Here is a 56831-nt window from a genome sequence, read left to right as displayed (position 1 = left end):
TCCACCTTGATACGGGCCGGGAACCGATGCCATGACTTTCAAGACCCTAGACGATATCGCCCCCGCCAGCCGCACAGTGCTGGTCCGCGCCGACCTCAACGTCCCCGTGCAGGACGGCCAGGTGACGGACGCCACCCGCCTGGTCCGTCTGGTCCCCACCTTGAAGGAACTGGCGTCCAAGGGCGCCAAGGTCGTGGTGCTGTCGCATTTCGGCCGGCCCAAGAACGGCCCGGACGAGAAGAACTCCCTGCGCCAGGTGGTGCCGGCCCTGTCGGACGCCCTGGGCGCCCCGGTGGCCTTCGCCGGCGATTGCATCGGCAAGCCGGCGCAGGACGCCATCCGCGCCCTGGAAAAGGGCCAGGTGCTGGTGCTGGAGAACCTGCGCTTCCACGCCGGTGAGGAGAAGAACGACCCCGCCTTCGCCGCCGAGCTGGCCAAGCTGGGCGACATCTATGTCAACGACGCCTTTTCCGCCGCCCACCGCGCCCATGCCTCGACGGAGGCGCTGGCCCGCTTGCTGCCGGCGGCGGCCGGCCGTCTGATGCAGGCCGAGCTGGTGGCCCTGTCCAAGGCGCTGGGCCAGCCGCAGCGCCCGGTGGCCGCCGTGGTCGGCGGTGCCAAGATCAGCACCAAGCTGGACCTGCTGCTCAACCTGGTCGGCAAGGTCGACATCCTGGCCCTGGGCGGCGGCATGGCCAACACCTTCCTCTACGCCCAGGGCGTGGACGTCGGCGCCTCGCTGGCGGAGAAGGACATGGCCGACCAGGCCCGCGCCATCCTGGCCAAGGCCGAAGCCGGCGGCTGCCAGATCCTGCTGCCCAAGGACGGCGCGGTGGCCAAGCAGTTCAAGGCCCACGCCCCCTCGCGCATCGCCGCCCCCGGCGACATCGCGGCCGATGAGATGATCCTGGACGCCGGCCCGGCCACCGTCGAGTACTATGGCGAGAAGCTGGCCACCGCCAAGACGGTGGTGTGGAACGGCCCCATGGGCGCCTTCGAGATCGAGCCCTTCGACGCCGCCACCAACGCCGTGGCCAAGATCGTGGCCGACCTGACCAAGGCCGGCACCGTCCTGTCCGTGGCCGGCGGCGGCGACACGGTCGCGGCCCTGGAGCATGCCGGCGTGGCCGACGCCTTCAGCTACATCTCCACCGCCGGTGGCGCCTTCCTGGAATGGCTGGAAGGCAAGGAGTTGCCGGGCGTGAAGGCGCTGGAAGAGTAACCCTCAATCGCCGGGCGGCGGCATCCGCCGCCTTGGCTTCCTCGCTTTTCAGTCCGCTGACGCTCCCCAAAAAGCTCCGGCGGACGCGGTCGCGTCCTACAGCGGCATGAGGCGATCTCATGCCGCTGGCGGGTTGAACACCCCTCCCCTATAAAATTAACCAAACCGGTGCAGCTTGGCGCCGTGCGCCTTAAGCCAGGCGCGCGGTTTGTCGACGTCACCGGCCAAGTCCGCGCACAGGGCCCAGAACTTGGGCCCGTGGTTCATCTCCTTGAGGTGCGCCACCTCGTGCGCCACGACGTACTCAACGATCTGCGGCGGGGCCAGGATCAGGCGCCAGGAATAGCTGATGCGGCCGGTGGCGGAGCAGCTGCCCCAGCGGCTGCGGGTGTCGCGCACGGAGACGCCGCTGGCACGCAGTTTGGCGCGGGCAGCCGTCTCGGCCGTCAGGGCCGACAGGTGGCGCCGCGCCTCCGCCTTCAGGAAATCGGTGACGCGGCGGTTCAGAAATTCCGCCTCCCCGCCCACGCACAGGTCCAGGCTGGCCGGTCCCTCGACCAGGCGGGCGCCGCCCCTACGGCCGGGGTCGTGGCGGATGACGGCCGACCGGCCCAGCAGGGGCACCGCCATGCCATCGATGAAGGGCTGGCGCGGCGGCAAGGCTGCCAGGCGGGCGTTCACCCAATCCAGGTGGCGGCCGACGAAGCCCGCGACCTCGGCATCGCCCACGCGCGGTGGAACGGTGACGCGCACGGTGTCGGTGGCGCCGTCGACCTTGAGCGAGAGGCGCCGGGCGCGCGGGCTGCGCCGCACCTCCACCGGCTGGGTTATGCCGGCCACGCGCAATTGCGACACCGTGGTCGGCGCCACCCGCGCCTTCGTCCTGGTTTTCGGCGCTGGCCTTGTCGGGGCCGTCAGCCCCATGCCGCGCAACAGGCCCATCAACCCCATTGGTCCCGGCCCCTCGACATCCTCCGGCGGCCAAACCATGGCCCGCCACTCACCTCTATATAAGGGGTCCCGGCACGAGGCGCACCCCCATATGCGCCGCCCGCCGGTGTGAACGGGACGGGCGGTGGATAATGATGGGTAGATGTCCGGGTAGGATGGGGCATCGGCGCGGCGGGGCCGCCCCCACAAAAGCGAACCCCCGTGCCGGTCAGGGCAACGGGGGTTCTGTTGGCTTCAGTGAAGCTCAGATAGTCCATCGAGCGATACACCGGTCAGTAACCGGCATCAGCAATCGCTATATGTGTGGAGCTGTCACACAGCTCATACAGTACGCATCGGTGGAGTCATGGTTTGACACACCCTCCTGGTTACGGGCAACACATCGAATACTGCATGCATTCGACGATTTACCTGATCTGGTGGGCTAATCTGGTTTCTGATGCCTCCTGAGTGCTTCGGTAAGACAGATGGTGCGCCTGTTACAGTTCGGCGTCAACCCCATTACGCACGCCTTTTCGCCCCCCTTCTGGATAGCTTTTTCCGACCCCGCCGTTGACAGGTCGGCCCCCGCGACGCACCGTCGGCGTACAGCGCACGGGGCAACCAGCGCCGTGATAACAAGACCCTGAGGGAGGGGCCCCGATGCCCGCCGACCTGATCCTGGCCATCGACCAGGGTACCACCTCCACCCGCGCCATCCTGTTCGACGCCAACGGCCGCCCCCTGGCCACGGCCCAGCGCGAGCTGCCGCAGCATTACCCGGCGGATGGCCAGGTGGAGCATGAGCCGGAGGACATTTGGCGCGACACGGTGGCGGTCTGCCGGGACGTGGTGGACCAGGCCGGGGTGGCTGCCGCCCGCGTGGCCGCCATGGGCATCACCAACCAGCGCGAGACCACGCTGGTGTGGGACCGGCGGACGGGGGAGGCGCTGCACCCGGCCATCGTCTGGCAGGACCGCCGCACCGCCGGCCTGTGCCAGGCCCTGCGCCGCGAGGGGGCGGAGGCCATGGTGCGCCAGCGCACCGGCCTGCTGCTGGACCCCTATTTTTCCGCCACCAAGCTGGCCTGGATCCTGGACACCGTCCCCGGTGCCCGTGCGCGGGCCGAGGCGGGGGAGCTGGCGTTCGGCACCATCGACTGCTTCCTGCTGTGGCGCCTGACGGGCGGCCAGGTGCACGCGACCGACGCCACCAACGCCGCCCGCACCCTGCTGTTCAACCTGGAAACCCTGGACTGGGATCCGGAGCTGCTGCGCCTGTTCGGCATCCCGGCGGCCGTCCTGCCCCGGGTGCTGGACAACGCCGGCGCCTTCGGCGTCGCCACCGCCGACCTGCTGGGCCGGCCCATCCCCGTGCTGGGCATGGCGGGCGACCAGCAGGCCGCCGCCATCGGCCAGGCCTGCCTTACACCCGGCATGATCAAGAGCACCTACGGCACCGGCTGTTTCGCCCTGATCAACATCGGCGACACCCCGCGCCCGTCCAACCACCGCCTGCTGACCACCCTGGCCTACCGCCTGGACGGCCGCGCCAGCTATGCCCTGGAGGGGTCGATCTTCGTGGCCGGGGCGGCGGTGCAGTGGCTGCGCGACGGGCTGAAGCTGATCCCGGACGCGGCGTCCAGCCAGGGCCATGCCCAGGCGCTGGCCGACACCGGCGGCGTCTATCTGGTGCCGGCCTTCACCGGCCTGGGCGCGCCTTACTGGGACCCCGACGCGCGGGGCGCCATCCTGGGCCTGACGCGCGACAGCGGCATCAGCCACATCGTGCGCGCGGCCCTGGAGTCCGTCTGCTACCAGACCCGCGACCTGATGGACGCCATGGCGGCCGACAGCGGCTGCGCCCTGACCGCCCTGCGCGTGGACGGCGGCATGGTCGCCAACGACTGGCTGATGCAGTTCCTGGCCGACCAGCTGGACCTGACGGTCGAACGGCCGGCGGTGACGGAAACGACGGCCCTGGGCGCCGCCTTCCTGGCCGGCCTGGCGGCGGGCCTGTTCCCCGGGCTGGACGCGATATCCACCCTATGGCGGGAAGAACGGCGCTTCGAACCCGCCGCCGATCTGGCCGCGCGGGAGCGCCTGTATGACGGCTGGAAGCGGGCGGTGGGCCGGGTGCGGGGCGGCTGATTGTATGCGGCGTTTCGTCGCGGATTATCGCTATGCGTGCAAATTTTCGAGGAGATTCTTACACAATCATAGCATTCGATGGCGCCGCGCCAGCCCTGGGGCGAAGCCGGCATGGGCGGGGGCCCGGCCATCCTCAACAAGGTGGGGGCGGGTTTTGAGTCGTTTGTTGATGCGCATGGCGACCTTTACAGGAGTGGCCATGGCGGGGGCACTGGGTCTGGCGCTGCCCCCGGAAGGCGTCACCGCCCAAGCCGCGGACGCGCAATGCACCCTGGACCGGTGGATCGTCCCCGTCGTCATGGAAGGCAACCAGCCCCTTATCCCCGGCGAGATTAATGGAACGCCCGTCAAATTCCTGATCGACACCGGCGCCAACGACAGCTTTATCCTGCAAGGTGCGGCCAAGCGATTGAACCTGCCGAAAGGTCGGCTGAAGGGCTATGCCTATGGCGTGGACGGCAAAAGCGACATCAACGACACCATCATCAAGACACTGACCCTGAACGGCAGCAGCGCCAGCGATGTCCCCATTACCATCGCCGGCCAAGGCGACAATTTGGGTCACCCCGATGTCGTCGGCGTATTGGGAGAGCGCTTCTTCAGCCACTATGATGTCGAGCTGGATTTCGCCCATAGCCGGGTGGTGCTGTATACGCCCCATAATTGCGGCGACGCCGACTTGATGACTTGGCAGGGCAGCTACTCCGTGGCGAGTTTCCGCCCCATGACGTCCTTCCTGCCGCAGGTCATCATCGACTTGCAGATCAATGGCACTCCTATACAGGCCTTGCTGGACACCGGTGCTTATTTCTCGGTGCTTACACTGGATGCTGCGCAACGGCTGGGAATGACACCGGCCTCGCCCGACGCTAGACCGGTGGCACCCAGTGGCGGCGTCAACGGCAGGGCCGTTTCCACCTGGGTTGGAACTTTCGACAGCTTCACCCTGGGGGACGAAACTATCCGGCATCCGAAGATGCGCTTCGGCCTTCTGCGCAGTGGTTTCGAATCTTTCAATGCCCGGGATGCGACCACGGTGGCCGGAATGCAAATGCTGCTGGGGGCGGACTTCCTGCGCAGCCACCATGTGCTGATCGCCCATAGCCAGCATAAGCTCTACTTCAGCTATGTGGGCGGCCCGGTGTTTCAGACTGATGCGCCGCCCCCCGCCGTGGCGGCACCCGTCGCCCCGGCGGCCGAGCATCAAAGCGAATAGAACGCTGGCCGGCGCCGGACAGGCGCGCGCATAGTCACGGCAACGCGAAAAAAAAGATGAAGACGGGGGCCTCATGGGGATGATGAAGACGAAAATTCGCGCGGGCGTGTCGGCGCTCGCCCTGATGGCGCTGGCGCTCCTTCCTTCGGTGTCCGCCCAGGCGGCCTCCTCCTGCAAACTGGCCCAGGTCGCGGCCATTCCCCTGGAGATGGACGGCAACATCCTGCTGGCCCGTGTCGCCATCAACGGCAAGCCCGCGCGCATGCTGGTCGACACCGGCGCCTGGATGTCGATCCTGACCCGGTCGTCGCTGGCCCCCTTAGGCCTGAAGGCGGTGGACGCGCAAGGTGAGATGATCGGCATCGACGGAACCAGCCGCCTGCTGCAGACCACCATGGACAGCCTGGAACTGGGCACCTGGCATGGCCGCGATGTCCGCGTCTATGTCGGCGGCTATGGGTCCTTGGGGGACAATGCCGTCGGCGCCCTGGGCATGGACCTGCTGGAACGCTACGACATGGAATTCGACCTCGCCCACAACCTGCTGAACCTGTTCAAGCCGGAGAAGTGCGACAACGATGTCCTGGCCTATTGGTCGAACAGCTACAACGTCACCGACATGGACGATGTGCGCGGCAACCGCTCCCGCATCCGCGTTCCTGTGCTGGTCAACGGCCAGACCGTGCACGCCGAACTGGACAGCGGCGCCAGCATCACCGTGCTGGATGAGGGCGTGGCCCGTCGCGTGGGCGTCGATGTCGTCGCCGGTGAGGGCGCCAAAGCCGGGATCCTGCAAGGCGCCAACGGCTATGCCGTCGAGACCCATATCGGCACCTTCGACAGCTTCAGCATCGGCGATGAGACCATCCGCCATGCCAAGCTGCGCGTGACCGACCTCTACAACCGCGTGGGCACGACCTATGTCGGCAGCCGCCTGAGCACCTCGTACGGCGACACCGACATGTACCTGGGGGCGGATTTCCTGCGCAGCCACCGCGTCTACATCGCTTCCAGCCAGCGCAAGGTCTATTTCACCTATCAAGGCGGACCGGTGTTCCAGGTGGTGGGCCCGGCGCTGACCTCCGCGGCCCGCGGCGCCAAAGCGGATGAGGAGACGGAGCCGTCCGCCGCCGCCCCGACGAAGGCCCAAGGACAATAGCGGCGGGGCCCGTTTCCCGTCGCGGCGCTTGATCCCTACACCGTTTGCGTGCACTCCTCTATGTGCATAAATGCGAACAACGATGTCGGGCAGGAGATGGGGAAGCGGATGCGCGTGCGATCGCGGGCTTTGCTTGCTGGGGTAGCCTTGTTGGCCCTGTCCATGGTCGCCGGAACGACGGCCTGGGCCGCCGACACCTGCCAGATGATCAAGTCGGATACCCTGCCGGTGGTCATGGATGGCAACCAGCCGCTGGTGAAGGTGGAGGTCAACGGCCACCCCGTCTATTTCCTGGTCGATACCGGCGCTGCCCTCAGCATGATTCTACGCAGCAAGGCGGAGGAGTTGGAGTTGCCAGGCTTCAGCGGCCGCAACGGCACGCTGAGTGGCGTGGGCGGGCGCAGCGACATCCAGACCACGCGCATCAAGACCTTCACCCTGGGCAGGCAGACGGTCACCGACATGGCCCTGAACCTGGCGGGGGAGCGGGCGCTCGGCCGCGAGGATGTGGTGGGCCTGCTGGGCGAGGATGTGTTCCGCAAGTTCGACGTGGAACTGGACCTGGCCCATGAGATCATCAACCTGTACCAGCCGCGCGGCTGCGAGAACGCCTTCCTGGGTTTCTGGGCTGACAACGCCATGACCGCTGATATCCACACGGTGAACCCGCAGAACCCCCATATCATCATGGACGTGACCCTGGGCGGCCAGGCGGTGCAGGCCATGCTGGATAGCGGCGCTACGCATTCCGTCCTATCGTCGCAGGCGGCGGCCCGCATCGGCGTGACGCCGGAGACGCCGGGCGTGGTCATGGCCAACGCTGCCCAGGGCCTGGGTGCCAAGACGGTGCAGGAATGGGTCGGGGTCTTCGATGGCTTCACCCTGGGCGATGAGACCATCAATCATGCCAAGCTGCGCTTCGGCGACTTGTTCGGCAGCGGAACCTACACCGACAGCGGGTCGCGCATCGCCCGAACCACCCAGGCCAGCACGGACATGCTGCTGGGTGCGGACTTCCTGAAAGCCCACCACGTGCTGATCGCCCACAGTCAAAACAGGCTGTACTTCACCTACAACGGCGGCCCGGTGTTCCAGGTAACGGGCCCCGCCTTGCAGAGAGCTGGCGGCACGACGGCTCCAAAAGACTGACCCGTCCCCACCTTCGCCGCATCCCTGTACAATCATCTGAGTTATTATTACCGCTTCGCGGCGGGGGCCGTGATCGTTGGGGGAACAGCTTTACATGATTTCATGGTATTGGCGACAGCGCCTGGCCCTAGGGCTGGCCGCTTGTGCGCTATCCACCGCCGCTTGGTCGGCGAACGCCGTCGCCGCGTCGTCATGCAAACTGGCCAAGGTCGGCGTCGTGCCGGTCACCATGGACGGAAACCAACCGCTGATCAACGCCACCGTCAATGGCACGTCCGTGCATTTCCTGCTGGACACCGGGGCGGACAGTTCGATCCTCAGCCGGCCGGCTGCTACACGCCTGAATCTGCACACCCGCAAGACAGGCGGATTGCTGATCGGCTTGGACGGCGCCGCGCCGTTGCGGCGGACTACCATAGACACCCTGGAAATGGGTACCTACCGGGGCGAAGACATTCGAGTGCTGGTGGGTGGCGACAACGATGTCGGGGCCGGCGACGACGTCGTGGGCGTGCTGGGGATGGATTTCCTATCAGGACACGACCTGGAATTCGACTTCGCCCATAACCTGCTGAACCTCTATAAGCCGGAAGGCTGTGACAAGGTGGAACTGGCCTATTGGACCGATTCCTACAGCGTGGTGGACATGGACGACAAATGGCCCACCCGCGATGCCATTCGCCTCGTCATCACCGTGGACGGCCAGCCCCTGCACGCCTTCGTCGATAGTGGCGCCACCGTCAGCCTGCTGGACGCCAAGGCCATGCGTCGCTTAGCGCGTGACACAGCCGCGGTCGGGACCGGCCCGGAGGCGGACGCGACGCCGGGAGGCGCCATGCGGGGGCTTATTGGACGATACATCCCGACCCTGATCAGCATGTTCGGAAGCGTTAGCATCGGCGATGAAACCATCAAGAACGCCAAGATGCGTTACCTGGCGTACCAGGACGGCACGGGCCAACTGGTGACCGACCGCAAGCTGGATGACATCCTCGGCAGCAACGTCGATATGATCTTGGGCGCCGATTTCCTGCGGTCCCATCGCGTCTACGTGGCCTTCAGCCAACGTAAAATCTACTTCACTTACGCCGGCGGCCCGGTCTTTCAAACCAAGGGCGAAGCTATGGTCCGCGACCGGCACGGCGACGGGCCCGCGGACCCGGCGACTGCATCCGAGCAATAAGGGCGCCAACAAAAACCGCCACCGGAATGCCTCCCGGTGGCGGTCGCGTTTTCCGGGGGGCGGTGGCGGGTGCCGGCCGGCACCCCCTCGCCCCCTCTCCTTCGTCCCTCTTCGTGGGGCTCCCTTCAGGAAAGACGCCCCGGTCGAAACCGGGGCGCCCGAGCGGAAAAGGTTACTCGGCGCTGGCTCTTACTCCGCGCTGAGGGCCTGGGGCGGGACGACGGGCACCGCCAGGCGGTGCAGCATTTCCTTCGGCACGACCTGCCAGAAGTGACCGCGCACCAGCGGCCAGTCATTCAGCAGGGTCATGGCCCAGCGGCTCTGCGTCCGCGCCACGTGTTCCTCGATCAGGGACACCAGCATGTCCTCGTAATGCTGGACCTCGATGCGCTGGAAGATGACGCTGTCGGGGTTGATGTGCAGCGGCAGGGTACCCGTCTGGTCATAGACGAAGGCCATGCCGCCGGTCATGCCGGCCGCGAAGTTGTCGCCCACGCCGCCCAGGATGACCACCATGCCGCCGGTCATGTACTCGCAGCCGTTGGAGCCGCAGCCCTCCACCACCACCGTGGCGCCGGAGTTGCGGACGGCGAAGCGCTCGCCCGCCTGGCCGGCGGCGAACAGCTTGCCCGCCGTGGCCCCGTACAGCACCGTGTTGCCGATGATGGTGTTCTCGTTCGACTTCAGCGGCGTGGCCGTCATGGGCCGCACAATGATGGTCCCGCCCGACAGGCCCTTGCCGACATAGTCGTTGGCGTCGCCGAACACCTCCAGCGTCAGGCCCTGGACGGCGAAGGCGCCCAAGGACTGGCCGGCGGAGCCGCGCAGCCGCACCGTGCAGTGGCCGGGCTGCAGGCCGCTCATCCCGAACTTGCGGGTGATCATGGCCGACATCCGGGTGCCGATGGCGCGGTGCGTGTTCTGAACGTTGTAGGCCAGCTGCATCTTCTCGCCATCATCGAACAGCTGACGGGCGTCGCGGATCATCTGGGCGTCCAGCGTGTCCGGCACCTCGTTGCGGCCAACCTGGGTGCAGTACCGGGCGCTGTCACCGGCGGGGTCGGCCTGGGCCAGCAGCGGGTTCAGGTCCAGGTCGTCCAGGTGAACAGCACCGCGGCTGACCTGGTGCAGCAGGTCGGTGCGGCCGATGACCTCCTGCAGCGAGCGGAAGCCCAGGCTGGCCAGGATCTCGCGCACCTCTTCCGCCATGAAGCTGAACAGGTTCACGACCTTTTCCGGGGTGCCCACGAACTTCTGCCGCAGGCTTTCATCCTGCACGCACACGCCCACCGGGCAGGTGTTGCTGTGGCACTGGCGCACCATGATGCAGCCCATGGCGATCAGGCTGGCGGTGCCCACGCCGAACTCCTCTGCCCCCAGCATTGCCGCCATGACGATGTCGCGGCCGGTCTTCAGGCCGCCGTCGGTGCGCAGGGTGACGCGATGGCGCAGGCGGTTCAGCGTCAGCACCTGCTGCACCTCGCTGAGGCCCATTTCCCACGGCAGGCCGGCGAACTTCACGCTGGTCTGGGGCGAGGCGCCGGTGCCGCCGACATTGCCCGACACCAGGATGACGTCGGCGCCGGCCTTGGCCACGCCGGCGGCGATGGTGCCGATGCCCGAGCGGCTGACCAGCTTCACGCAGACCTTGGCGTCCGGGTTGATCTGCTTCAGGTCATAGATCAGCTGCGCCAGATCCTCGATCGAGTAGATGTCGTGGTGCGGCGGCGGGCTGATCAGCATGACGCCGGGCGTGCTGTGCCGCAGTCGGGCGATCAGGTCCGTCACCTTGAAGCCGGGCAGCTGCCCACCCTCGCCGGGCTTGGCGCCCTGGGCCACCTTGATCTCGATCTCGCGGCACTGGTTCAGGTACTCGGCGGTGACGCCGAAGCGGCCCGACGCCACCTGCTTGATGGCGGAGTTCCAGTTGTCGCCGTTGGCGTCCGGCTTGAAGCGTGCCGGATCCTCACCCCCCTCGCCGCTGTCGGACTTGGCGCCAATGCGGTTCATGGCGACGTTCAGCGTGCCGTGCGCCTCGGGGCTGAGGGCGCCCAGCGACATGGCCGGGGTGATGAAGCGCTTGCGGATGGCGGTGATGCTCTCCACCTCGTCCACCGCGACCTTGCCCTTTGAGGGGCGGAAGTCCAGCAGGTCGCGCAGCTGCAGCGGCGGGCGCTTGTGCACGCCTTCGGAGTAGCGCTTGAAGGTGGAATAGCTGTCGTTGGACACCGCCTGCTGCAGCAGGTGGATCAGGCCGCCTTCCCAGGCGTGGCGATCGCCGCCCTTGCGGAACTTGTAGAAGCCGCCGATGGGCAGGGCCACGACCTCCTCGTTCCAGGCCAGCGCATGCTGTTCCAGCACGTCCTTCTGGATGCCGACCAGACCCAGGCCGGAGATGCGGCTGATCATGCCGGGGAAGTGCTCGGCCACCAGCGAGCGGGACAGGCCCACCGCTTCGAAGTTCAGGCCGCCGCGATAGCTGGAGACGATGGAGATGCCCATCTTGGACATGATCTTCAGCAGGCCTTCGTTGATGGCCTTCTTGTACCGCTCCAGGCACTTTTCCAGGGGCATGTCGCCGAACAGGCCGCGCCGCTGGCGGTCGGCGATGGCCTCCTGCGCCAGGTAGGCGTTGACCGTGGTGGCGCCCACGCCGATCAGCACGGCGACGTAGTGCACGTCCAAGCACTCGCCCGCCCGCACGTTCACCGAGGTGAAGGTGCGCAGCTGCTGGCGGATCAGGTGGGTATGGACGGCGCCCGTCACCAGGATCATGGGCAGGGCGGCGCGGCCGGGGCCCATGGCCTCGTCCGTCAGGATCAGGTGGGTGGCGCCGCCGCGCACCGCGTCCTCCGCCTCCTGCCGCACGCGGCGCAAGGCGTCGGTCATGGCGAACTCACCACCGTCGGGATCGAAGGTGCAGTCGATCTCCGCCGCCGTGTCGCCCATGTAGCGGCGCATGGCGATGAATTCCGCCGTCGTCAGGACGGGAGTCTCCAACTGCAGCAGGCGGGTCTGGCTGTCATCCTCGTCCAGGATGTTGCCCAGGTTGCCCAGGCGGGTCTTCAGGCTCATCACCCGCTGCTCGCGCAGGCTGTCGATGGGCGGGTTGGTGACCTGGCTGAAGTTCTGACGGAAATAGTGGTGCAGGCCCCGGTAGCGGTCGGACAGCACGGCCAGGGGGCTGTCGTCACCCATGGAGCCCACGGCCTCCTTCGCATCCTCCACCATGGGGTGCAGGATGGTCTCCACATCCTCCATGGAGATGCCGTAGGCCACTTGGCGGCGGCGCAGCTGGTCGCGGCTGAGCTCGGCCGTGGCGGCGGGCGCCCCCTTCACCAGGTCGTCCAGCGCCGTGATGTGGCGGACCCAGCTGCCGTAGGGCTTGCTGGCGGCCAAGGTGTCCTTGATCTCGCGGTCCTTGTAGAGACGGCCCTCGGCCAGGTCCAAGGCGATCATCTGCCCGGGCCCGAGGCGGCCCTTTTCCTGCACCGAATACTCCTCGACCTTGGTCATGCCCGTCTCGGAACCGGCGATCAGCAGGCCGTCGCCGGTGACGACGTAGCGCATGGGGCGCAGGCCGTTGCGGTCCATGCCGCCCACGACCCAGCGGCCGTCATACATGGCCAGCGCCGCCGGGCCGTCCCACGGCTCCATCACCGCGTTGGCGTAGCTGTACAGGTCGCGGTGGTTCTGCGGCATGGTCTCGCGATCGGACCAAGCCTCCGGCACCAGCATGGTCTTGACCATAGGGGCGGAGCGGCCGGAGCGCACCAGCACCTCGAACACAGCGTCCAGGCAGGCGCTGTCCGACCCGCCGGCAGGAATGATGGGCTTCACGTCCTCGATCAGGTTGCCGAAGATCTCGTGACCCATGCGGGTCTCGTGCGCCTTCATCCAGTTGACGTTGCCGCGCAGCGTGTTGACCTCGCCGTTGTGCGCCAGCATGCGGAAGGGCTGGGCCAGCCACCAGGTGGGGAAGGTGTTGGTGGAATAACGCTGGTGGTAGATGGCGAAGTTGGACTCGAAGCGCTCGTCCAGCAGGTCCGGATAGAAGGACGTCAGCTGCTCGGCCAGGAACATGCCCTTGTAGATGATGGAGCGGCACGACAGCGTGCAGATGTAGAAGTCGCTGATGCTCTCCGCCTTCACCGCCTTCTCGATACGGCGGCGGATGACGTAGAGGTCACGCTCCAGCTGGTCTTCCGGGATGTTGCGTGGGTTGCCCACCATGATCTGCTCGATCTCGGGGCGGGTGGCGTTAGCCTTCTCGCCGATGATCTCGATGTTGATGGGAACCTGGCGCCAGCCATAGATGGTGTAGCCGAACTTCAGGATTTCCGTCTCGACGATGCAGCGGCAGCGCTCCTGCGCCTCCATGTCGGTGCGGGGCAGGAAGACCTGGCCGACGGAGATCAGGCCGTCCGGCGGCAGGTGGCCGCTGCGGGCCACATGCTCGCGGAAGAAGCTCTGCGGGATCTGCAGGTGGATGCCGGCGCCGTCGCCGGTCTTGCCATCGGCGTCGACGGCGCCGCGATGCCACAGGGCGCTGAGCGCCTCCACCGCCTTCTCCACGACGGAGCGGCGGGGCTTGCCGTCGATGGCTGCGACGAAGCCAACGCCGCAGGCGTCATGCTCCATCTCCGGGGACCAGACGTGCGCCGCTTCCAGGCGGGCGGCGCTGGCGCGGTAGCGCTCGACGAACTCGGCGCCGGTCTCGGTTCCATTGGAAACGGAAAGGGGGCTGCCGTTTTCGATCATCTCGCTCATCTCAAATCCCCCTTACTCGGCGGCCAGCGCGGCGGCGGCGCGGGCGGTGATATAGTTATGGATGCCGGCGGCGGCGTCGCGGCCGTCGCGGATGCCCCAGACGACCAGGGAGGCGCCGCGCACGATGTCGCCGGCGGCGAACACGCCTTCCAGGTTGGTCATCAGGGTGCGCGGGTCGGCCATGACGGTGCCCCAGCGGCTGACCTTCAGGCCCGGCTCACCGAACAGGGTGGGCAGCGGCTCGGGATCGAAGCCCAGGGCCTTGATCACCAGGTCGGCCTCCAGCGTGAAGGCGGAGCCCTCGATGGGCTGCGGCGTCTGGCGGCCGGAGGCGTCGGCCACGCCCATGTGCATGCGGTGGGCGCGCACGCCGGTCACCTGGCGGTCGCCCAGGAAGGCGTCCGGGGCGGCCTGCCACACGAACTCCACGCCCTCTTCCTCGGCATGGGCCACCTCACGCTGGCTGCCCGGCATGTTGGCGCGGTTGCGGCGGTACAGGCACTTCACCGACTTGGCGCCCTGGCGGATGGCGGTGCGCACGCAGTCCATGGCGGTGTCGCCGCCGCCGATGACGACGACGTTCTTGCCCTTGGCGTTCAGGCGGCCGTTCTCGAAATCCACCACCGTGTCGCCCAGGCCGGTGCGGTTGCTGGCGGTCAGGTAGTCCAGCGCCGGGACGATGCCGTCCACGCCGCTGCCCGGGCCTTCCAGTTCACGCGCCTTGTAGACGCCGGTGGCGATTAGGATGGCGTCGTGCTGGACGCGCAGCTGGCCCAGCGTGGCGTGGCGGCCGACCTCGAAGCCCAAATGGAAGACGACGCCGGCGTCGGCCAGCAGCTTGGCCCGGCGCTCCACCACATCCTTCTCCAGCTTGAAGCCGGGGATGCCGTAGATCAGCAGGCCGCCCACGCGGTCATAGCGGTCGTAGACATGCACCTGGTAGCCCTTGCGGCGCAGCTGGTCGGCGGCCGCCAGGCCGGCGGGGCCGGCGCCGATGATGCCGACGCTCTGCGGCCGCTCGCGCACCGGGGCAGCCGGCTTCACCCAGCCGCGTTCCCAGGCGGTGTCGGTGATGTACTTCTCGACGGCGCCGATGGTGACGGTGCCATGGGTCGACTGCTCGATGGTGCAGTTGCCCTCGCACAAGCGGTCCTGCGGGCAGATACGCCCGCAGATCTCGGGGAAATTGTTGGTGGCCTGCGAGACCTCATAGGCCTCTTCCAGGCGCCCCTCGGCGGTCAGCTTCAGCCAATCGGGGATGTTGTTGGAGACGGGGCAATGCACCTGGCAGAAGGGCACGCCGCATTGGGAGCAGCGCGAGGCCTGGGTGGCCGCCTGATCATCCGCGAAGCGGGCGTAAATCTCATCGAAATCCCGCCGGCGCAGCGCGGGCTCGCGTTTGTCAGGCATCTGCTGGTCCGTGTGGACGAACTGGAGCATCTGCTGCTTCTGCGCCATGGCCTTGATCCTTCGTGCTCTGCCCCGACGGCCTGTGCGGTGGCCGGCGGAGATGTCTCCGTCTCGCCCGTACCGCGGCGGAAGGCCGCCGGGTCACGGGCTTGCGCACAAGCGGGTGCGCCGAGTTCATATAAGTCGTTACGACCCATCGCTCCAGCACTTTTTTCACGTTAAGTCAGCTTAGCTGTCCTATTGTGCATCGAGCACGAGACTCAGGTGTGGAAAAGCGGTGACAGGCCCATTCGCATCTGCGGCATATAGTACATGATTGTTTACCATATACGTCCAGGCAATTGATTTTGCTTAAAACCTGAAATGAGAAGTCTCGTCATGCGACGGCGTCCGCTCCCCAAGCGGCTGTCGCCGCCCGGCGCGACCGCTGCTATAAGCAGGCTGCCATCCAGCGGTCGGGTCCCGTCCGGCCACCAATCGCCCCTAGACGTTGAGGCGCCATGTCTTTTTTGCAGACCCTGATCTTCGCGATCATCCAGGGCATCACCGAGCTTTTCCCCATCAGCAGCGTCGCCCACGGGGTGCTGACGCCCTTCCTGCTGGGCTGGGGTCTGGACCAGGCCTTCCTTAAGGAACACTTCCTGCCCTATCTGGTGATGCTGCACCTGGGCACGGCGGCGGCCCTGCTGGTGTTCTTCTGGCGCGACTGGGTCAACCTGCTGGCGGGCGTGGTCAAGGGTGGCCCGGATCGCCGTGTGCTGGCCCTGCTGGTGGTGGGCACGATTCCCGCCGCCATCCTGGGCCTGGCCTTCGAGAAAGTGCTGCGCGCCGCCTTCAGCGACCCGTTCAACGCCGCCATTTTCCTGATCCTGAACGGCTTCCTGCTGTTCTTCGGCGAGCGGCTGCGCGGCCGGGGTGAGCGCACCCTAGCGGAATTGAGCTTCGTCCAGGCCCTGCTGATCGGCCTGGCGCAGTCGCTGGCCCTGATCCCCGGCTTCTCCCGCTCCGGCGCCAGCATGGTGGCGGGCTTTTGGGCCGGCCTGAAACATGAGGAGGCCGCGCGCTTCTCCATGCTGTTGGCCACCCCCATCATCGCCGGCGCCAGCCTGCTGGTGGTGCCCAAGATGCTGCGCCAGGCGGAGGGCGACGTGATCCAGAGCGCGCTGGTGGGCGGCGCCGTGTCGGGCGTCTGCGCCCTGGTCGCCGTCTGGGCCCTGATGCGCTGGTTCAAGCGCAACGAGATCGACGCGATGCGGCCCTTCGCCTTCTACTGCTGGGCCCTGGGCGCCGTCGTGCTGGGGATGATTTACATTTAAGAAGCGCGCCGATCCCGAATCGGATCAACGAAAAGGGCGCCTCCCGGCTGGGAAGGCGCCCTTTCCATTTAGATCTCTACCAGCGGCATGAGCCTTCGGTCGTGCCGCTGTAGGATGCGACTGCGTCCGCGCCCGGCGCCTGAGGGAAGCTCTCAATAATGCGTGCCGTGGGCGTCGATCTTGGTCAGCGCCGGCAGGGACGGACCCTGGCGATGGCTGTCGTAACGGCCGGCCAGCTGGAAGCGATCCAGGTAGGTCGGCAGGATCACCTCGGCGGCGGTGGGCGTGACACCCAGGTCGGCCAGGCCCGGCAGCTTACCGGACAGGACGTTGTCGCTCTTCAGCAAGGTCACCTGGTCGCGGGTCAGCGGCTTGCCGGGCACCATCTCCAGGAAGGTGGCCTGCAGGCTGGCCAGGCCCCAGGGCAGGGACACCAGGCGGGTCTTACGGCCGGTCAGGTCCAGGACCAGCTGGATCAGTTCGCGGAAGCTGTAGGCGCGGGGGCCGCCCAGCTCGAAGGTCTTGCCCTCGGCGCCGGCGCGGGTCACGGCGTTGATGATGGCATCGGCCACGTCACCGACATAGACGGGCTGGAAGCGGGTGGCGCCGCCGCCGATCAGCGGGACGAAGGGCAGCGTCTTGGCCATCCCGGCGAAGCGGTTGAAGAAATTGTCCTCAGGCCCGAAGACGACACTGGGACGCAGGATGGTCGCCTCGGGGAACACGGCGCGGACCGCCTGCTCCCCCGCCGCCTTGCTGCGGGCGTAGGCGGAGCGGGAATTGGCGTCGGCGCCCAGGGCGGAGACGTGCACCAGGCGGGCGACATCGGCCCCCTTGGCCAGGCGGGCGATGCGGCCGGCGGCCTCGGCATGCACCAGGTCGAAGCGCTGGCGCCCGCTCTCGGCCAGGATGCCCATCAGGTTGATGACGACGTCGGCGCCCTGGATGGCGCGGGCGACGGAGGCGTCGTCGGCGATGTCCACGGCCATGGGGACGATCTGGCCCACGGCGCCGTTCATCTTGAGGAAGGCGGCCTCGCCCGGGTGGCGGGCGGGGACGCGGATGACGCAGCCCGTCTTGGCCAGGCGCCGGATGACATGGCGGCCGATGAAGCCGGCCCCGCCGAACACGGTGGCGATACGAATGCTAGTGCCCATCCTCTTAGACCCTCTGCCCACTAAACGAATGACCCGCCGGACTTGTTGGTTCCGACCCTACCCGCATGCGGGCGGTGATCGGGGCCGGCGGCGGCCGGAGACCCAAGCTTATAGCGAAGCCGGCGGGCGAGGGCTAGGCGCTTGGCCAAAGCCTGAAATGCAAGGAGAAGGACGCGCCCATGCACACGCGTGGGCGGGCGCGGCAGGGCGCCGGACGCCCCTTCCCATGCCCCTTCACAAAAAACGAAAAGGGCCGAAAGAAGAGTATTGACAGGCCCCGGCCAGAATCGTACTTAAGCGGCCCGCGCTGCCCAGGTGGCGGAATTGGTAGACGCGCAGGTTTCAGGTACCTGTGGCAGAGATGTCGTGGAAGTTCGAGTCTTCTCCTGGGCACCAATTACAGCGCGGGTTCAACGCAGGGCCGCCGTGTTCCAAATGGAACCGGCGGCCCGCGGCGTTTCTGGGGTCCGCTGACGCGTCGAACAGCGCCATCCTTCCCATCGAATACCTGACTGGTGGCCCCGCCCCAACACCCTCGTCCTGGACGGGCGTGATCGGCGTCGTGCACGGGACCACCCCAGCGCCTGGCGCCACCGTCAAAAAAATTCAAAGTCGCCAAAAGAAGGGTGTTGACAGGCCCCGGCCGTAATCGTACTTAAGCGGCCCGCGCTGCCCAGGTGGCGGAATTGGTAGACGCGCAGGTTTCAGGTACCTGTGGCAGAGATGTCGTGGAAGTTCGAGTCTTCTCCTGGGCACCAATTCAGCGCGGGTTTAAGGTCGCAGGGCCGCCGATGTTCCCATGGAACGCCGGCGGCCCGCGGCGTTTCTGGGGTTCGGTTTCGCGAGCACCCCTGGCGCCGGCGGGCCTTCCTCGGCAGCCCCTCCAGCATGAAGGACCGGTTTGATGCCCATCGATCTCTATGACGGCGATTTGCCCGACGGCCTGGACCTGGGCCCGGTGGTGGCCATCGACACCGAAACCATGGGGCTGAACCCGCACCGCGACCGCCTGTGCCTGATCCAGCTGTCGTCCGGCGACGGCCGCTGCCACCTGGTGCAGCTGCGCCAAGGCCAGTATGACGCCCCCAACCTGAAGCGCCTGCTGACCAATCCGGAACAGCTGAAACTGTTCCACTTCGCCCGCTTCGATATCGCCGTTCTGAACCAGTACCTGGGCGTCGTGACCGCCCCGGTCTACTGCACCAAGATCGCGTCCAAGCTGGTGCGCACCTACACCGACCGCCATGGCCTGAAGGATCTGTGCCGCGACCTGCTGGGCGTGGAGCTGTCCAAGCAGCAGCAGTCGTCCGACTGGGGTGCGGAAGAGCTGACGGCCGAGCAGCTGAAGTACGCCGCCTCCGACGTGCTGTACCTGCATGACATCAAGGCGAAGTTCGACGCCGTGCTGGCCCGCGAAGGCCGCACCGAGCTGGCCGAGGCCTGCTTCCGCTTCCTGCCGCACCGCGCCCTGCTGGACCTGAGCGGCTGGGACGAGCCGGATATTTTCGCCCACTGAGGCGCCCACTGGGGCGTCCCTTTGGGGGAAGGTGCGGGCCGCCCTGCCCCTTCTCCCCATCCCGTGCGGGCGTGCCGCATGGGTGGGTGGCGCGCCGTACCCCTGGAAAAAGGGACGGCGCATGACGATTTGACCGTGGAATCCCTGCTCAGTTAGATTGGGCCTCAACCGGTAGCGGCGGCCGCCGGACATGCCTGCGCCACAATTGGCGGCCAAACCCCGTGGAACCATGACCCTGCCCCCCCCTTCAGAAAACCCCGGCGCCGACACCGGCGACGCGGGCGGGATTCGGCAGCCGGCACCCCCGGCCGGTTCCGCGCCCCCTTCCGGCCAACTTTCGGACCAGCGCGGTCAGGAGCAACGGGGCCGGGGCGCCAGCGCCCGGCACACCCGCCGCGTCAACCAGGCCAAGGTGGTGTTGCCCACCCTGGCCGGCCTGACCATCGCCGCCATCGCGCTTTGGCCTCTGATCAAGGAAACCACCAATCCCCGCCCCGCCGACCCCGGCACCGGGCAGCTGGAAATGCTGGACGCCCATTTTCTGGGAACGGACAAGACCGACCGGCCCGTGGAAGTACGTGCCGACCGGGCCATGCAGGAAAGCAATCAGGACAACCTGATCGATCTTGTTTCGCCCGAGGCGGAGATCACGCTAAAGAATGGGCAGTGGGTGACCCTGAACGGGGACACCGGGCGGTACGACAAGCAGTCTGGCCACCTGACGCTGGAGGGGAGGGTCACGCTGTTTCACGATCACGGCTATGAGTTCACCACCGACAAGGCGGAAGTGGACACCAGCAAGAACATCGCCTGGGGCAACGCGCGCGTGGCCGGCCAGGGCCCGTTCGGCGACATCGACGCCGGCGGCTTCCGCATGACCGACAAGGGCAGCACCATCGTCTTCACCGGCAAGGCGCGCCTGCGCCTGGTGGAGAAGGAGCACCACGCCGACGGCGCCACGCCCGCCGGCCCCATCCCTGCACCCCCCATCATGGCACCCCCCATCACGGCACCGTCGCGGACCGGAGGCAAGAAACCTTGAGTATCCGGTTCACGAAAACGGTCCCGGTGGTGCGGACCCTGATGCTGGGCGGCCTGGCGGTCGCGGCCACGGCCCTGGTCGCCTTGGCCCCATCCTCCCGCGCAGAGGAAGCAGAGGGGGCCAAGCCCGCTCCTGAAAAGCACGCTGGCGAGAAGCCCGCCAAGGCCAGGAAGCCCGCCGCTCCGCCGGCGCAGAACCCCGCCGTTCCGGGCGAACCGGGCCTGCTGCCCTTCACCCCGGCCGAAGTCACGGCTTCCCCCCCGGGCGCCATCGACATCACCTCGGACGAGACGATGGAGTGGCACAACGACCAGCTGGCCGCCGTGGCCCGGGGCCACGTCATCGTGACGCGGGGGGAGGACACCCTGCACTGCGACACCCTGGTGGTCTACTACCGCAAGGCCAATGACGGCTCGACCGAGATGTATCGCATGGCCGCCGACGGCCAGGTGGTCATGACCTCACCCAGCCAGCAGGCCTATGGCGACCACAGCGTCTACGATGTGGACCAGGACGTGACCGTGCTGACCGGCGACCATCTGCACCTGGTCACGCGCAGCGACACGGTTTACGCCCGCGACACCCTGGAATACTGGCGCCAGCAACAGTTGCTGGTCGCGCGCGGCAACGCCATCGCCATCAACGACAAGGGCGACCGCATCCGCGCCGACGTGCTGGTGGGCATCATGGAAGAGAATGCGACCAAGCAGTTGGAGATGACGCGCATGGATGCCAAGGGCAACGTGCTGATCGTCACCCCCAAAGATATCGCGCGCGGCACCGAGGGCACCTATAACGTGAAGACGCGCATCGCCATCCTGACGGGCGATGTGAAGCTGACCCAGGGTCAGAACCAGGTGAACGGCCACCGGGCCGAGGTCAACAACGCCACGGGGGTCAGCCGCATGCTGCCCGACGAGACCGTCAAGGGGGGGCGCGTGCATAGCGTGCTGATACCCAAGAAGTCCGATCAGCCGGCCGCCCCTGCCGCGCCGCCCGCTGGCGGCGGAGCGCAGCCATGAGCAAGACATCCGAACCCGCGAAGGTGCCGGCGGCGCCCAGGGAACCCAAAGCGGGAGGCCCGCGCCTGGTGTCAGACAACCCCAACAGCGGCCTGACGGCCACCAAGCTGGGCAAGAGCTACAAGGGCCGCCCGGTGCTGCGCGATGTCAGCGTCAGCGTACGCCGGGGCGAGGTCGTTGGCCTGCTCGGCCCCAACGGCGCCGGCAAGACCACCAGTTTCTACATCATGACCGGGCTGATCATGCCCGATTACGGCACCATCACCCTGGACGGGCTGGAAGTCACCGAACTGCCCATGTACCGCCGCGCGCGCTTAGGCATAGGCTATCTGCCGCAGGAGGCCTCGATCTTTCGCGGCCTGACGGTGGAAAACAATATTCGCGCCGTGCTGGAGGTGGTGGAGCAGGACCGCGACAAGCGTGAAGCCACGCTGGATGAGTTGCTGGCCGAGTTCTCCATCAGCCATCTGCGCCGCACCTCGGCCCTGGCCCTGTCGGGCGGTGAGCGCCGCCGCGTGGAAATCGCCCGCGCCCTGGCGTCCCAGCCCAACTTCATCCTGCTGGACGAGCCGTTCGCCGGCATCGACCCCATCGCCGTCAACGACATCCGCGAACTGGTCAGTCATCTGCGCGAGCGCGGCATCGGCGTCCTGATCACCGACCACAACGTCCGCGAAACCCTGGACATCGTTGATCGCGCATACATTCTTCACGATGGTATGGTATTGATGGAGGGTGAACCGTCCGAGATCGTGGCCCATAAGGACGTGCGCCGCGTATACCTTGGCGAACGGTTCAGTCTGTAACTAAGTATAAGCGCGTTCTGCGCAATTCCATTTCGGGCCACTGTTCTTATTCGGGCGGGTGATGGCGCTTCAACAACGCCTTGATCTTCGGCAGACCCAGGCGCTGGTGATGACTCCCCAGCTGCAACAGGCGATCAAGCTGTTGCAGCTGTCTAACCTGGAGTTGGCCGACTACGTCGATCGCGAGATGGAGCAGAACCCGCTCCTGGAACGCGATGATGGCGACCGTAATCGCGATCCGGCCCCCGATGGGGTGGATCGGGAGGAGGTGGTCGCGCGTGGCGACGACCTGCCCGTGCGCGACACGGCCGACCTCACGTCTTCCGACCATATGGGCTCCTCCAGCGACGCGCCGCTGGACACGGACTTCGAGAACGTCTGGACCAATTCCAGCGCGGTCGACATGGCGGCCGACGCCATGGGCGAGGGCGGCGAGGCCTTCGGCAACTGGTCGGGACGCGGCGGCAGCTTCGAGGATGACGAAAACTCGTTCGAGCAGACGCTGTCCGGCAGCGTCTCGCTGCGCGACCATCTGACCGAGCAGATCACCATGGACATCGCCGATCCGCTGGATCGGATGGTGGCCTTCGCCCTGATGGACTACCTGGACGAGGCCGGCTATTTCACCGGCGACATCGCCGTGGTCGGGGATCAGCTGGGCTGCACCGAATCCCAGGTCGTTTCGGTTCTGGAACGGTTGCAGCGCCTGGACCCCGTTGGCATTTTCGCCCGCTCGCTGAAGGAATGCCTGGCGCTGCAGCTGCGGGAGCTGGACCGGCTGGACCCCTGCATGCAGGCCCTGCTGGACAACCTGCCCCTGCTGGCCGCGCGCAACGTGCCGGCCCTGCTGAAGGTCTGCCAGGTGGATGCCGAGGACCTGGCCGACATGGTCGGCGAGATCAAGGCGCTGAACCCCAAACCAGCCCTGGCCTTCGATCATGAGCCGGTGCAGACCGTGGTGCCGGACATCGTCATGCGCGCCCAGCCCGGCGGCGGCTGGCTGGTGGAGCTGAACAGCGACACCCTGCCCCGTGTGCTGGTCAACCAGCGCTACTACGCCCGCATCCAGGGGGCCGCCCGGAACAAGCAGGACAAGGAGTATCTGACCGAGCAGTTCCAGTCGGCCAGCTGGCTGGTGAAGTCGCTGCACCAGCGGGCCAACACCATCCTGAAGGTGGCGACCGAGATCGTGCGCCAGCAGGACGCGTTTTTCCTGCACGGCCTGCAGTTCCTGCGCCCCCTTATCCTTCGGGATATAGCGGAGGCGATCGGCATGCACGAATCCACCGTCAGCCGCGTGACGACCAACAAGTTCATGGCCACGCCCCGCGGCCTGTTCGAACTGAAATACTTTTTTACATCAGCCATTTCCGGGGCGGACGGCCAGGCCTCGCACTCGGCCGAGGCGGTGCGTTACCGCATCAAGGTGCTGATCGACGCGGAAAAGCCGGATGAGATCCTTTCGGATGACCGTCTGGTCGAGATCCTTCGGGATGAGGGGATCGACATTGCACGGCGGACGGTCGCCAAGTATCGTGAAGCCATGAAGATCCCTTCCTCAGTCCAGCGTCGCCGGGAGAAGGCCCTTGGGATCTGAACCATGCGCCCGATGGATGGCGCATGACGGCTGGCCTTCCCAGCAGCAAAAGGCCGGCCGAGGGCTATTGTAAAGGCCGACGGCAAGGCACCACGCCGCCGCCACTCCTGGCTTCCAACCAAGCGAGACGGACAGGCCATGCATATAATCGTCAAAGGCAAGCAGCTAGACGTTGGCGAGTCCCTGCGCACCCATGTCGAGACCACACTGACTGGGTTGGTGGAGAAATATTTCAGCAGTCCGCTTGAGGCGACCGTCGTGCTGTCGCGCGAAGCGCATCTGTACAAGGCGGACATCCAGGCCCACGTCGGCCGCGGCATCCTTCTGCAAGCCTATGCCGAAGCCACGGAACCCTATCCCGCCTTCGATGAGGCGGCGGAGCGCGTCGCCAAGCGCCTGCGACGCTATAAGCGCCGGTTGCGCGACCATCACCAGCGCGTGCACGGCGAGGCCGAGGCCGCCGTGCCGGCCCGCAAATACATCATCAACGCCGACGCCCACGACGACGAGGCCGATGAAGGCGGTCAAGGGGCCGGCAGCCACAACGGGCACGCGGTGAACGGCAACGGTGCCGACCACCACCCCATGATCATCGCCGAGATGCAGACCAACATCGACATGCTGACGGTCAGCGAGGCGGTGATGCGCATGGACCTGGCGGATCTGCCGGCCCTGCTGTTCCGCAACCGCGCGCATGGCCATCTGAACATGGTCTATCGCCGGCCCGACGGGAACGTCGGCTGGGTCGACCCCTCCGACGGCAAGCCCACGGCCACCCACTGATCGGAACCTGCTGATCAGGATACGGCTTCCGGAGCTATCCCCGCCGGCCTTGGCCCCATTGACCTCGGGGCGGGGATAGCCGAAGCTTGGAACCGGGGGTTGGGCGGAAAAGTTTGATAAACCTTTCCGCCCTATAAAACTTCAAGCGAAATGCCCGTGTAAGCGAGTGTGGTGGCAATGCCGTCCCAGTTTTTGTTGACGCCGATGGTCGAGCTTTTGAGGCCGGACGGCATTGTCGCCAATCTCAAGGCCTCCTCCAAAAAGCAGGTGCTGCAGGAACTCGCCAAACGGGCCGCCGACCTGACCGGCCAGCATGAGCGGGCCATCTTCGACGTACTGTTGGAGCGGGAGCGCCTGGGCACCACCGGCGTGGGCCGGGGCATCGCCATCCCCCACGGCAAGCTGCCCACCTTGCCCAAGGTCTGCGCCCTGTTCGCCCGTCTGGAACGGCCGGTGGATTTCGACTCCATCGATGAACAGCCGGTGGACCTGATCTGCCTGCTGCTGGCCCCGGAATCGGCTGGTGCCGATCACCTGAAGGCCCTGGCCCTGGTCTCGCGCATGCTGCGCAACCCGCTGTTCTGCGAGAAGCTGCGCGGCGCCGACACCGCCGACGCCATCTACGCCCTGCTGACGCACACGGAAGCCAGCAACGCGGCTTAGTTCGTTTTCCTCAAGCGCCGGCAGGCCCGTCCGGGCCTTTGGCTGTCCTCGCTGCGCCCTTCGGTGCTCGCTCCGGCGCCCGCGGTCGCGGGCTACGGCGGCCTGTGGCCATGCCGCCGCTTGGGCCGTGTTGCCTATTTTGCCGCTGGTTGCCTCAGCGGCTGGCCCAGAGCAGGTAGTTGACGTCCAGGTCGCGGGCGTCCAGGCGGAAGGTGTCGTTGAAGGGGCTGTAGACGAGGCCCATGACCTCGCGCACCGTCAGGCCGGTGGCGCGCAGGCCGGCGGCCAGTTCCGACGGCTTCAGGAACTTGCGCCAGTCGTGGGTGCCGCGCGGCAGCCAGCGCAGGACGTATTCCGCGCCGATGATGGCCATCAGATAGGATTTGGGCGTGCGGTTCAGCGTGGCCATGACCAGCAGGCCCTCAGGCTTCATCAGAGCGGCCAGGCTGTCCAGGAACAGCGGTACGTCGGCCACGTGCTCCACCACCTCCAGCGACAGCACCGCATCGAATTTCTCGCCAGCGGCCACCAACGCCTCCGCCGTGGTGTGGCGGTAATCGACGGCGGTGGCCGTCTCCATCGCGTGGGTGGCGGCGGTCTTCACGTTGCGCTCGGCGGCGTCGATGCCCACCACGTCGGCCCCCATGCGGGCCAGCGGTTCCGACAGCAGGCCGCCGCCGCAGCCGATATCCACCAGGCGCAGGCCCCGCAGCGGCTGGGGCGCCAGCGGATCACGGCCAAAATGCGCGCAGATGCGGTCGCGCAAATATTCCAGGCGCACCGGGTTCAGCTTGTGCAGTGGCCGGAACTTGCCCGCCTCGTCCCACCATTCGGCGGCGATGGCGGAAAAGCGCTGGATTTCCCCGGGATCGACGGTGGTCGTGGCGGTCTGGCTCATCATAGGCACCCTTGAACGGAACGCGCGGGATTATGGGCCGCCGCCAGACCCAACTCAACACCGCTGGCCGTATGGCTGCACCCTATTGGGATCGCCGGAAAACCTTGGGACGCGACCGCGTCCGTCCGAACGTTTTGGGGAGCGTCGGCGGACTGGAAGGCAAGGACAAGCCCCAGTCGGCGGATGCCGGCGGCCGGCGTTCAAGGGGGGTCATGACCACGAAATAGAAATGCTCTGTCGCCCGGTTTACGCAACCCTGACCTTTTATTGCCCATTTATTGCCTGGACGCGCCCGACAGGGTAAGGATAGCGCGCTTTCCGGAAAGCCTCGCGCCCGGAAGCCCCTTGCATCCACCGGCTGGCGCCTGCCGGCCTCTCACAAGGCAGACACGGGTTATGGCACGCCTCGTTTTGAAGTTCGGCGGGACATCGGTCGGCACCATCGACCGGATCAAGAATGTCGCCCGCAAAGTGAAACAGGAGGTCGACGCCGGCCATGAGGTGGCGGTGGTCGTCTCCGCCATGTCGGGCGTGACCAACCAGCTGGTGGACTATGTGAAACAGGTCAGCCGCCTGGCGGACGAGCGCGAGTACGACGCCGTGGTCGCTTCGGGCGAGCAGGTGACCAGCGGCCTGCTGGCCATCGCCCTGCAGGAGATCGGCATCCCGGCCCGGTCGTGGCAGGGCTGGCAGATCCCCCTGATCACCGACGACGTGCATGGCAAGGCCCGCATCGAGCGCATCGAGTCCGGCGACCTGGTGGCCCGCATGTCCACCGGCGAGGTGGCCGTGGTGGCGGGCTTCCAAGGCGTGTCCAAGGATGGGCGCATCGCCACCCTGGGCCGCGGCGGTTCCGACACCTCGGCCGTGGCCCTGGCGGCGGCGGTCCAGGCCGAGCGCTGCGATATTTACACCGACGTGGATGGCGTCTACACCACCGACCCGCGCATCGTGACCAAGGCCCGCAAGCTGGGCCGCATCACGTACGAGGAAATGCTGGAGATGGCGTCCCTGGGCGCCAAGGTCCTGCAGACCCGGTCGGTGGAAATGGCGATGAAGCACCGGGTGCGTGTCCAGGTGCTGTCGACCTTCGAGGAAGCGGCCGGCAGCGCGTTGCCGGGAACTCTTGTCGTTGATGAGGACGAAATCGTGGAACAGGAACTGGTCAGCGGCATCGCCTACAGCCGGGATGAGGCGAAGGTGACCCTGGTGGGCGTGGAAGACCGGCCGGGCGTGGCGGCGGCCATTTTCGGCCCGCTCACCGACGCCGCCATCAACGTCGACATGATCGTGCAGAACGTGTCGGAAGACGGCACCACCACCGACATGACCTTCACCGTCACCAAGGCCGACCTGGACCGCACCGTGCAGGTGCTGGAGGGCGCCAAGGACGACCTGAAGTTCCGCCGCCTGATTGCCGACAGCAACGTGGTCAAGGTCTCGGTCATCGGCGTCGGCATGCGCAGCCACGCCGGCGTGGCCCAGCGCATGTTCAAGGCTCTGGCCGACCGCGGCATCAACATCCAGGTCATCTCCACCAGCGAGATCAAGGTCAGCGTCCTGATCGCCGAGGAGTACACCGAACTGGCGTTGCGCGCCCTGCACACCGCTTACGGCCTGGACCAGGCATAAGCATCTGAGCGACACTCTGCCCCGGGGGACTGGAAGAGCGTCCCCCGGGGCATTGTTGTTTTCAGGGGTTGTTTTAGGTTAGGGATCGGCGTCGTTCCCCGCCTGCGGGGCACCGGCTGCCCCATCACGGGCGCGGGTGACGCATTTTTTCCGCCAAAAGGAAGCGTTTTTGATGTCGACCACCACCACGATTGGAACCGCTCGCGACAAGTTGGACGCGCTGTGGACCCGTGGGCGCGATTTCCTGGGCACGGAGCTGGCCGTCATGGGCGGCGCGATGACCTGGGTGTCGGACGCCGGCTTGGTGGCCGCCATTTCCAACGGCGGCGGCTTCGGCGTGCTGGCCTGCGGCGCTATGACGCCCGAGATGCTGGCCCAGGAGATCGACGCCACCCGGGCGCTGACGGCGAAGCCCTTCGGCGTCAATCTCATCACCATGCACCCGCAGCTGGACACGCTGGCCGCCGTTTGCCTGGACCACGGCGTGCACCATGTCGTCCTGGCCGGCGGCCTGCCCCCCGCGCCGGTGATCAAGCAGCTGAAGGACGGGGGCGCCAAGGTCGTGTGCTTCGCGCCGGCGCTGGTCCTGGCCAAGAAGCTGGTGCGCATGGGCGTGGACGCCCTGGTGATCGAGGGCATGGAGGCCGGCGGCCATATCGGGCCCGTCGCCACCTCGGTCCTGGCGCAGGAGATCCTGCCGGAGATCCGGGACGTGCCGGTGTTCGTGGCCGGCGGCATCGGCCGGGGCGAGGCCATCGTGGCCTACCTGGAGCTGGGAGCCGCCGGTGTGCAGCTGGGCACCCGCTTCGTCTGCGCCACCGAATCCCGCGCCCATCCCAATTTCAAGCGCGCCTTCATCCGCGCCAGCGCGCGCGACGCCATGCCGTCCGCCCAGCTGGACAGCCGCTTCCCGGTCATCCCGGTCCGCGCCCTGCAGAACGAGGGCACCCGCCGCTTCATGGATTTCCAGCGCGAGGTGGTGGAGCGTTTCAACCGCGGCGAGGTGGAGCAGAAGGACGCCCAGCTGGAGATCGAGCATTTCTGGGCCGGCGCCCTGCGCCGCGCCGTCATCGACGGCGACGTGGAAAACGGAAGCCTGATGGCCGGGCAGTCGGTGGGCATGGTGACGCGCGAGCAGCCGACGGCCGAGATCCTGGCCGAGCTGGTGGCCCAGGCGGAGGACGCCCTGGCCGGCCGGTACGGCCATGCCAAGGACACAGGGGCGAAGAAAGCGGGACCAGCGCTGGCGCTGGCGGGAGCGGCAGGCTAGTGGCACCGCATTCCGGAACTCCCCCCACCCTTATCGACCCGGGGCTTGAGGTTCCGGAAACCGGTACCATTACCACCGGTACCGCTACCGAACGCCGCCGGTCCGCCGACGCGGCGGGCGGGGCTCGGCGCCTGCTGGCTCGGCTGCGCGATGTCATGGCCGCCGGGGGCACCGCCCAGTCGCGCCTGGACAAGATCGTCATGCTGATCGCTGCCGAAATGGGGGCGGACGTCTGTTCCTGCTACGTCATGCGGGCGGGCGAGGTGCTGGAACTGTTCGCCACCATCGGCCTGAACCTGGACGCCGTGCACAAGACAAGGCTGCGGGTGGGCGAGGGCCTGGTGGGCGACATCGCCGCCCACGCCCGGCCGGTGGCCCTGGCCAACGCGCCCAGCCACCCCAATTTCGCCTATCGTCCGGAAACGGGCGAGGATCCGTTCGACAGCTTCATGGGCGTGCCCATCCTGCGCGGCGGCCGCGTGCGCGGCGTGCTGGCCATCCAGCACATCGCCCGCCGCGCCTACGACGAGCAGGATGTGGAGACGCTGGAGACCATCGCCATGGTGGTGGCCGAGCTGGTGGCCACGGGCGAGTTGGTCGACAATCGCGAACTGCAGGTGGCCAACGACCTGGTGCTGCTGCCCTCGCGCCTGGACGGGGTCAGCCTGAACCGGGGCATCGCCATGGCCATGGCCGTGCTGCACCGGCCGCAGCTGACCATCCGCCAGATGGTGGCCGATGATCCGGAGCTGGAGCTGCGCCGCCTGCGCGAGGCGGTGGACAGCATGCACTCCGCCATCGACCGCCTGCTGATCCTGTCGGGCGAAACCGGCGGCGAGCATCACGAGATCATCGAAACCTATCGCATGTTCGCCACCGACCGTGGCTGGCTGTCTCGCATCCGCGAGGCCATCCGCACCGGCCTGACGGCGGAGGCGGCGGTGCAGCAGGTGCAGAACGACAACCGCGCCCGCATGGCGTCGGTGACCGACAGCTACATCCGCGAACGCCAGCTGGATCTGGACGACATCACCAACCGCCTGCTGCAGCATCTGGCCGGCCGCCAGGACAAGGCGGACGGCGGCACCTTGCCCGACGCGTTCGTTCTGGTGGCCCGCAACCTGGGTCCCGCCGAGCTGCTGGACTATGACAGCACCCGCCTGCGCGGCCTGGTGCTGGAGGAGGGGGCGGCCTACAGCCACGTGGCCATCGTGGCCCGCGCCCTGGACATTCCCGTGGTGGGGCAGTGCACCGGCGTGCTGAACCGCATCGACCCGCTGGACTTCGTCATTGTCGATGGCGATCACGGCCAGGTGTTCGTGCGCCCGGCGGAGGACATCACCGAGGCCTTCCTGAAAAGCATTGAGGTGGGGGAGGAGCGCAAACGCGAGTTCGCCGCCGCCCGCGAGCTGGAGTCGGTGACGCGCGACGGCGTGGCCGTGCGCCTGATGCTGAACGCTGGCCTGTTGATCGACCTGCCCCACCTGCACGCCACCGGCGCCGACGGCATCGGTCTGTACCGCACCGAAATTCCCTTCATGGTGCGGCATACCTATCCCGACACCGCCGTGCAGAAGGAGACCTACGCCAAGGTGCTGGACGAGGCGAGGGACAAGCCCGTCACCTTCCGCACCCTGGACGTGGGCGGCGACAAGACCCTGCCCTACTTCCCCGACCTGGGCGAGGAGAACCCGGCCCTGGGCTGGCGCGCCATCCGCATCGGCCTGGATCGCCCCGCCATGCTGCGCAAGCAGTTGCGGGCATTGCTGTGGGCCGCCTCGGGTCGCGACCTGAGGCTGATGTTCCCCATGGTGGCCGAGGTGTCGGAGTTCCTTCGCGCCCGCCGCGTGCTGGATCTGGAACTGCGCCGGCTGGAGCAGGGCGGCGTGGCCCCGCCCCGCGACCTGAAGGTGGGCGTGATGATGGAGGTGCCGGCCCTGCTGTTCCAGCTGGACGCGCTGCTGCCCCACATCGACTTCATGTCCGTGGGATCCAACGACCTGCTGCAGTACCTGTTCGCCAGCGACCGCGGCAATCCCATGCTGAACAACCGCTATGACCTGCTGTCGCCGGCCATGCTGTCGGTGCTGCGCATGCTGGTGCGGCGGTGTGATGAGGCCGGGGTGCAATTGTCGCTGTGCGGCGAGATGGCAAGCCGGCCCCTGGACGCCATGGCCCTGCTGGGCTGCGGCTTCCGCACCCTGTCGATGAGTCCGGGCGCCTTCGGCGAGATCAAGACCATGATCCGCTCGGTCAATGTGGACGTGCTGCAGCGGTTCCTGGACAGCCTGCTGGGACGCCCCGACCGCAGCTTGCGCCAGCACCTGCTGGCCTTCGCGCGCGACCATGGCGTTCGGCTGTAGCCAATCTAATGAATTCTGACGGCAGCATGGTTGCGGTACCGCGAAGCCCTTGATAAGACTCCCGCGACATCGTCGTCGGCGCAATAAACGAACCGGCGGTTGGGATAATTCGTGCACCATTCTGTGCTGGGACAGCCGTCATGACTGAACGCCGCGACCGTTATCGGGACATGATCGACGCTGGCCGCGCCGCCGAACCGCAGGCGCCGCGCGAAACCGTGGGCGACATCCTGCGCATGCGGCGCGAGGAACTGGGCTATGACCTGACGGGCGTGGCCAACGTGCTGCGCATCCGCCGCCCCTATCTGGAAGCCATCGAGGACGGCCGCTATGGCGACCTGCCGGGCCAGGCCTACATCCTGGGCTTCCTGCGCAGCTATGCCGATCTGCTGGGCATCGATTCGGGCGACCTGCTGAACCGCTTCAAGGATGAAACGGCGGGCCACGTCCGCCCGGCGGAACTGTACCTGCCCATCCCGGTCAGCGAGAACCGCGTGCCCAGCGGCGCGCTGATTGTTGGCGCCGTGGTGCTGGCCGCGGCCCTTTATGGCGGATGGTACCTCTATTCCTCCGCCGACCGCAGTGCCCTGGACCTGGTGCCCAAGCTGCCGGAGCGGCTGGCCCACCTGACGGGCAACAGCGATGCCTCCTCCCCGCCGCCGGCCAACGTGCTGCCGGCCCCCGCCGTGCAGGCCCTGCTGAACCAGGCGCAGCCCACGGCGCCGGAGGTGGGGGCCGCCCCCGACGCTACTGCGCCGCTGCCCGACGCCATGCCCGGCCCCGTGCCCGCGGCCCCCGCCAACGCCCCGGCTGCCCCGCAGGCGCCGGCGACCAACGCTCCCGCAGGCCAGGGGACCGCCGCGCCGCCCGCCGCACCGGGCAAGACCGCGACGGCGCCACAGTCGGCCGCGCCCCAGCAAACGACCTCGGCACCGGTCGCATCCGAGGCGCCGGATGACGAGGCGCCGCAGATGCCCGACCTGGGCCAGCCCAAGACCGCCGCGGCCGATCCGGACGCCGCCCCGGCCGACGCCAGCATGCGCCCCGACACCACCGCCCCGGGGGCGGTGCCGGCCCCCGCCAAGGGCCGCGTCTTCGGCCAGACCGGCCCCGCCCGCGTAGTGGTGCGCGCCACGGACGAAAGCTGGATCCAGGTGCGCGACGCCAAGGGCACGCTGTGGGCGTCCCGCGTGCTGCACCCGGGCGACAGCTTCCGCGCTCCCGACGTGCCTGGCCTGACCCTGGAAACCGGCAACGCCGGTGGTGTGGTCGTCAGCCTGGACGGCAAGGACCTGGCCGCCCTGGGCGCCAAGGGCCAGGTGGTGCGCAGCTATCCCCTGCAACCGGATGATTTACAGGCTCGGGTGACTCACTGATGGCTTCCCTGTTTCGCAGCAAGGCGGCCGTCGCCGCTTGTCTTTCCGCCTGCGTGGCCCTGGCCGTGGGCCTGGCCACCCAGTCGGCCCGGGCCGAGGGCCGCATCCGCCAGGTCGAGGTGGACGTGGCCAAGGCGACCCAGCCGCTGGACCGCTTCTACGACCTGTCCGTCGGGTCCGATTTTCCGGGCACCCTGATGCGGCCGGACAGCATGGCGCAGTTGAAGACGACGCAGGATGAGCTGGGCTTCCGCTACATCCGCTTCCACGCCATCTTCCACGACGTGCTGGGCACGGTGAAGGTCGAGAACGGCACGGTCACCTATGACTGGAGCAAGATCGACCAGCTGTACGACGACCTGAAGGCGCGCGGGCTGAAGCCCTTCGTCGAACTGGGCTTCACGCCCAAGGCCATGGCGACGTCGGAGAACAAGATTTTCTATTGGGAGGGCAACACCTCCCACCCCCGGCCCAACGCCTGGCGCGACCTGATCACCGCCTTCGTCCAGCACATCGAGGCGCGCTATGGCCAGGCCGAGGTGCGCAGCTGGTTCTTCGAGGTGTGGAACGAGCCCAACCTGTCGGGCTTCTGGGAAGGCGGCGACCAGCAGGCGTATTTCGCGCTGTACGACCTGACGGCCAACACCATGAAGGCCATCGACCCGGAACTGCGCGTGGGCGGCCCCGCCACGGCCGGCGCCGCCTGGGTGCCGGAATTCCTGGACCATGTGGCCAAGAGCGGCGCGCCCGTGGACTTCGTCACCACCCACACCTATGGCGTGGACGGCGGTTTCCTGGATGAGGCGGGCAAGGCCGACACCAAGCTGTCGCCCTCCCCCGACGCCATCGTGGGCGACGTGCGCAAGGTGCGCCAGCAGATCGCCGCCTCCCGCTTCCCCACCCTGCCGCTCTATTTCACGGAGTGGAGCACCAGCTACACCCCGCGTGACCTGGTGCACGACAGCTACATCAGCGCGCCTTATATCCTGGCCAAGCTGAAGGCCAGCCAGGGCATGGTCCAGGGCATGAGCTACTGGACCTACAGCGACCTGTTCGAGGAACCCGGCCCGCCCACCGCCCCGTTCGAGGGCGGCTTCGGCCTGATGAACCGCGAGGGCATCCGCAAGCCGGCCTATTTCGCGTACAAGTACCTGCACGCCCTGCAAGGCCAGGCGGTGCCGGTGACGGACGGCCAGGCGATGGCGTCCGCGACAGAGGGCAAGGCCGCCGCCCTGGTGTGGGATTTCCAGCAACCGCACCAGCCGGTCAGCAACCGGTCCTTCTACAGCAAGATCGTCCCCAACAAGGCCGCCCCATCGGTCAAGGTGTCGTTCCGGGGCCTGAAGCCGGGCACATACCGCCTGGCCGTGCACCGCACCGGCTTCCGCGCCAACGACGCCTATTCCGCCTACATCGACATGGGCGCGCCCAAGACCCTGTCGGCGGAGCAGCAGGCCAAGCTGACCGACCTGACGCGCGACCTGCCGGAGGCGGACAAGACCGTGACCGTGGGGGCCGATGGCCGCTATGCCACCACCCTGCCCATGCACAGCAACGACATCATGCTGGTCACGCTGGACAAGCCCGCGGGGGATCGGGCCGTCGGCGGCAAATAGGCCAACCGTGTCGGCCGCTTAACCATTACGCACCGCGCCGTCCCGCACACGGCGCGGTGAAGCCTTGTGCGATGGCCTCTTGATCCCGGGGCCTTCCGGCAGCACTTTACCGATCAAATTCCCCCATGAGGCCAGTTCCCATGTCCACCTCCCATCGTGCGTATCGCCAGATCCTGCGCCGGACCTCCCGTCAGATTCGTGTCGGCAACGTCCTGGTCGGTGGCGACGCGCCGATCTCCGTCCAGACCATGACCAACACCCTGACCGCCGACGCCAAGGCGACGATCGAGCAGGTGTTGCGGGCAGAAGAGGCCGGCGCCGACATGGTCCGCGTCTCCTGCCCCGACGAGGAATCGACGGCGGCGCTGAAGGAGATCGTGAAGGCGGTGCACGTGCCCATCGTGGCCGACATCCACTTCCACTATAAGCGCGCCATCGAGGCCGCCGAGGCGGGTGCCGCCTGCCTGCGCATCAACCCCGGCAACATCGGTTCCGCCGACCGGGTGCGCGAGGTGGTGCAGGCCGCCAAGGACCACGGCTGCGCCATGCGGATCGGCGTCAACGCCGGCTCGCTGGAGCGCGAGTTGCTGGAGCGCTATGGCGAGCCTTGCCCCGAAGCCCTGGTGGAAAGCGCCCTGACCCACGCCAAGATCCTGGAAGACCATGACTTCCGGGAGTTCAAGATTTCGGTGAAGGCCTCGGACGTGTTCCTGGCCGTGGCCGCCTACCAGGGCTTGGCCGAGGCCTGCGACTATCCCCTGCACATCGGCATCACCGAGGCCGGCGGCCTGCGCGCCGGCACCGTGAAGTCCTCCATCGGCCTGGGCATGCTGCTGTGGTCGGGCATCGGCGACACCATCCGCGTGTCGCTGTCCGCCCCCCCGGAGGAGGAGGTCAAGGTCGGCTTCGAGATGCTGAAGTCGCTGGGCCTGCGCCGCCGCGGCGTCACCGTCATCTCCTGCCCGTCCTGCGCCCGCCAGCAGTTCGACGTCATCAAGACGGTCGAGGTGCTGGAGGAGCGGCTGGCCCACATCACCACCCCCATGACCGTCTCGGTCATCGGCTGCGTGGTGAACGGCCCGGGCGAGGCCACCATGACCGACATCGGCTTCACCGGTGGCGGCAAGGGCGTGCACCAGGTGTTCCTGGCGGGCCAGCCGGCCCACCGCCTGAAGGACGAGAGCATCGTCGACCACCTGGTGTCGCTGGTGGAAAAGAAGGCCGAGGAGATCAAGGCCGCCCAGGCCGCCGAGGAAGCCGCCGCTGCGGCGGAGTGATACGAAGGCCCGCGGCATGAGTCCCGGACTCATGCCGCTTGGCCGCGACTGCGGCCGCCGGAACTTTCCGGGGAGCGTCAGCGGACTGGAAAGTGAGGACAAGCCAAGGCGGCGGATGCCGCCGCCCGGCGCTTGAGGGCTTTAGTCAGCCCGGATACGGGATGACGGATAAGATATGACCACCACATTGGAAGAACGGTTCGGGGACACGCTGGCCAAGCTGTCGGCCCGGCATGATGAGCTGCGCGACGCCCTGGCGACGGGCACGCTGGCGGCCGATGCCTACACCCGCATGAGCAAGGAATTCGCGGAGCTGACGCCGGTGGCGGAGTCCATCGCGGAACTGCGCCGCGCCCGGTCCGACCTGGCCGAGCTGGCCCGCATGGCGGAGGCGGAAGCCGATCCCGAGATGCGGGAGCTGGCGCAGGATGAGCTGATCCAGGCGGAGAAGGCGCTGCCCGGACTGGAGCGCCAGGTCATGCTGGCCCTGCTGCCCAAGGATGCGGCCGACGACAAGAACGCCATGCTGGAGGTGCGCGCCGGCACCGGCGGCGATGAGGCGGCCCTGTTCGCCGCTAACCTGTTCGACATGTACCGCCGCTACGCCGCCATCCAGGGCTGGCGCTTCGAGGTCATCGAGATCTCGGAGACCGGCCTGGGCGGCTACAAGGAAGCCATCGCCAGCATTTCCGGGCGGGGTGTGTTCCGCCGGCTGAAATTCGAATCGGGCGTGCACCGGGTGCAGCGCGTGCCGGCGACCGAGACTCAAGGCCGCATCCACACCTCCGCCGCCACCGTGGCCGTGTTGCCCGAGGCGGAGGAAGTGGACATCCAGATCGACGAGAAAGACCTGCGCATCGACGTGTTCCGCTCGTCGGGCCCCGGTGGGCAGTCGGTCAACACCACCGACAGCGCCGTGCGCATCACCCACCTGCCCACCGGCCTGGTGGTCAGCCAGCAGGATGAGAAGTCGCAACACAAGAACAAGGCCAAGGCCCTGCGCGTGCTGCGGTCCCGCCTGTATGACCTGCAGCGCAGCGCCCTGGACGCGGAACGCGCGGCCAACCGCAAGAGCCAGGTGGGCAGCGGCGACCGCTCCGAGCGCATCCGCACCTACAACTTCCCCCAAGGCCGGGTGACCGACCACCGCATCAACCTGACGCTCTACAAGATCGACAAGGTCATGGCGGGTGAGGCCCTGGACGAGGTGGTGGAGGCGCTGATCGCCCAGGACGAGGCGGAGCGCCTGGCCGAACTGCAGTGAGCGGGCCCCGTCTCCTCCGTGATGTATTGAAAGCGGCCGAGGAACGCCTGGCCGCCGCCGGCTGCGCCAGCCCCCGCCTGGACGTGCGCCTGCTGGCGGAGGACGCGCTGGGTTGGTCGCGCACCGCCCTGCTGCTGGACGGCGACCGGCCGGTGCCGGCCGATGCCCAGGCCGCCCTGGCCGCCCTGGTCGATCGCCGGGCGGCACGGGAACCGGTGTCGCGCATCCTGGGCAAGCGAGAGTTCTGGAGCCTGGAGTTCCGCCTGGCGCCGGACACGCTGGACCCCCGGCCCGATACCGAGACCCTGGTGGAAACCGCGTTGCGCCACCTGCCCGACGGCCAACGCCCCCGGCGTCTGCTGGATCTGGGCACGGGCAGCGGCTGCATCCTGCTGGCGCTGCTATCCGAGCTGCCGGGCGCCTGGGGCGTGGGCGTGGATATCGCCCCCGGTGCCGCCCGGGCCGCCGCTGCCAACGCGAAGGCCCTGGGATTCGCCAGCCGCAGCGCCTTCCTGGTGGGCAGCTGGACGGACGCCCTGGGCGGCGGAGCCCCCTTCGACGCCATCGTTTCCAACCCGCCCTATATCCCGGCCGCCGACATCGCCGGCCTGGAGCCGGAGGTGCGGACCTTCGATCCCATGCGCGCGCTGGATGGCGGTGCCGATGGACTGGACCCGTACCGTCACCTGGCCGTGGCGGCCCATGGCCTGCTGCTGCCCGGCGGCCTGCTGGCGGTGGAACATGGCGCCGGCCAGGGGGCCGACGTGGCGGCCCTGTTCGCCGCCGCAGGCCTTGAGGTGCTGGAGCGGGTGGACGATCTGGCCGGCCATGACCGGGTGGTCGCCGCCCGGCAGCGCAGCTGATTCCCCAAAAGACCAAGGCTCCTGACCACTTGCGCCAGCCGCGCAGGGCCGCATCGCCAAAAAAAATGTTGGATTAGCGGGATTCAGCGTTTAGGGTCATTTTGCGTGGTGAAGGCCGAAGGGGCGACGCGCCAGGTTCGAAACGGGGGACACCGTTATAGGGGCCGGGCTAGCGTTCATGGGCCAATGATGATCACCACGGCATGCCAGTTTGCCCAGCATGGTCGATCCGGTTTCCTTCCGGGTTACGGTGTGGATTCCGGGATCGGATGCGGTGGCGCGGATGATGATGTCCGCCCCCTTGGCACGGCATGCATCGAACTCCAACGGGGCTAGAGCAGCAGTCGGATGAGACAGGGACCGAACTCCAGGCGTTCGCGTGGACGCGGCGGTAACAACGGTGGCAATGCCGGCGGCAACGGCGGCGGCAATGGCGGTGGCAACAACGGTGGCGGCAATAACCGCCGCCAGAACGTGCCCCTGCGCCATCAGACCTTTGACAGCAACGGCCCGGATGTGCGCATCCGCGGCAACGCCTTCCAGGTGCATGAGAAGTACCTGGCCCTGGCCCGCGACGCCCAGTCGTCCGGCGACCGGGTGGCGGCGGAAAACTATCTGCAGCATGCGGAGCACTATTTCCGCATCATCACGCAGATCAACGAGTCCGAACAGCGCCAGCGCGGCGGCGAGCCCCGGGGCTACCAGCCCCAGCCGGGCTACGATGACGCCGAGGGCGGTGATACGGCCGACGACGGCGAGGGCGATGCCCAGGCCGAAGACGAGCGCGAGCCGCTGAGCGCTTGATCTTAAAAAAGCCCCGCCTGACAGCGGGGCTTTTTTGTTGCCTCAGACGCCGGCGGCGCATTCGCGCCTTGGCTTGTCCTCGTTTTGCAGTCCACTGCGTTCCCCGCAAAACTCCGGCGGACGCGGTCGCGTCCTAGTCGCTTCGCTCCGAAAAAGGAGGGGCCCTGGAAGGGACGGGACATAGGCCCTATGCGGCCACAGCGCGAGCCGCCCCTTGTCCGCGACAGGACCGGTCGTTATTCTGCGCCTCCGTGAAACAAAAAGACCCGTCGCACGGGTTTTCGTGTTTCGGAAATGTCGGTCCGCATCAGAGTGAAGATCCATGGGCAAGCCGCGCACCCTCTATGACAAGATCTGGGACAGCCACGTCGTCCACCGCCAGGAAGACGGCACCTGCGTGCTCTACATCGATCTCCACCTCGTGCATGAGGTGACCAGCCCGCAGGCCTTCGAAGGTCTGCGCATGGCCGGCCGCAAGGTGCGCCGCCCGTCCGCCACCCTGGCCGTTGCCGACCACAACGTTCCCACCAGCCATGACCGCCTGGCCGGCATCAAGAACGAGGAAAGCCGCATCCAGGTGGAGCAGCTGGCCACCAACACCAAGGAATTCGGCGTCGACTACTACGACATGTCCGACATCCGCCAGGGCATCGTCCACGTCGTGGGGCCGGAGCAGGGACTGACCCAACCGGGCATGACCATCGTCTGCGGCGACAGCCACACCGCCACCCACGGTGCGTTCGGCGCCCTGGCCTTCGGCATCGGCACGTCGGACGTGGAACACGTGCTGGCCACGCAGACCCTGCTGCTGAAGCCGTCGAAGAACATGCGCATCAGCGTGGATGGCGAACTGCCCGTGGGCGTGACCGCCAAGGACGTGGTGCTGGCCATCATCGGCAAGATCGGCACCGCCGGCGGCACCGGCCATGTCATCGAGTTCGCCGGCTCCGTCATCCGCGGCCTCAGCATGGAAGGCCGCATGACGGTCTGCAACATGGCCATCGAGGCGGGCGCCCGCGCCGGCCTGATCGCCCCGGACGAGACCACGTTCGAGTATCTGAAGGGCCGCCCGCAGGCGCCCAAGGCCGCGACCTGGGAACAGGCCGTCAACTGGTGGAAGAGCCTGCCCTCGGACGACGGCGCGGTGTACGACCGCGAGGTCGTGCTGAAGGCCGAGGACATCGCCCCCATGGTCACCTGGGGCACCAGCCCGCAGGACGTGCTGCCCATCACCGCCACCGTGCCCAACCCCGCCGACGAGGCGGATGAGCACCGCCGCGCCGCCATGGAACGCGCGCTGAAGTACATGGGGCTGGAGGCCGGCACCCCGCTGGACGCCATCCCCGTGGACAAGGTCTTCATCGGCAGCTGCACCAACAGCCGCATCGAGGACCTGCGCGCCGCCGCCAAGGTGGTGGAAGGCCGCCATGTGAAGGACGGCATCTACGCCATGGTGGTCCCGGGTTCCGGCCTGGTGAAGGAACAAGCCGAGTCCGAGGGCCTGGACAAGGTGTTCGTCGCCGCCGGCTTCGACTGGCGGGAGCCCGGCTGCTCCATGTGCCTGGCCATGAACGACGACAAGCTGAAGCCGGGTGAGCGCTGCGCCTCCACCTCCAACCGCAACTTCGAGGGCCGCCAGGGCCCCGGCGGCCGCACCCATCTGGTCAGCCCCGAGATGGCCGCCGCTGCCGCCCTGACCGGTAAGCTGACGGACGTGCGCACGCTGAACTGAGCGGACGCATTGGTATGATGTAGCGACGGCGCGGAGCCCCAGGGGTTCCGCGCCGTTTGCTTACGTAAAGGTTCCCTCAGCCGCCGGGCGCGGGCATCCGCCCGCTTGGCTTCCTCGCTTGCCAGTCCGCTATGCTCCCCGGAAAGCTCCGGCGGATGCGGTCGCATCCTGCAGCGGCATGGTCATGCCGCTGGCGTCATTCGGCTGCGATAACGGTAGCTGCGCCAGCCGATGCGCAGCTGGTCGGCCAGCAGGGCGAGGGCGGGGGAGACGTCCGGCTTGGCCGGCCGCCCCCGGCCCAGGCGGCGCAACTGGGCCTTCACCACCGCCAAGGTGCCCATGGCCGCCAGGGTCTTGCGTTCCCAGCGGATGGGCGGCAGCGCCGCCTCCACCCCCTGCCCGCGCTGCCAGGCGCGGGGCAGGCCCGGGGCCAGCGCCAGGGCGGTGGCCATGCCGGCCATGGCCACGCCGCTGTCCACCACCCGGGCCGCCACCTCCGCCCGGCGGATGCCGCCCGTCACCATGAGCGGCATCCGCGCCACCTGGGCGATGTCGGCGGCGAATTCCAGGAAATAGGCCTCGCGCGCCAGCGTCCGGCCGTCGCGGGTCTTTTCCGATGTCCCTGGTCCCTGCATGGCGGGTGCCTCGTAGGAACCGCCCGACAGTTCCACCAGGTCGACAGCCAGGTCGTTCAGCCAGGCGACCACCTGGCGCGCTTCCTCCGGCGCGAAGCCGCCACGCTGGAAATCAGCGGAGTTCAGCTTCACCGCCACGCAGAAGCCGGGGCTGACGGCGGCGCGCACCGCCCGCACGATGTCCAACAGCAGCCGTGCCCGATTCTCCAACGGCCCGCCCCAGCGGTCGTCACGCCGGTTGGTCAAGGGCGACAGGAACTGGCTCAGCAGATAGCCGTGGGCGGCATGGATCTGCACGCCGGTGAAGCCCGCCTGTTCCGCCAGTACGGCCGTCTGGGCGAAGCGGCGGGTGACGTCGGCGATGTCGGCCTCGGTCATGGCGCGGGGTACCGCGAACAGCTTGGAATAGGAACCGAGGTCCAGGGCCACGGCGGATGGCGCCACCGTTTCCTGGCCCAGGCTGGCGCGCATCTGCCGGCCGGGATGGTTGATCTGCATCCACCACTGCCCGCCGCCGGCCCGGCCGGCCTCCGCCCACTGTCGGAAGGGGCCCAGGTCGGCCCCCTGCTCCAGCACCACGCCGGCGGGGCCGGTCATGGCGCGGCGGTCGATCATGACGTTGCCGGTGATCAGCAGGCCGGCCCCACCCTCCGCCCAGGTGCGGTAGAGGCGGATGAGGGTGGGCGACGGACGATGGTCCGCGGTCGCCATGTTCTCCTCCATCGCCGCCTTGGCCAGGCGGTTGGGGATGATGGCGCGGTTGGGCAGGACCAGGGGCTGGAAAAGAGTGGGGACGGGCATGGCTGCGACGGTCATTCGGTTGACGGTCCCCCGACCCTAAGCTTAAAGTGAACTTTAAGGTCAATAGCCTGTTTCGAGGCCATCATGCGCATCGGTGAGCTGGCGCAACGCAGCGGCCTGTCCCCCTCCCGCCTGCGATTCTATGAGTCCGCCGGCCTGATCGGCCCGGCCGACCGGGGGGCCAACGGCTACCGCGCCTTCCCGGCGGAAACGCTGACGCGGCTGGAACTGATCACCGGCGCGCAGAGGGCCGGCTTTACACTGGACGAAATCCGCAGCCTGCTACCCGGCTGCGGCGGGCCGGCGAGCGATGGCGGCCACGCCCCCCAGATCGCCGCGGCCCTGCGCCGCAAGGTGGGGGAGATCGAGGCGCTGCAACAGCGGCTGGAAACCAGCAAGACCCGCCTGCTGGCCATCATCGACAGCCTGGAGAACGGCCCCCAGGACCTGGGCTGCGCCGCCAACACCCGCCGGGTCCTGGCCGGGATCAGGCGAACCGACATCGAGGAAACGGCGGCCAAGGAGGCAGCGGAATGAACGACAGCAAAGTGGACGGCGTCACCGGCGGCTGCCAATGCGGCGCCGTGCGCTATCACAGCACCATGGCGCCGGAGGGCGTGCACTTTTGCCATTGCCGCATGTGCCAGCGTGCCGTGGGCAACGTCTTCGCCGCGCTGGCGGGGGTGCGCAAGGATACGGTGACCTGGAGCGGGACGGGGCGTCCGACTTTCTACGCCTCCTCCTCGGTGGCGGAGCGGGGCTTCTGCGCCCAGTGCGGCACGCCGCTGACCTTCGCCTACCCCGACAGCGATTGGATGAGCGTCACCATCGGCAGCCTGGACGACCCTGAGGCGGTGGTGCCGGAGGTGCACTGCGGCGTGGAAAGCCGGCTGTCCTGGCTGCACGTCCAGGACGGCCTGCCGGAGGAATACACCGACCCCAAGAGCGACCGCCTGCGCGACATGGTCAGCCACCAGGTATATTTCTGATCGTGGAAGGAGTGTCGGCGCCCTACAGCCCATCCACCGGATTGGTCGCCGGGGCGAAGGGCTGGCCGGCATGGATGAGGTCCCGCCGGACCTCGTACTCGCGCAGCGCCCAGTCCACGCTGGGAAAGGCCAAATCGGTCCAGGGAATGTCGTCCCAGGCGAACAGCGCCACCTCCTGGCTTTCCGGGCCGGCGGCGATATCCGGGCTGGTCAGCTGCGCCAGGTAGATCAGCTGCACCTGGCTGATGCGGGGGATGTTGTAGACGGCCAGCAGGGGGCCGATGGCCAGTCGCGCCCCCGCCTCCTCCCATGCTTCGCGGGCGGCGCCGTCCTGGGAGGTTTCCCCCAGTTCCATATAGCCGGCGGGCAGGGTCCAGTAGCCGATTCGCGGCTGGATGGCGCGGCGGCATAGCAGGATGCGGTCCTGCCACAGGGCGACCGAGCCCACCACGATCTTGGGATTGTCATAGGCGATGTAACCGCAATCCGGGCAGACCAGCCGCTCCCTGTCCTCCCCAGGCGGTATCGTCACCACACGGGGGCCGAACGTCGGCAGGGGGTCGGACATCGGCGTTCTCCCTGGTTGATTTCCGTCACTATAGCCACCCCGACGCCCCTTGGCTTGCGGGCGCTTAAAGGTGGCGAACGTCCCTCAACCATCATGCTTGGGCACCCAGGGGATGCGGGCGAAGGTCACGCCCTCATCCTCCAGCTCCGCCGCTTCCTCGTCGGTGGTCTCGCCGTAGATGGCCTTGGCCTCGGCCTCGCCATAGTGGATCTTGCGCGCCTCCTCGGCGAAGCGGTCGCCCACATGGGTGGCGTTGGCCTCGACCTGGCGGCGCATCTCGCGCAGCAGGGACATCACCGCCGCCGGCCCCTGGGCCGCGGCCTCCGCCACCACCGCGGGCGTCACCTCTGGTGCCGGCTGCGGCGGGACCGGGACGGGCGCCGGTGGCTCCTCCACGCGCACACCCCGGCCCCTGGCGATGCGGGGCGCCATGGGGGCCTTGCCCACCTTATGGTCGCCGCAAACCGCGCAGGCGACCTCACCGGCCGCGACCTGCTGGTCGCAGGCGTCCGCGTTGCGGAACCAGACGTCGAAGGTGTGGCCTTGGCCACATTTCATTTCATAGAGGATCATGGGGGATGCGGCGGCGATCGATAACGGCCCGTCCAGTTCGGCCAGGAAAATGTCATATACAGTCTGGATGTGGGTGGGGAAAGCCACCCCGGCAATGAGCATGCCCCGCATGCCCCGCATCCGCACACCCAGTTTTGCGAACGCATAAGGCCACGCCATGATCCCCACGTCCCATCACGACCCCCGGGGCCAAGCCAGCGCCTGGGTGGCCCGTTTCGCGCCGCTGGTGGCCCGGAGTGGCGCCGTGCTGGATCTTGCCTGCGGCGGGGGACGCCATGCCCGGCTGTTCCACGGGGCAGGCCATCCGGTGACGGCGGTGGACATCGACACGCGCGGCGTGGCCGATTTGCATGGCCAGCCCGGCGTCACCATCCTGCAGGCGGACCTGGAGGGGGACGTGCCAGTGGATCTGGGCGGCCCCTATGCCGGTATTGTCGTCACCAACTATCTGCACCGGCCGCTGCTGCCCCGCCTTCCCGGTCTGCTCGCCCCTGGCGGGGTGCTTCTGTATGAGACTTTCGCCCAGGGCAACCAGCGCCACGGCCGCCCGTCCAGCCCGGCCTTCCTGCTGCGCGCGGGCGAACTGCTGGCCCTGGCCCACGACACCGACTTGCAGGTCGTGGCGTTCGAGCAGGGGGAGATCGCCCTGCCCCGCGCCGCCGTGGTGCAACGCCTGGCGGCCGTGCGGCCCCTGGCGGCGCCCGACCTGGATGGCGATCCGGAGCCGCGTCCGCTGCCGCTGGCTTGAAACAGGAACGGCCCCGACCGCTGGGGGCCGGGGCCGTCCTGGTAAGACGGGGGAGGAAGGTCGGGCGCGCTTACTTCTTGGGCGCGGCCGCTTCGGTGGTCTTGGCCACCTCGGCCTTGGCCTTCTTCACATGATGGTGGGCGACCGCCTTGGTCTCGGTCTTCGCGCCCTCAGCCTTGGCTTCGGTCTTGGCCTCGGTCTTCACCGCCGCGCCCTTGGCCTCCACCGCCGGCTTGGCGGCTTCCGTGGTCTTGGCGACGTCGGCCTTGGCGGCCGTGGCGGCGGCCTCGGGAGCCTTCTGCACCGGGGCGGCCGTGGTCGTGGCGGCCTGGGTCGTGCCGGCCTGGGCGGCGGGGACCGGGGCGGCGGGGGTATCCGCCGCGAACGCCCCGGCGGAGAACGCCACTGGCACCATCACGGCCGCGGCGGTAGCGAGGGCCAGCAGGGGACGGCGGTGGGCGAACATGCTCATGGTCGTGATCCTTAATTTGATCGGGCGTCCCACCATCGGGGCGCAGGGTCATAGTCCCAATGGAAGGGGGCCGCCGTTCGACCGGATTGTGGCGAAGGCGGGATATGATCGCGGCCTTTCCGCCGAACTTCTTGCCGGAAGGTTAAGACTTTCCTCCACCTTTCCCCGGCCTGGCGCGGCCGGGCAAGCGTCCTGTCCTGGAGGAAAACGGCCCCTTCGCCGGACGGCGGAGGTTCGCTTAAGCCTTCCGGCCGTTGCCCATTTTCCACGGAACCCACCAAAACCGCCGCCGTTAACCCAGCGCATCATCTCTTGAGGCGCCGGCATGACGACCGACAACGAACAAGCCAATCGTGAGCAGGTGGCGAAGCTGATCCGCCTGCTGGGTTCGGATTTCGAGGGCGAGGCGGTGACGGCGCTGGCCAAGCTGCGCCGCCTGCTGCCCAAGCGGGGCCTGGGCTTCAACGACGTGGGCCAGTGGATTCAGTCCCCGGCCAAGGTGGTCTATCGCACGGCCCCGCCCCCGGCGCAGCCCGATACCCGGTCGTTAGAAGACCGTATCCTGGCCTTGGAGCGCCAGCGGGAGGAAGCCTTGCGCGCCCTGCGCGTGGCCCAGGCCCGCGCCGACGAGGCGGAGGACCAGGCAGGCCAACTGGTCAGCGAGCTGGTGGCGGCCCGCCACCAGGCCGGCGCCGCCGCCAAACCGGCCCGCTCGCCCAAGATCAAGCCGCGCGGCCGCTGGCGCGGCTACGTCTTGGCGGCCCTGGTGGGTGTCGCCGCGACCGTGGCGGCGCGGGCCTATATACCATCCGCCGGCGCGACGGGCACGGACGCGGGCCAGGCCCTGCTGTCGCGTGCCGCCCTGCTGTTCACCCCAGCCAAGGCGCATGCCGCCGTGGCGGGGCGCAGCGCCTTCCTCTACCCGGCCCCCACCAACCAGCAGGCGGCCGTGGCCCTGCTGCCGCCCACCACGGAGCTGGAGGTGCTGGCGGAAGACGTGCCGGCCGGCGGTGTGCCCGGCGGCTGGGTCAAGGTGCGCGCCCGGACCGACCAGGGCACGACCGTGGGCTACGTCGAGCGGCGGCGGCTGGGTCAAGCCACCGAAGTCGCGGTTCGCCGCGTCCCGGGTTAAGGCCCTTCAGACAAGGCCGGTCACTGGCCCTTGGGCTTGTCCTCGGTCTTGGCATCCGCCTTCGGCGCCCTGGCCGGCGCGTCATCCTTCATCGGATCCTTGCCGTCCAACCGGGCCAGGTTGTCCTGGGCCGCGGCGCCGGCGGCACTGTCGCCCGCGACCTGCACGGCGTGGGTCCAGTCGGCCTTGGCACCCGGCTTGTCCCCCCGGTCGGCCTTGATGTTGCCGCTGAGCAGCAGGCCCTGGGCGTTATCCGGATCCAGCGACAGGGCCATGCGCAGATCGCGCCCGGCCTCCACGTCACGGCCCAGGCGGTGCTTGGTCTCCGCCCGCATGACCATGGCGTCGACACGGCCGCCATCCAGGCTGAGCGCCCGGTCCAGGTCGCGCAGCACGTCCCACCAGCGCTCCGCCCCCGCCCGTTCCGTGGCGCGGTCGATCAGCAGGTCGGGGTCCTCGGGCTGCAGGCCGATGGCCTTGGTGTAGTCGGTGTCAGCCTTGGCGTGTTCCTTGGCGTTGAACCAGGCCCAGCCGGCCTTGCCCCACAAGCCGGCCGTCACCTTGGGCGGCAGGCCCAGGACGGGGATCACCGCCTCCAGCGCCACCGCCGATTCCTTGTATTCCCCCCGGAACAGCTGGGCCATGGCCTGGCACAGGCGGGCGTCGTTGCCGCCGCCCTTCTTTTCCCACAGCTGGGCCTCGGCATAGGCGAAGTCGGGCAATTCCTTGGCCCGCTGCAGGCAAGTGTCGCGGTTCAGCGCCACGGGCACGGCGCCGGCGCCGGTGGCGATGCCGCACAGGATGGTGACGCCCAGAATTGTGGCGGGGCTCAGAACGCGGCTGGAAAGGTGGGGAAGCTTGAGGGTAATCATCATGGCGCCTAGAGTCCCGAATGGCGGATGGATCGCAAGTGCTTTCATCCCGAACCGCCCCCATGCTGGCGCGGCCTCGGGTCACAGGATAGCACGGGCGGGCCCCGCCCCGGCAGGCGCGGGTCCCTGCCATCCTGATGGTGCGGGGGTCGCGCATCTGCGCCCCGCTGGTTAAATGGAGCCTGGTTCGCATGCCGCAATCCCCCACCCCCGGCCGCTTGTTCTGCTTCGGCCTGGGCTTCAGCGCCACGGCTCTGGCCCACCGCCTGCTGGACGCCGGCTGGCAGGTGGCCGGCACCTGTCGCACGGCGGAGAAGGCAGCGGCCCTGCGCACCCAGGGCATCGAGGCCCACGTGTTCAGCCCCGACCAGCCGCTGGAGCGGGGGGCCCTGGCCGGCACCACCCATCTGCTGGACTCGGTGCCGCCCACGGCGGAGGGCGACAGGGTGCTGGCGGCCCTGACGCCCGATATCCTGGCCCTGCCCAACCTGCGCTGGGTGGGCTATCTCTCCACCACCGGCGTCTATGGCAACAAGGACGGCGGCTGGGTGGACGAGTCGGCGCCCGTTCAGCCGGCGACGGAGCGGGGCAAGGCCCGCGCGGTGGCGGAGGCGCAATGGATGGCTCTGCACGACGCCCACGGCCTGCCCGTCCATCGCTTCCGCCTGCCCGGCATCTACGGCCCCGGACGCAGCGCCCTGGACCAGATGCGGGCGGGAACCGCCCGGCGTGTGGACAAGAAGGGCCAGGTGTTCAGCCGCATCCACATCCACGACCTGGGCAGCGCCCTGGTGGCCAGCATGAACCGGCCCAACCCCGGCGCCATCTACAACGTCGCCGACGACCACCCCTGTCCCTCGCCCGACGTGGTGACCTACGCCGCCGAGCTGCTGGGGATGGAGCCGCCGCCGCTGGTGCCGTTCGAGCAGGCCGAGCTGTCGCCCATGGCCACCAGCTTCTATGGTGAGAACAAGCGCATCTCCAACGCCCGCCTCAAGGCGGAACTGGGGGTGACCTTGCGCTATCCCAGCTATCGCGACGGGCTGGCGGACCAGCTGGCGGCGGAGCGCCAGGTTTAGCGCCCGGCAGGGGCCGCCGGCGCGTAGGCCGAGAAGGTGACGTGGGCCGTCTGCGTCGCCTTCTGCGCCACGTCCAGCCCGCCGTCCTCAGCCGGGGCGGCATCGGCCATCTTGGCCATGGCCATCACCGGCGCGCGCCGCATGCCGCCGCTCATCACCGGGGCGTTGAAGTCCACGCGGCCGACGCGGAAGTCGCGGCCGGGGAAGGCGGCGTTCAGGCCCTTCATCTCCTCCGTCACGCGGCGGTACAGCGTCTCGCGCAGGCGGGTGCGCACGGCCTCCTGCTCCGCCAGGGTGGGGGTGAAGTCCACGCCTTCCACGCGGATCTGCAGGCCGGCGCGGCTGGCCTGGCGGGCACGGTCGGCCAGGCCGCCCAATTGCGCTTCCGGCAGGCGGGCCTCAAGCGCCGCCCGCCAATGGTCCAGGCCGGCGGCGTCCTGCTGCCGGTCGAAGGAGACGACGCGCCACTCACCCTTGTCCGACACGGCCTGCGCCGCCTTCAGCACGTCGGCGCGGGCGGAGCCGGCGTTGCCGCCGCCGGCATCCACCGTCAGCGACACGCGCGCCGTGTCGGTCTTCACCCAATCCTCCGCCGTCAGGGTCAGGGTCACCTGGTCCTGCACCGGTTGGGCCGCCATGATCTGCGCCGTGGCGGGGGCGGCGGCCAGGGGCAGGGCCACCAGACTGGCGGTCGCAATCAGGGAGGCGGCAATCAGGCTACGCATCGGGATCCACCCATCGTTCCTTGGCCGACGCGGAATGCGTCGGCGCTTCCCCTGCTTGTGGCAAAGGGTCGCGGCGGATTTATGGCGGGAACAAATGCTTCGAACGCTCCCCCCAGCGGCATCTCATGCCGCTGTAGGCCCCGACCGGGGCCGCCGGAGCTTTCCGGGGAGCGTAGCGGACAGGAAAGCGAGGACAAGGCAAGCGGGCGGATGCCCGCGCCAGCCGCCTGAGGGAACTCAGAAATCCAAATCCGCGTAATGCTTGGGCGGCGGGGCGCCCGGCAGGTGGTCGCCCAGCAGGGGGCGGAAGCTGGGACGGCACTTGATGCGCATGTACCAGTCCTTGGCCTCAGGATGCTGGTCCCAGGGCACGTCGCCCAGATAGTCGATGGTCGACAGGTGCGCCGCCGCTGCGATGTCGGCCAGCGAGAAGTCGTCCCCGGCCAGCCACTTCCGCCGGTCCGCCAGATAGGCGATGTAGTCCAGGTGATAGTGGATGTTGGCGAGGCCGGCGCGGATGGCCTGGGCATGCGGCGTGCCGGAACCGGAGAAGCGCTTGATCAGCTTCTCCCCCACCAAATTCTCCGTCACCTCCTGGTTGAACTTGACGTCAAACCAGGCGGCCAGGCGCCGCACCTCCGCCCGCAGCAGGACCTCGCGGCCCAGCAGCGTGGGGGCGTGGGGGTAGGCCTCTTCCAGGTAATTGCAGATGGCGGCGTGTTCCACCACCGTCGCCCCGTCATCCTCGACCAGCACCGGCAACTCGCCAGCCGGATTCAGCGCCAGGAACTCCTCACGGCGTTCCCAGGGCTTTTCGACCTCGAGTTCGACCTCGAGGCGCTTTTCCGCCAGCACGACGCGGACCTTGCGCGCGAAGGGGGACAAGGGATGGTGGACAAGTGTACGCATGTGGGCCGGCAATCTAACGTAAGCGCGTTGAATCCAATAGAGCCTAAAGGCCTTAAGCGGAGATCACCCTATGGCCAAGCCCGAGTCCCCCGCCCTGGGAATTAAGATAGAGCCCATCGGCCCCGATGACGAGGCCGCATGGCGTCCTTTATGGGATCAATACTGCGCTTTTTACCAGGCCGACGTGGATATCGCTGTGACATCTACGCTGTGGGCCCGGCTCATGGACCCGGATTTCGCCATCAAGGCGCTGGTGGCGCGGGGCGCGGAGGGCCGCATCCTGGGCTTCTGCCACTACGTCCTGCACCCCAACACCTGGGGGACCAGCCCGGTCTGTTATCTGGAGGATCTGTTCACCGACCCGGCGTCCCGCGGCCAGGGGGTGGGCCGGGCCCTGATCGACCAACTGGTGGCCCTGGGGCGGGCGCGCGGCTGGGGCCGCGTCTACTGGCACACGCAGGAGACCAACGCCACGGCCCGCCGCCTGTACGACAGCGTGGCCGGCGGCGCGGATGGCTTCGTGCGCTACGTGATACGGCTGTAGCATATGCGGCAATACGCCGCATATTCCCCCTCAACCCCTTTGGTTGTTTTTGTTGACATAAATGCCAACGATAAACATCAAATACTATTATCATAAAAGCGTCCGGCAATAATCTTGCCGAGCCAAAGATGGTTTTCATAAGATCGGGCGGGGTAATGTTCTTAGGAAATATTAAAGCGGCTATTGCCGTGGCCGTTCTGTTGTCCGTCTGCGCCTGCACATCAAGCAGCACGGTCGAGTCGAACAAATCTGCCGATTATAATGGAAGTATCAAGAAGCTATTCCTATTCACCAACCTCGGTAAGACGCTGTATAGCCAGTCAGTCGTGGAAAGCACACAGGAGACGGATCCGGCAGCCTTTGTTGCCCTTATGAGGAGCAGCCTCGAAAGTTGCGGCATTGCCATGGATTCCTTTGCCCGTCCCGCTGATGGCCCCGCGCACAACATCCTTCCGCAACATATCCCCTTGCAGGGCGCAGACGCGATTCTGGAGATCAGCTGGACACGGGAACGCACGGGCGGCCAAGGGCACATCACCGACTACCTAGCCTCGCTCCTGGACGTGCAGAGCAAAACCGTCGTGTGGAAGGCCACGATCGAACTGAAACAACATTTCAAGGCGCCGGAAGAACTGACCAATGCGCTGATCAACCGCATGAAGCGGGACGGCCTAATTGGCGCCAATTGCGTCCCCCCCAAATCCGACTGGTAATTCACCAGCGCTTTTTTCCTTGGAATTTCAATGCCTTCCAAAATCACTCTTTTCGCACGTCTTCAGCGGATTTGGCCCGCCATGGCGATGGCGGCCCTGGTTTCCGCCTGTGGCACGGCCCCGCCTGAGGCGACGTCAATCAAACGACCGAATTTTACCGGCCAGACCAGCCGGCTGTTCATCGTGGCGAATGTCGGCGATGACTTGCGCACTTCCAAGGACGAGGGCAGCGACGAGTTCGCGGCCTTGGTGACGAAGACCCTGTCTGCGTGCGGCACTGAGGTTGAGTTCCTCTTCCGGGATCCGCTGGATCTGCAGGACACGACCCGGCAGAAGATCGCGGCTTTCAAGCCCGATGCCATTCTGGATTTCCACTGGCTGAAAGCCCAGAGCGGTGGAAGCATGGCCTTTACCAGTTATGTCGCGGAGATGTTCGTCGTGGGCAGCAAGACCGGCGTATGGCAGGCCGACATCCATTTCTACGATGTCGGCAATCTTGGCCGGCGCATGGCCCACCTTCTGCTGGACCGCATGAAGGCTGACGGGGTGATCAGCCCCACCTGCGTCGTGCCATCGCCCAGGGACTAAGTCGTCCGGCACTCTGGCCAAGGGTCAAGCGGATAAATGAAAGGGCGGACCCATCGGGACCGCCCTTGCCATTTCAGCGCCTACGACCGTCGGTCAGACGGCGGTCCCCCGGCGCGGCTTGGCCACAGCCGCGCGCTCGTGGCTGCGGATGAAGTCGCGCACGCGCGGCATGATGTGCTCGCGCCAGCGGCGGCCGTTGAAGATGCCGTAGTGGCCGACACCGGCCTGCAGGTGGTGCTGTTTCATGCCGTCCTCCAGGCCACTGCACAGCGCGTGGGCCGCCACCGTCTGGCCGGGGGCGGAGATGTCGTCCAGTTCACCCTCGACGGTGAACAGCGCCGTCTTCTTGATGGCCGACGGGTCGACCCGCATACCGCGGTATTCCAGGGTGCCCTTGGGCAAGTCGTGATCCTGGAACACGATCTTGACCGTCTGCAGGTAGAACTCCGCCGTCAGGTCCATGACCGAGAGGTATTCATCGTAGAAGCGGCGGTGGGCCTCCGCACTCTCGCCATCGCCGCGCACCAGGTGTTTGAACAGGTCGACGTGGGCGCCGACGTGGCGGTCCAGGTTCATGGACATGAAGCCGGTCAGCTGGATGAAGCCCGGGTAGACGTGGCGCATGGCGCCCGGATAGTAGACCGGGACCGAGGTGGTCACCGTGCGTTCGAACCAGCCGATGTCACGGGTCTCGGCCAGCTGGGTCACCTGGGTGGGCGACACGCGGGTGTCGATGGGGCCGCCCATCAGGGTCATGCTGCGCGGCTGGCAGGTATCTTCCATCTGCGCCATGACGGCCGCGGCCACCAGAACCGGCACGGCCGGCTGGCAGACGGCGATGACATGGGTGTCCGGACCCAGGAAGCGGATGAAATCCATGACATATTCGACGTAATCGTCGAAGTCGAAGCGGCCGCGCGACAGGGGCACCAGCTTCGCATCCACCCAGTCGGTGATGTAGACGTCGTGGGAGGGCAGCAGCGCCTCCACCGTGCCGCGCAGCAGGGTGGCGTAGTGGCCCGACATCGGGGCCACCACCAGCACCTTGGGATCGCTGTGCGGCGTGGCGCGCTGGAAATGACGCAGGACGCAGAAGGGCTTGCGCAGCGCCGCCTCTTCCGTCACCGCGACCTCCCGGCCGTCGATGTGGGTGATGTTCAGGCCGAATTCCGGCTTGCCCCAACGGCGCGTCGTGCGCTCGATCAGCTCACCGGCGGCGGCCATGGCGCGGCCCATACCGGTGTAGGAGGCCGGGATGAAGGGATTGCGGAAGGTCGCCTGCGTCGCCTCCGCCACGAGGCGGAGCGGGGTCAGGGCGGCATGGTGCATGTCAAACAGCTGGTACAGCACGCGGATCATCCTCGTCATTGGACGTGGCGGCGCCGGACATCCCTTGCGGTGGGCTGGGCGGCGTCTCGGGGACACGAAGGCTTGCCGCGATGGCGGCCCCAGGCGCGCCGCTTACCCAACTGCCGGCCCCGGACCTATATCCGAGGGGGTAGGCGGCCATTCAACTACGCCTCGTCCCTTATCCTACGTAGGTAAGGATGAAAAGGCCCTTAATGAAGGGGGCGAACGATACCGGTCACATTCTCGCAATGGAAGACCGATTTCTTCAAGCCGTCTCGTGATCCTGGCCTCTCCTCAAAAAGAAGGACGGCGGTCCCGCGCCGGGCGGTCCCCCCTTAAACCGCCGGCGTTCCCGCGATGTTCCGGTCATGATGGCGAAGGCCACAGGAAGCAGTGGACAGCGACCCCGCAGCCCCCCTAGATATGGGCCTATCCTAGCTCCGCACCGCTATCCCTGGCCCCTGCCTGCGCCTTACGGCGGGCCATGCCCCAGAGCCGTCATGTCCCACGCCCGGCCCCTTTCCGCCAGCCTGTTCGATCAGGAGCCTGATTTTCCGGATACCGGTTATCCGGATGCCGGCTTTCATGACTCCGGGCATCCGGAGGCCGGTGATTTCGTGCCCGACCATTATGCCGACGCGCCGGAGCCCAGCATCATCCACAGCGACTGGCCGGAGGATGAGGCGCCGCAGGGCGCGCGGGACCCGGTGGCGACGGCACGGGACATCCTGAAGCGCGTCTACGGCTATTCCGCCTTCCGCGGCAACCAGGAAGACATCATCACCCACGTCATCCAGGGCGGCGACGCCCTGGTGCTGATGCCCACCGGCGGCGGCAAGTCGCTGTGCTTCCAGATCCCGGCGCTGGCCCGGCCGGGTGTCGCCATCGTCGTCAGCCCCCTGATCGCCCTGATGCGCGACCAGGTGGACACGCTGCGCCAGGCCGGCGTGCGCGCCGCCTACCTGAACTCCACCCTGGACTGGCGCGAGGCGCTGGACGTGGAGCGTGCGTGCGAGCGCGGCGATTTGGACCTGTTGTACGTGGCGCCGGAGCGGCTGGTCACCCCGCGCTTCCTGGAACTGCTGGATCGGTCGCGCATCAGCCTGTTCGCCCTGGACGAGGCGCACTGCGTCAGCCAGTGGGGCCACGACTTCCGGCCGGAATACCTGCAGCTGTCGGTGCTGCACGAGCGCTTCCCCACCGTGCCGCGCATCGCGCTGACCGCCACGGCGGACGCGCAGACCCAGGCGGACATCGTGGAGCGCCTGGCCCTGGGCGAGGCGCGGCAGTTCGTCTCCAGCTTCGACCGGCCCAACATCACCTATCGCGTGGCGCCCAAGGATAATGAGCGCCGGCAGTTGCTGGACTTCATTCGCCGCCACCACGCGGAGGACGCGGGCATCGTCTATTGCCTGTCGCGCGCCCGGGTGGAAGCGCTGGCCGACTGGCTGAAGGAACAGGGCCTGGACGCCCTACCCTACCACGCCGGTCTGGACGCGTCGGTGCGCCAGGCGAACCAAGACCGCTTCATCAAGGGCGAGGGCGTGGTGGTAGTGGCAACCATCGCCTTCGGCATGGGCATCGACAAGCCCAACGTCCGATTCGTCGTGCACATGGACGCGCCCAAGAGCCTGGAGGCCTATTATCAGGAAACCGGCCGCGCCGGCCGTGATGGCCTGCCCGCCAACGCCCTGATGCTGTACGGCCTGCAGGACGTGGTCATGCTGCGCCAGATGATGGACGCCTCGGACAGCAGCGCCCAGCACAAGCGGACGGAGCGGCGCAAGCTGGACGCCCTGCTGGGCTTCTGCGAGACCGCCCACTGCCGCCGCCAGGTGCTGCTGACCTATTTCGGGGAGGAGCATCCCGGCAACTGCGGCAACTGCGACACCTGCTTCGAACCGGTGGAAACCTGGGACGGCACGGTGGCGGCGCAAAAGGCGCTGTCGGCCGTCTACCGCACCGGCCAGAAGTTCGGCGTGGGCCACCTGATCGACGTGCTGCGCGGCGGCGCCACCGAGAAGGTGGTGCGCTTCGGCCATGACCAGCTGAAGACCTTCGGCTGTGGTGCTGAAATTTCCAAGGGCGACTGGCAGACGGTGTTCCGCCAGCTGGTGGCGCTGGGCCACCTGACGGCCGATCCGGAGGGCCACGGCGGCCTGATGCTGACCGACCAGGCGGCATCGGTGCTGAAGGGGCAGGAGACGGTGCGCCTGCGCCGCGACCGGGCCGTGCTGTCGGGCGACGCGCGCCGCGGCGGCGGCCGTGCCGGCAGCGGACGCGCGGGCCCCTCGCTGGCCCCGCCCGACGACAAGCTGTGGCACAAGCTGAAGGCCGTGCGCCTGGAACTGGCCAAGGCCCAGGGTGTGCCGCCCTACGTCATCTTCCACGACAGCACGCTGATGGAAATGGTGATCAGCCGCCCCCGCGACCTGACCGGCCTGGGCCTGCTGCCCGGCGTGGGCGTGCGCAAACTGGAGCGCTACGGCGCGACGTTTTTGGACGCCATCCTCTCCGAGGCTGGCTAGATTCCCTCAAGCGCCGGGCGCGGCCATCCGGCCGCTAGGCTTCCTCGCTGCGCCCTTCGGTGCTCGCTGCGGCGGCCGCGGTCGCGGCCTGGCCCAGTTCCCATGGAACTAGGCCTCATGCGCCCCAATCAGGCGGGCGCACCTGGCCAGACGCGCGCACCTGGAGCGTAGCGACAAGGACGCGACCGCGTCCGCCGGAGATTTCCGGGGAGCGTAGCGGACTGGAAATCGAGGACAGCCAAGGGGCGGATGCCCCGCCGGCGCCTGAGGCAAACTAAATAGACTCAAAACCTCACCGCGCTGTTGCCATCCGCGTTTCGGTCTGCTAATACCCCCCTCCATTCCAAGGGGCGCCCCAATAGCTCAGTGGTAGAGCAACCGCTTCGTAAGCGGTAGGCCGTTGGTTCAAATCCGACTTGGGGCACCATCCTTCCCATCATCCCCGCATCATCGGTCTGACGAACGTCCAACTGGGCGCGGAATTGCCATTCCCTGCGACGCACGGTCGCACGATTGCAATATGATGACGGTATGGTGGCGCCACCCTGGTTTCCACCCCTCGCTGGATGCACCGCCCATGTCCGAGCAGTTGCCCCGTCACATCGTCACCTCCTACGAAAACGAACTGCAGCGCCTGGACGCGCTGCTGGCGGAAATGGGCGGCCGGGCCGAGCAACAGCTGCAGCAGGCGACCCGCGCCGTGCTGGACCGCGACGACGCGCTGGCGCGCGAGACCGTGGCGCAGGACCAAGTGCTGGATGCGCTGGAGCATGAGGTCGAAAGCCTGATCATCCGCCTGTTAGCCCTGCGGCATCCCATGGCCATCGACCTGCGGCACACCCTGGCCGCCCTGAAGGCCGCCAACGCGCTAGAACGCGTCGGCGACTATGCCAAGAACATGGCCAAGCGCGCCCTGGTGCTGAACAGCGTCCCCACCATCAGCGCCACCGCCTCGGTCGGCCGCCTGTCGGATCTGGCGCGCAAGCAGTTGGCCGGCGCCATCGAGGCCTTCACCCGCCGCGACACCGCGTTGGCCGCCGAAGTCTGGCGCCGTGACGCGGAGTTGGACGACATGCACGCCGGCGTGACGCAGGAGATTTTCGCCTTCGTCGCCAAGGACGCCAGCCTGATCGAGGCCTGCACCAGCCTGCAGTTCATCGCCAAGAACCTGGAGCGCGTAGGGGATCTGGCCACCAACATCGCCGAGATGGTTCAGTTCGACGCCACCGGCACCCTGGTGGACCCCGGCCGTCCGCGCGGCGGCGAAGCGCACTGATCAACTGACCGATTGTACCGGACGGGGCTCGGCGGCTCCGGTACCCGGTTGATGCCCTCCCCGGGCCGCCGCTCGCTTTTCCGAGTCTGGCGGCCCGGCGTTTTTGCGCAGCCGTCCTGCGCGGGCTGGCGCCAGCTGGCAT

47 protein-coding genes and 3 tRNA genes are annotated in these 56831 nt (G+C 67.6%); 37 read left to right on the top strand and 13 right to left on the bottom strand.

Annotated elements, in window-relative coordinates; genetic code table 11:
* The first annotated feature begins 31 nt into the window (after positions 1-31).
* Positions 32-1222, top strand: a complete 1191-nt coding sequence (locus FBZ88_RS19180; RefSeq protein WP_145618772.1) for a phosphoglycerate kinase — start codon at positions 32-34, stop codon at positions 1220-1222.
* Between the two features lie 156 nt (positions 1223-1378).
* Here FBZ88_RS19180 and FBZ88_RS19175 read toward each other — a convergent pair whose 3' ends face one another.
* A complete protein-coding gene (locus FBZ88_RS19175; protein WP_246134372.1) occupies positions 1379-2092 on the bottom strand; it encodes a M48 family metallopeptidase in 714 nt (237 codons plus the stop codon).
* A gap of 723 nt (positions 2093-2815) precedes the next feature.
* On the opposite strand from FBZ88_RS19175, the gene glpK reads away from it, so the two are divergent.
* The 5 genes from glpK (at position 2816) to FBZ88_RS19150 (ending at position 9010) form a co-directional block, all read left to right on the top strand.
* Positions 2816-4303: a glycerol kinase GlpK gene (gene glpK, locus FBZ88_RS19170; RefSeq protein ID WP_145618771.1), complete on the top strand. Its 1488-nt coding sequence runs from the start codon at positions 2816-2818 to the stop codon at positions 4301-4303.
* A 169-nt stretch (positions 4304-4472) separates the two neighbouring features.
* Positions 4473-5519 carry a retropepsin-like aspartic protease gene (locus tag FBZ88_RS19165; protein ID WP_186454728.1) on the top strand — a complete coding sequence of 349 codons (1047 nt, stop codon included), beginning with the start codon at positions 4473-4475 and terminating at the stop codon, positions 5517-5519.
* A 79-nt stretch (positions 5520-5598) separates the two neighbouring features.
* Entirely contained in the window at positions 5599-6678 is a 1080-nt protein-coding gene (locus tag FBZ88_RS19160) for a retropepsin-like aspartic protease family protein (protein ID WP_186464487.1), read from the top strand.
* Positions 6679-6828: 150 nt separating this feature from the next.
* Entirely contained in the window at positions 6829-7827 is a 999-nt protein-coding gene (locus FBZ88_RS19155; RefSeq protein ID WP_186464486.1) for a retropepsin-like aspartic protease, read from the top strand.
* A 76-nt stretch (positions 7828-7903) separates the two neighbouring features.
* Positions 7904-9010 (top strand): retroviral-like aspartic protease family protein, encoded by a 1107-nt coding sequence (locus tag FBZ88_RS19150; RefSeq protein WP_145618767.1) that lies wholly within the window; start codon positions 7904-7906, stop codon positions 9008-9010.
* 189 nt (positions 9011-9199) lie between these two features.
* Here the strand turns inward: FBZ88_RS19150 and gltB are convergent, their stop codons facing one another.
* Together gltB and FBZ88_RS19140 are read right to left on the bottom strand one after the other, a co-directional pair.
* Entirely contained in the window at positions 9200-13771 is a 4572-nt protein-coding gene (gltB, locus tag FBZ88_RS19145; protein WP_145618835.1) for a glutamate synthase large subunit, read from the bottom strand.
* A gap of 21 nt (positions 13772-13792) precedes the next feature.
* Positions 13793-15238: an NAD(P)-dependent oxidoreductase gene (locus tag FBZ88_RS19140; protein WP_145618766.1), complete on the bottom strand. Its 1446-nt coding sequence runs from the start codon at positions 15236-15238 to the stop codon at positions 13793-13795.
* Positions 15239-15690: 452 nt separating this feature from the next.
* Here FBZ88_RS19140 and FBZ88_RS19135 point away from each other — a divergent pair, with 452 nt between their 5' ends.
* The gene (locus FBZ88_RS19135; protein WP_145618765.1) at positions 15691-16506 is read left to right on the top strand and encodes an undecaprenyl-diphosphate phosphatase; all 816 of its coding nucleotides are present in this window, start codon (positions 15691-15693) and stop codon (positions 16504-16506) included.
* 152 nt (positions 16507-16658) lie between these two features.
* Here the strand turns inward: FBZ88_RS19135 and FBZ88_RS19130 are convergent, their stop codons facing one another.
* A complete protein-coding gene (locus FBZ88_RS19130) occupies positions 16659-17663 on the bottom strand; it encodes a complex I NDUFA9 subunit family protein (protein WP_145618764.1) in 1005 nt (334 codons plus the stop codon).
* 309 nt (positions 17664-17972) lie between these two features.
* Here FBZ88_RS19130 and FBZ88_RS19125 point away from each other — a divergent pair.
* The 9 genes from FBZ88_RS19125 (at position 17973) to ptsN (ending at position 25092) form a co-directional block, all read left to right on the top strand.
* A tRNA-Leu gene (locus FBZ88_RS19125) sits at positions 17973-18059 on the top strand.
* A gap of 275 nt (positions 18060-18334) precedes the next feature.
* A tRNA-Leu gene (locus tag FBZ88_RS19120) sits at positions 18335-18421 on the top strand.
* Positions 18422-18567: 146 nt separating this feature from the next.
* Positions 18568-19179, top strand: a complete 612-nt coding sequence (locus FBZ88_RS19115; RefSeq protein ID WP_145618763.1) for a ribonuclease D — start codon at positions 18568-18570, stop codon at positions 19177-19179.
* Between the two features lie 229 nt (positions 19180-19408).
* The gene (gene lptC / locus FBZ88_RS19110) at positions 19409-20221 is read left to right on the top strand and encodes an LPS export ABC transporter periplasmic protein LptC (protein ID WP_186464485.1); all 813 of its coding nucleotides are present in this window, start codon (positions 19409-19411) and stop codon (positions 20219-20221) included.
* On the top strand, positions 20218-21243 hold the full coding sequence (locus tag FBZ88_RS19105; protein WP_145618761.1) for an LptA/OstA family protein: 1026 nt from the start codon (positions 20218-20220) through the stop codon (positions 21241-21243). The genes lptC and FBZ88_RS19105 overlap by 4 nt, the downstream gene beginning before the upstream one ends.
* The gene (gene lptB, locus FBZ88_RS19100) at positions 21240-22049 is read left to right on the top strand and encodes an LPS export ABC transporter ATP-binding protein (protein ID WP_145618760.1); all 810 of its coding nucleotides are present in this window, start codon (positions 21240-21242) and stop codon (positions 22047-22049) included. The genes FBZ88_RS19105 and lptB overlap by 4 nt, the downstream gene beginning before the upstream one ends.
* A gap of 61 nt (positions 22050-22110) precedes the next feature.
* A complete protein-coding gene (gene rpoN, locus FBZ88_RS19095) occupies positions 22111-23646 on the top strand; it encodes an RNA polymerase factor sigma-54 (protein ID WP_145618759.1) in 1536 nt (511 codons plus the stop codon).
* 138 nt (positions 23647-23784) lie between these two features.
* Positions 23785-24429, top strand: a complete 645-nt coding sequence (hpf, locus tag FBZ88_RS19090; RefSeq protein WP_088870641.1) for a ribosome hibernation-promoting factor, HPF/YfiA family — start codon at positions 23785-23787, stop codon at positions 24427-24429.
* A gap of 204 nt (positions 24430-24633) precedes the next feature.
* Positions 24634-25092 carry a PTS IIA-like nitrogen regulatory protein PtsN gene (gene ptsN, locus FBZ88_RS19085; protein WP_088870640.1) on the top strand — a complete coding sequence of 153 codons (459 nt, stop codon included), beginning with the start codon at positions 24634-24636 and terminating at the stop codon, positions 25090-25092.
* 154 nt (positions 25093-25246) lie between these two features.
* Here ptsN and ubiG read toward each other — a convergent pair whose 3' ends face one another.
* A complete protein-coding gene (gene ubiG / locus FBZ88_RS19080) occupies positions 25247-25990 on the bottom strand; it encodes a bifunctional 2-polyprenyl-6-hydroxyphenol methylase/3-demethylubiquinol 3-O-methyltransferase UbiG (RefSeq protein ID WP_145618834.1) in 744 nt (247 codons plus the stop codon).
* Between the two features lie 396 nt (positions 25991-26386).
* Between ubiG and FBZ88_RS19075 the strand changes: the two genes are divergently transcribed.
* The 10 genes from FBZ88_RS19075 to leuC all read left to right on the top strand — a co-directional run bounded on the left by FBZ88_RS19075 (position 26387) and on the right by leuC (position 40187).
* Positions 26387-27622, top strand: a complete 1236-nt coding sequence (locus FBZ88_RS19075; protein ID WP_145618758.1) for an aspartate kinase — start codon at positions 26387-26389, stop codon at positions 27620-27622.
* A 172-nt stretch (positions 27623-27794) separates the two neighbouring features.
* A complete protein-coding gene (locus tag FBZ88_RS19070; RefSeq protein WP_246138746.1) occupies positions 27795-28892 on the top strand; it encodes an NAD(P)H-dependent flavin oxidoreductase in 1098 nt (365 codons plus the stop codon).
* A 155-nt stretch (positions 28893-29047) separates the two neighbouring features.
* Positions 29048-31255 carry a phosphoenolpyruvate--protein phosphotransferase gene (ptsP, locus tag FBZ88_RS19065; RefSeq protein ID WP_145618832.1) on the top strand — a complete coding sequence of 736 codons (2208 nt, stop codon included), beginning with the start codon at positions 29048-29050 and terminating at the stop codon, positions 31253-31255.
* Positions 31256-31395: 140 nt separating this feature from the next.
* A complete protein-coding gene (locus FBZ88_RS31385; protein ID WP_145618757.1) occupies positions 31396-32631 on the top strand; it encodes a helix-turn-helix domain-containing protein in 1236 nt (411 codons plus the stop codon).
* Positions 32631-34247, top strand: a complete 1617-nt coding sequence (locus FBZ88_RS19055; RefSeq protein WP_186464484.1) for a GH39 family glycosyl hydrolase — start codon at positions 32631-32633, stop codon at positions 34245-34247. The genes FBZ88_RS31385 and FBZ88_RS19055 overlap by 1 nt, the downstream gene beginning before the upstream one ends.
* 140 nt (positions 34248-34387) lie before the next feature.
* Positions 34388-35524 carry a flavodoxin-dependent (E)-4-hydroxy-3-methylbut-2-enyl-diphosphate synthase gene (ispG, locus tag FBZ88_RS19050; RefSeq protein WP_088870635.1) on the top strand — a complete coding sequence of 379 codons (1137 nt, stop codon included), beginning with the start codon at positions 34388-34390 and terminating at the stop codon, positions 35522-35524.
* A gap of 175 nt (positions 35525-35699) precedes the next feature.
* Positions 35700-36788, top strand: a complete 1089-nt coding sequence (gene prfA / locus FBZ88_RS19045) for a peptide chain release factor 1 (RefSeq protein ID WP_145618756.1) — start codon at positions 35700-35702, stop codon at positions 36786-36788.
* 26 nt (positions 36789-36814) lie between these two features.
* Positions 36815-37651 (top strand): peptide chain release factor N(5)-glutamine methyltransferase, encoded by an 837-nt coding sequence (gene prmC / locus FBZ88_RS19040; RefSeq protein ID WP_145618755.1) that lies wholly within the window; start codon positions 36815-36817, stop codon positions 37649-37651.
* Positions 37652-37999: 348 nt separating this feature from the next.
* Positions 38000-38455: a DUF4167 domain-containing protein gene (locus tag FBZ88_RS19035; RefSeq protein ID WP_145610614.1), complete on the top strand. Its 456-nt coding sequence runs from the start codon at positions 38000-38002 to the stop codon at positions 38453-38455.
* A 322-nt stretch (positions 38456-38777) separates the two neighbouring features.
* Positions 38778-40187 (top strand): 3-isopropylmalate dehydratase large subunit, encoded by a 1410-nt coding sequence (gene leuC / locus FBZ88_RS19030; RefSeq protein ID WP_145618754.1) that lies wholly within the window; start codon positions 38778-38780, stop codon positions 40185-40187.
* Between the two features lie 182 nt (positions 40188-40369).
* On the opposite strand, the gene FBZ88_RS19025 is transcribed toward leuC, so the two are convergent.
* Entirely contained in the window at positions 40370-41638 is a 1269-nt protein-coding gene (locus FBZ88_RS19025) for an NADH:flavin oxidoreductase/NADH oxidase family protein (protein ID WP_246138745.1), read from the bottom strand.
* 69 nt (positions 41639-41707) lie between these two features.
* Here FBZ88_RS19025 and FBZ88_RS19020 point away from each other — a divergent pair, with 69 nt between their 5' ends.
* Both FBZ88_RS19020 and FBZ88_RS19015 read left to right on the top strand, forming a co-directional pair.
* Entirely contained in the window at positions 41708-42160 is a 453-nt protein-coding gene (locus FBZ88_RS19020) for a MerR family transcriptional regulator (protein ID WP_145618753.1), read from the top strand.
* Positions 42157-42612, top strand: coding sequence for a GFA family protein (locus FBZ88_RS19015; protein WP_145618752.1), 456 nt, complete (start codon positions 42157-42159; stop codon positions 42610-42612). The genes FBZ88_RS19020 and FBZ88_RS19015 overlap by 4 nt, the downstream gene beginning before the upstream one ends.
* 22 nt (positions 42613-42634) lie before the next feature.
* On the opposite strand, the gene FBZ88_RS19010 is transcribed toward FBZ88_RS19015, so the two are convergent.
* Positions 42635-43180, bottom strand: a complete 546-nt coding sequence (locus FBZ88_RS19010; RefSeq protein WP_145618751.1) for an NUDIX hydrolase — start codon at positions 43178-43180, stop codon at positions 42635-42637.
* Positions 43181-43264: 84 nt separating this feature from the next.
* Positions 43265-43864 (bottom strand): DUF1178 family protein, encoded by a 600-nt coding sequence (locus FBZ88_RS19005; protein WP_326487147.1) that lies wholly within the window; start codon positions 43862-43864, stop codon positions 43265-43267.
* Positions 43865-43910: 46 nt separating this feature from the next.
* On the opposite strand from FBZ88_RS19005, the gene FBZ88_RS19000 reads away from it, so the two are divergent.
* Positions 43911-44501: a class I SAM-dependent methyltransferase gene (locus tag FBZ88_RS19000; RefSeq protein WP_145618750.1), complete on the top strand. Its 591-nt coding sequence runs from the start codon at positions 43911-43913 to the stop codon at positions 44499-44501.
* 70 nt (positions 44502-44571) lie between these two features.
* On the opposite strand, the gene FBZ88_RS30570 is transcribed toward FBZ88_RS19000, so the two are convergent.
* A complete protein-coding gene (locus FBZ88_RS30570; protein ID WP_211102720.1) occupies positions 44572-44973 on the bottom strand; it encodes a hypothetical protein in 402 nt (133 codons plus the stop codon).
* Between the two features lie 325 nt (positions 44974-45298).
* Between FBZ88_RS30570 and FBZ88_RS18985 the strand changes: the two genes are divergently transcribed.
* Positions 45299-46105: a hypothetical protein gene (locus tag FBZ88_RS18985; RefSeq protein WP_145618749.1), complete on the top strand. Its 807-nt coding sequence runs from the start codon at positions 45299-45301 to the stop codon at positions 46103-46105.
* A gap of 20 nt (positions 46106-46125) precedes the next feature.
* Here the strand turns inward: FBZ88_RS18985 and FBZ88_RS18980 are convergent, their stop codons facing one another.
* A complete protein-coding gene (locus tag FBZ88_RS18980) occupies positions 46126-46980 on the bottom strand; it encodes a tetratricopeptide repeat protein (protein ID WP_145618748.1) in 855 nt (284 codons plus the stop codon).
* A gap of 188 nt (positions 46981-47168) precedes the next feature.
* Between FBZ88_RS18980 and FBZ88_RS18975 the strand changes: the two genes are divergently transcribed.
* On the top strand, positions 47169-48056 hold the full coding sequence (locus tag FBZ88_RS18975) for an SDR family oxidoreductase (protein ID WP_145618747.1): 888 nt from the start codon (positions 47169-47171) through the stop codon (positions 48054-48056).
* Here the strand turns inward: FBZ88_RS18975 and FBZ88_RS18970 are convergent.
* Entirely contained in the window at positions 48053-48781 is a 729-nt protein-coding gene (locus FBZ88_RS18970; RefSeq protein WP_145618746.1) for a hypothetical protein, read from the bottom strand. The two genes, FBZ88_RS18975 and FBZ88_RS18970, sit on opposite strands and share 4 nt — an antisense overlap.
* Positions 48782-49018: 237 nt before the next feature.
* Positions 49019-49690, bottom strand: coding sequence for a glutathione S-transferase family protein (locus FBZ88_RS18965; RefSeq protein ID WP_040844380.1), 672 nt, complete (start codon positions 49688-49690; stop codon positions 49019-49021).
* Positions 49691-49886: 196 nt separating this feature from the next.
* Between FBZ88_RS18965 and FBZ88_RS18960 the strand changes: the two genes are divergently transcribed.
* The 3 genes from FBZ88_RS18960 to FBZ88_RS18950 all read left to right on the top strand — a co-directional run bounded on the left by FBZ88_RS18960 (position 49887) and on the right by FBZ88_RS18950 (position 51535).
* Positions 49887-50234, top strand: coding sequence for a GNAT family N-acetyltransferase (locus FBZ88_RS18960; RefSeq protein ID WP_246138744.1), 348 nt, complete (start codon positions 49887-49889; stop codon positions 50232-50234).
* A gap of 188 nt (positions 50235-50422) precedes the next feature.
* Positions 50423-50947, top strand: a complete 525-nt coding sequence (locus FBZ88_RS18955) for a hypothetical protein (RefSeq protein ID WP_145618744.1) — start codon at positions 50423-50425, stop codon at positions 50945-50947.
* An 81-nt stretch (positions 50948-51028) separates the two neighbouring features.
* On the top strand, positions 51029-51535 hold the full coding sequence (locus FBZ88_RS18950) for a hypothetical protein (protein WP_145618743.1): 507 nt from the start codon (positions 51029-51031) through the stop codon (positions 51533-51535).
* 93 nt (positions 51536-51628) lie between these two features.
* On the opposite strand, the gene FBZ88_RS18945 is transcribed toward FBZ88_RS18950, so the two are convergent.
* Positions 51629-52894, bottom strand: a complete 1266-nt coding sequence (locus FBZ88_RS18945) for a polyhydroxyalkanoate depolymerase (RefSeq protein WP_145618828.1) — start codon at positions 52892-52894, stop codon at positions 51629-51631.
* 491 nt (positions 52895-53385) lie between these two features.
* Here FBZ88_RS18945 and recQ point away from each other — a divergent pair, with 491 nt between their 5' ends.
* From recQ to phoU, 3 genes are all read left to right on the top strand, one after another.
* The gene (recQ, locus tag FBZ88_RS18940) at positions 53386-55413 is read left to right on the top strand and encodes a DNA helicase RecQ (RefSeq protein ID WP_145618742.1); all 2028 of its coding nucleotides are present in this window, start codon (positions 53386-53388) and stop codon (positions 55411-55413) included.
* Between the two features lie 352 nt (positions 55414-55765).
* Positions 55766-55840: transfer RNA gene (locus FBZ88_RS18935), tRNA-Thr, on the top strand.
* 150 nt (positions 55841-55990) lie between these two features.
* Complete coding sequence (gene phoU / locus FBZ88_RS18930; RefSeq protein ID WP_186464482.1) at positions 55991-56689, top strand: phosphate signaling complex protein PhoU; 699 nt, start codon at positions 55991-55993, stop codon at positions 56687-56689.
* Positions 56690-56831 lie beyond the last annotated feature (142 nt).

The organism is Nitrospirillum bahiense (assembly GCF_007828025.1).
In the GTDB taxonomy this organism is placed as follows: Bacteria; Pseudomonadota; Alphaproteobacteria; order Azospirillales; family Azospirillaceae; genus Nitrospirillum; species Nitrospirillum amazonense.
Note: the sequence above shows the minus strand (reverse complement) of the source record. Positions and strands in the feature narration are given on the sequence as shown.

What these genes read in the sequence shown, in the direction of transcription:
- FBZ88_RS19180 (WP_145618772.1), top strand. Translation starts at nt 32, where the DNA reads ATGACTTTCAAGACCCTAGACGATATCGCCCCCGCCAGCCGCACAGTG.
- glpK (WP_145618771.1), top strand. Translation starts at nt 2,816, where the DNA reads ATGCCCGCCGACCTGATCCTGGCCATCGACCAGGGTACCACCTCCACC.
- FBZ88_RS19165 (WP_186454728.1), top strand. Translation starts at nt 4,473, where the DNA reads ATGCGCATGGCGACCTTTACAGGAGTGGCCATGGCGGGGGCACTGGGT.
- FBZ88_RS19160 (WP_186464487.1), top strand. Translation starts at nt 5,599, where the DNA reads ATGATGAAGACGAAAATTCGCGCGGGCGTGTCGGCGCTCGCCCTGATG.
- gltB (WP_145618835.1), bottom strand. Translation starts at nt 13,771, where the DNA reads ATGATCGAAAACGGCAGCCCCCTTTCCGTTTCCAATGGAACCGAGACC.
- FBZ88_RS19140 (WP_145618766.1), bottom strand. Translation starts at nt 15,238, where the DNA reads ATGGCGCAGAAGCAGCAGATGCTCCAGTTCGTCCACACGGACCAGCAG.
- FBZ88_RS19135 (WP_145618765.1), top strand. Translation starts at nt 15,691, where the DNA reads ATGTCTTTTTTGCAGACCCTGATCTTCGCGATCATCCAGGGCATCACC.
- FBZ88_RS19130 (WP_145618764.1), bottom strand. Translation starts at nt 17,663, where the DNA reads ATGGGCACTAGCATTCGTATCGCCACCGTGTTCGGCGGGGCCGGCTTC.
- FBZ88_RS19115 (WP_145618763.1), top strand. Translation starts at nt 18,568, where the DNA reads ATGCCCATCGATCTCTATGACGGCGATTTGCCCGACGGCCTGGACCTG.
- lptC (WP_186464485.1), top strand. Translation starts at nt 19,409, where the DNA reads ATGACCCTGCCCCCCCCTTCAGAAAACCCCGGCGCCGACACCGGCGAC.
- lptB (WP_145618760.1), top strand. Translation starts at nt 21,240, where the DNA reads ATGAGCAAGACATCCGAACCCGCGAAGGTGCCGGCGGCGCCCAGGGAA.
- rpoN (WP_145618759.1), top strand. Translation starts at nt 22,111, where the DNA reads ATGGCGCTTCAACAACGCCTTGATCTTCGGCAGACCCAGGCGCTGGTG.
- hpf (WP_088870641.1), top strand. Translation starts at nt 23,785, where the DNA reads ATGCATATAATCGTCAAAGGCAAGCAGCTAGACGTTGGCGAGTCCCTG.
- ptsN (WP_088870640.1), top strand. Translation starts at nt 24,634, where the DNA reads ATGGTCGAGCTTTTGAGGCCGGACGGCATTGTCGCCAATCTCAAGGCC.
- ubiG (WP_145618834.1), bottom strand. Translation starts at nt 25,990, where the DNA reads ATGAGCCAGACCGCCACGACCACCGTCGATCCCGGGGAAATCCAGCGC.
- FBZ88_RS19075 (WP_145618758.1), top strand. Translation starts at nt 26,387, where the DNA reads ATGGCACGCCTCGTTTTGAAGTTCGGCGGGACATCGGTCGGCACCATC.
- FBZ88_RS19070 (WP_246138746.1), top strand. Translation starts at nt 27,795, where the DNA reads ATGTCGACCACCACCACGATTGGAACCGCTCGCGACAAGTTGGACGCG.
- ptsP (WP_145618832.1), top strand. Translation starts at nt 29,048, where the DNA reads ATGGCCGCCGGGGGCACCGCCCAGTCGCGCCTGGACAAGATCGTCATG.
- FBZ88_RS31385 (WP_145618757.1), top strand. Translation starts at nt 31,396, where the DNA reads ATGACTGAACGCCGCGACCGTTATCGGGACATGATCGACGCTGGCCGC.
- FBZ88_RS19055 (WP_186464484.1), top strand. Translation starts at nt 32,631, where the DNA reads ATGGCTTCCCTGTTTCGCAGCAAGGCGGCCGTCGCCGCTTGTCTTTCC.
- ispG (WP_088870635.1), top strand. Translation starts at nt 34,388, where the DNA reads ATGTCCACCTCCCATCGTGCGTATCGCCAGATCCTGCGCCGGACCTCC.
- prfA (WP_145618756.1), top strand. Translation starts at nt 35,700, where the DNA reads ATGACCACCACATTGGAAGAACGGTTCGGGGACACGCTGGCCAAGCTG.
- FBZ88_RS19035 (WP_145610614.1), top strand. Translation starts at nt 38,000, where the DNA reads ATGAGACAGGGACCGAACTCCAGGCGTTCGCGTGGACGCGGCGGTAAC.
- leuC (WP_145618754.1), top strand. Translation starts at nt 38,778, where the DNA reads ATGGGCAAGCCGCGCACCCTCTATGACAAGATCTGGGACAGCCACGTC.
- FBZ88_RS19025 (WP_246138745.1), bottom strand. Translation starts at nt 41,638, where the DNA reads ATGACCGTCGCAGCCATGCCCGTCCCCACTCTTTTCCAGCCCCTGGTC.
- FBZ88_RS19020 (WP_145618753.1), top strand. Translation starts at nt 41,708, where the DNA reads ATGCGCATCGGTGAGCTGGCGCAACGCAGCGGCCTGTCCCCCTCCCGC.
- FBZ88_RS19015 (WP_145618752.1), top strand. Translation starts at nt 42,157, where the DNA reads ATGAACGACAGCAAAGTGGACGGCGTCACCGGCGGCTGCCAATGCGGC.
- FBZ88_RS19010 (WP_145618751.1), bottom strand. Translation starts at nt 43,180, where the DNA reads ATGTCCGACCCCCTGCCGACGTTCGGCCCCCGTGTGGTGACGATACCG.
- FBZ88_RS19005 (WP_326487147.1), bottom strand. Translation starts at nt 43,864, where the DNA reads ATGCGGGGCATGCTCATTGCCGGGGTGGCTTTCCCCACCCACATCCAG.
- FBZ88_RS19000 (WP_145618750.1), top strand. Translation starts at nt 43,911, where the DNA reads ATGATCCCCACGTCCCATCACGACCCCCGGGGCCAAGCCAGCGCCTGG.
- FBZ88_RS30570 (WP_211102720.1), bottom strand. Translation starts at nt 44,973, where the DNA reads ATGAGCATGTTCGCCCACCGCCGTCCCCTGCTGGCCCTCGCTACCGCC.
- FBZ88_RS18985 (WP_145618749.1), top strand. Translation starts at nt 45,299, where the DNA reads ATGACGACCGACAACGAACAAGCCAATCGTGAGCAGGTGGCGAAGCTG.
- FBZ88_RS18980 (WP_145618748.1), bottom strand. Translation starts at nt 46,980, where the DNA reads ATGATGATTACCCTCAAGCTTCCCCACCTTTCCAGCCGCGTTCTGAGC.
- FBZ88_RS18975 (WP_145618747.1), top strand. Translation starts at nt 47,169, where the DNA reads ATGCCGCAATCCCCCACCCCCGGCCGCTTGTTCTGCTTCGGCCTGGGC.
- FBZ88_RS18970 (WP_145618746.1), bottom strand. Translation starts at nt 48,781, where the DNA reads ATGCGTAGCCTGATTGCCGCCTCCCTGATTGCGACCGCCAGTCTGGTG.
- FBZ88_RS18965 (WP_040844380.1), bottom strand. Translation starts at nt 49,690, where the DNA reads ATGCGTACACTTGTCCACCATCCCTTGTCCCCCTTCGCGCGCAAGGTC.
- FBZ88_RS18950 (WP_145618743.1), top strand. Translation starts at nt 51,029, where the DNA reads ATGGCGATGGCGGCCCTGGTTTCCGCCTGTGGCACGGCCCCGCCTGAG.
- FBZ88_RS18945 (WP_145618828.1), bottom strand. Translation starts at nt 52,894, where the DNA reads ATGATCCGCGTGCTGTACCAGCTGTTTGACATGCACCATGCCGCCCTG.
- recQ (WP_145618742.1), top strand. Translation starts at nt 53,386, where the DNA reads ATGTCCCACGCCCGGCCCCTTTCCGCCAGCCTGTTCGATCAGGAGCCT.
- phoU (WP_186464482.1), top strand. Translation starts at nt 55,991, where the DNA reads ATGTCCGAGCAGTTGCCCCGTCACATCGTCACCTCCTACGAAAACGAA.